Here is a 53,516-nt window from a genome sequence, read left to right on the forward strand (position 1 = left end):
ACGATGGCGATACGCACCGGAGCGGCCAGCGCTCGCAGCAGATCGCCGGCGGCGGTCAGGGTGCCGGCGGTGCGTCGCGGGGCGGAGGTGGGGCCCAGCTCACGCGGCGCATGCACATGGGCCTCGGCCAGCGCGGTCACGCCCCCGGCATGGGCGGCCGGACGCTCCGGGACGGGGGTCGCGGCGTCCGGGCTCACTGGGGGCATCGTCCTCTCCGGCACGGCAGGCAACAGGGCGGAAGACCAGTCGGTCGTAACCACCATGGTAGGCGAACGAGGTGGTCCGCTGCCGGCGGTGCTGATAATGGTTATCGAAGCAGATGCTATCGGAGCGGCTAGCGGAGCACCGAGACGAGCACCCCGACCAGGATCACGAACACCACGATCCGCAGCACCCGGTCGGCGGTCGACAGCACCCGCCAGGTGGCTCCGAGCAGGCCGAGGACGACCAGCGCCAGCACGGCGAGCAGCCCGGCGCCCACCGGCCCGCGCACCACGACACCGACCACGAACAGCACCAGCACGAGCCCGAACACGGCCGCCGCCGGCACCCGGGCCAGCGGCCCGCTACCCGGCAGCAGCGGCGCCTTCAGGTCGCGCCGACCACGTCCCGGTTGCTGTCCTCCGGCCATGTCCCCACTCGATCCGCCGACGTCGCAGCGCCGGCCGCACCCCGGCGGCGGGCGAGCCCCCGCTGATGCGAGGATGCGCCACCATAACCGACCGCCGACCCGACCCGAGGAGGGCGACCGTGCTGCTGGTCTGCCGGTTCGAGGTGCCCGAGGCCGAGGCGGCCGAGTTCACCGCCACTGCCCGTCACGCCCTCGAGCTGCTCACCGCACAGCGCGGCTGCCGCACCGGCCGGCTCGGCCGGGCGACCGACGCAGCGGACCGCTGGGTCCTGGTCGTCGAGTTCGACTCGGTGGTCGCCTACCGGCGGGCCATGTCGCCGTTCCCGGTCCGCGAGGTCGTGGTCCCGCTGCTGTCCCGTGCCTTGGCCGACGAGCCGGCCGCCTTCGAGCTGACGGTCTCGGCCGCCGACGGCCACGCCGACGAGCATGTGAGCCTGTTGGCCGGCGACGCCGGCACGGTCCGGCTCGGCGAAGCGGCTGGGCCGGCCGAACCCCGCTGAGAGACAATCAGCGGTAGTCGGCACGAAGGGGAGCGGGCCATGCCGAGACGACGGATCGTTCTGTTGTCCTCGGCTGCCATCGCCGTTGTCGCACTCGTTGTCGGTCTCCTGTTCCTCGTCCCATCGGACGACTCGTCGCACACCGCGGCCACACCGGCGACCACGGGAGCCGCGCCGCTGGGCGGCGACGCCGCTGCCGGCACCACAACTCCGGCCAAGCCCACCGGCGTGCCGACCACCGGCACCGTGCACCTGCCCGGCGGCGGCACCGCCGAGCTGATCGCCGCTCAGGTGAGCAAGGACGGCACCATGTCCGTCCCGGAGCGGCTCGACCAGGCCACCTGGTGGGGCGCCACCCTCGGTGCACCGGTCGGCGCCACCCTCCTGGCCGGCCACGTGAACTGGCAGGGCCGCACCGGCCCGTTCGCCGAGCTGTGGCAGGACCAGGTCGGTCAGCCGATCACCGTCATGGACAGCAAGGGCCGCAACTGGGTGTACCGGATAACCCAGTTGGTCACCGTGGCCAAGGCCGATCTGCCCAACCGGGCCAAGCAGCTCTACGGCCTGGACGGCGACCACCGACTGGTGCTCGCCACCTGCGGCGGAGAGTTCGTCGGCGGCAACGAGGGCTACGACGACAACCGCTTCGCGGTGGCCACCCTGGTCACCCGTCCGTAGCGGCCCTGCCTCGCCGTCACGGTGGACGCAGCGACTATTCTTGCTCCCTTCCCAGGAATTGCCTGTCAGTTCCCGTCTCGGCCGGATGGAGTTTGGCGTGCCCGCGGACCGCATCGACGCCGTCGTCAGCCTCTGCAAGCGCAGGGGTTTCGTGTACCCGTGCGGAGAGATCTACGGGGGCACCAGGTCGGCGTGGGACTACGGGCCGCTCGGCGTCGAGCTCAAGGACAACATCAAGCGCGCCTGGTGGCGCACCATGGTGCAGGGCCGCGACGACGTGGTCGGCCTTGACTCGTCGGTGATCCTGCCACGTGAGGTGTGGGCCGCGTCCGGCCACATCGACGCGTTCGTGGACCCGTTGGTGGAGTGCAACTCCTGCCACCGCCGGTTCCGCGCGGACCACCTCGCCGAGGAGTACGCCGAGCGCACCGGCAAGCCGGTCGCGGACAACGACCTGTCGGACGTGCCCTGCCCCAACTGCGGCAACCGCGGCCAGTACACCGAACCGAAGATGTTCAACGGCCTGCTCAAGACCCACCTCGGCCCGGTCGAGTCCGCGGAGGGCCTGTACTACCTGCGCCCGGAGACCGCGCAGGGCATCTTCGTCAACTTCCTCAACGTCATCACCACCTCCCGCAAGAAGCCGCCGTTCGGCATCGGCCAGATCGGCAAGTCGTTCCGCAACGAGATCACCCCCGGCAACTTCATCTTCCGCACCCGCGAGTTCGAGCAGATGGAGATGGAGTTCTTCGTCGAGCCGGGCAGCGACGAGGAATGGCACCAATACTGGATCGACGAGCGCCTGCGCTGGTACACCGACCTCGGCGTGAACCGCGACAACCTCCGGCTCTACGAGCACCCCAAGGAGAAGCTGTCGCACTACTCGAAGCGGACCGTGGACATCGAGTACCGGTTCGTCTTCGCCGGCCAGGAATGGGGCGAGTTGGAGGGCATCGCCAACCGCACCGACTTCGACCTGACCACGCACGCCAACCACTCGGGCGTCGACCTGTCCTACTTCGACCAGGCCACCAACTCCCGCTACCGGCCGTTCGTGATCGAGCCGGCCGCCGGCGTCGGCCGCCCGATGATGGCGTTCCTGCTGGACGCCTACACGGAGGACGAGGCGCCCAACGCCAAGGGCGGCGTGGACAAGCGGCTGGTGCTGCGGCTGGACCGCAGGCTGGCGCCGGTGAAGGTGGCGGTGCTGCCGCTGTCCCGCAACGCCGACCTGTCGCCGAAGGCCAAGGACCTCGCGGCGGCGCTGCGCCGCAACTGGAACGTCGACTTCGACGACGCGGGCGCCATCGGCCGCCGTTACCGCCGGCAGGACGAGATCGGCACGCCGTTCTGCGTCACGGTGGACTTCGACACGCTGACCGACCACGCGGTGACGGTGCGGGAGCGCGACTCGATGACCCAGGAGCGGGTGTCGATGGACCGGCTGGAGGCCTACTTGGCACCGCAGCTCCTCGGGTGCTGAGCGCTGGCGGTTACCGGCGGGCGGTCGCGGCTGGCCGCCCACTCGTAGGCCTGCTTGAGCTGCTGGACGAACTTCTCCTGTGAGCTCCTGATGCGTTCCGGCCTGGTGGGTAACACCACCACGCCGGCGGCGGTGAGCGCGCCGTGCCGGTCGACGGTGTGCTCGAACGGGTGCTCGGCCAGGTCGATGTCCAGCGCCATGGCCACGTCGTCCCACCAGGCGCTGACCGGGCCGAGGTAGGCGTCGTCGGCCCCGTCCACCTGCATGTTCCACTGTGGTCGGGGCAACCGGGCGACGGCGACCAGCGTCGCGACCAGCGCTTCGGTCTCGGTCCGGATGCCGCCGACCACCTCGGCCAGCACGCGCCGGGGCAGTGCGCTGCCCCGGCTGTTGCCGGCGTCGAGCTCGGCCCTGATCACCTGGGGCGACAGGCCGTGTTCCCAGATCGCCTCGGTGATCAGTGGGCGGATCTGCTCGGGGTTGCCGAAGCCGCGGATCGTGTCGACCAGCGCCCGTTCCGGCGGCACCACCAGGAAACCCTTGCGCATCATGGCTGTCGGCATCCTGCAGGTGCGCTCCACCCGCACCTCGGACGTTCCCTTCAGCGACCGCCGGTCCGAGATGAGGACCTGCACCGGGCTGCGCGGGGGCGGTGCGGCGACTCGCATGCCGTGCAGCATCAGGGCGTGCCGTCCGGTCAGCAACCCGCCGGGCTCGGCGTAGCGCAGGGCCGCCTGCACCATCTGCGCCAGTGTCGGCGGCGAGTTCCCGAGCAGGAACACCCCGGGCAGGATGCGCTGCCACGGGCCGGCGTCCCGGCACCTCCGGTACGCGGAACTGAGCGGGACACCGAGCTGAGCCAGCTGCTCCGCACGGGCGATGCGGTGCGGGAACAGCCCGTAGAGCTTGTCGAGCGGAATGTGCGTCCCGCTCGCGGCGCATGTGTGCATGGGCCCACCCTCCCCCTCCGCCCCATCGGCCGAAGCCGCGAAGAGGCGATCTGTGGACAACTCGGCCCCTGTGGACAACTTCGCCCTCGAAGATCCACATCGGACGGTCCGGCGGACGGCCTGCGCTAGGCTGGTGGGTTTGCCAGTGGAGTTGACGAGGACTCGCATCCGGCGAGAAGGTGGGCTGTCACCGCGTGTTTCGTGGCCGGACGCGCAACCAAGGGGGACTTCGTGTCGGTGCAGCGCAGCCGCGGCGGTGTCGTGCTGCTGTCAGCTCTTGTCCTCGACTCGGTCGGCAACGGCATGTTCATGCCGCTCTCGCTCATCTACTTTCCCCAGCTGACCCCGGTGCCGCTGGCCCTGATCGGCCTCCTGCTCAGCGCCGCGACCGCGCTGACGCTGCCGGTGCCGATGCTGGCCGGGTGGCTGGCCGACCGGATCGGCCCATTGCCGCTGGTCGTCGCATCCCAGCTGGCCCAGGGCGCCGGCTTCATCGCCTACGGCCGGGTGCACGAGCCGGTCGGCATCTTCCTGGCGTCGGCCCTGGTCTCGATCGGGGTCCGGTTCTTCTGGTCCTGCGTGTTCACCGCCGTCGCGGACTATGCCGACGGCAGCACGTCGACCATGAGCAAGGACAGCTGGTACGCGTGGGCCAACATGACCCGAACGGGTGGTCTCGGCATCGGCGGCCTGATCACCGGCATCGCCGTCGCCGGCGGCAGTGACGCCTTCTACCGCCTGCTGTCCGACGGCTCCGCCGTCTGCTATCTGCTGGCCGGGATCGCGATCGGGGCAGTCGTGCGGGCTCCGCGCCGTGCGCACGAGAAGGACGCGGCCGTCGGCTACGCGACCATGATGCGAGATCGGCCTTTTGTTGCGTTCTCGGCCATCAACACCGTGTTTGCTGTCAGCACCGGCATGCTCGCACTGGGGCTGCCGGTGCTGGTGAAGAACGGCATCGACGGACCGCCGTGGTTGAGTCCGCTCGTCCTCGCCGGAAACACGTTCCTGCTGGCCGCGCTGAGTGCGCCGGTGATCAAAAGGCTCGCCCCGTACCGGCGGACCCGGGTGCTGATCGCGGCCGCGGGCCTGTGGGCGGCCTGGTGCGTGGCGTTCGCGGGGCTGGTGCCGAACCAACCCGGTTGGGTGATTCCGGCGCTGGTCGTGGCCAGCCTGCTCTACACGGCCGCCGACGTGCTGCATGCCCCGGTGTCGATGGCCCTGGCCACGGCGTTGTCGCCGCCCGCGGCGCGTGGCCGCTATCTGGCCGTGTTCCAGTACTCCTTCGTCATCGCCGGCATGATCGCGCCGGCCTTCTTCACCACGCTGTTCGAGCTGCACCGGGCCTTGCCGTGGCTGGGGTTGGCCCTGCTCAACCTGGCCGCGCTGGCCGGGATGCGGCTGCTGGAGCGGATCGTGCCGGCCTCGGCGCAGCAGGTCACCGAGCCGGCACGGGCGTGAGTCAGAGGCGACGGACGTCGAAGGCCGTCTCGACGACCTCGCCGCTCGCCTCATTTCGGCGCACCAGGTAGGCGCCGCCGCGCTTGCGCTCCGAGACGGCCTCGACCAGCTCGGTGCCGTGGTAGACGAGGCCGGCGCCGTCGTCGGTGCAGTGCGTGTCGGTCAGCTTTCCCGACGCCACGGCCTCGTGAATCGTCGGTCGGCGCTGCTCCTCGGAGTCCAGGTGCACGCCGCTGGAGTAGGGCAGCAGCCCGAGGCCGTTCGTCACGACCCGCAGGTTCGGGCCGAACGAGTCGGTCACGCCGCCGGTGTACCAGCAGATCGAGCCGGCTGAGACCCCGCCGAGCACGACGCCGGCCTCCCAGGCCGCGTGCATCACCTCGCCGAGGCCGTGCACCTGCCAGACCGCGAGCAGGTTGGCCACCGAGCCGCCGTTGACCCACACCACGTCGTGGTCGAGCACGAAACCGGCCAGGTCCTCGGTCGGCGGCATCGGGAACAGGTTCAGGTTGGACACCTCGACGCCGGCGACCCGGCCGGCCTCGTTCACCATCGCGTTGGTGCCGCGGCTGTCCCCGTTGGCCGTGCCGACGTGGCACAGCCGCGGTCGGCCGGTCGCCCCGGACAGGTCCAGGGCGAGCCGGATCAGCGGCCCGAACTCCAGCTCGGTCCGCTCGCCGCGGACCCATCCGCCCGAGGTCGCCACGATGGTCGGTTGATCGGCTGCCATGGCCGGATCCTGTCAGCTACGCCGGGGACCATGCCAGTTGTCATGGGGGACTGTCCGCCTCCTGCCCTAACGTGATGCGCATGGGCGACCGGTGCACCTCGGATCCGGCGGACGGCGACAAGGCCGACCGCCGGCGGCGCGTGGGCGCGACCGCCTTCTCGTTCGTGTTCCTGTCCTGGTCGGTGCCGGGTGTGGTGGACATCGCCCGCTCGGACGTGCCGATCGGGCTGAAGGCGGCGCAGCTGGCGGTGACGATCGCCTACCTGCTCAGCTACCCGCTCGGCACCTGGCTCTCCAGCTCCGAGCGGACCGGGCCGAAAGTGTGGTATGTCGCCCTGGCCACGGCCCTCGGCCTGGCCACGCTGTGGCTCGACTGGCCAGGCCCGTCGATCTTGCTCATCTACGCGCTCGCCCTCAGTGCCATTCTGTTGCCACGGCCCGCGTCGGTCGTGGTCGCGAGCGGCATCACCGCCGTCGCGTTCATCGCATCGGCGCTGGCGCCGGACGGACCGGACTGGGGGAACCTCGCGTTGATGGTCGCGCTGACCATCGGCATCACGAGTTTCCACAAGGTCGGCGGCGATCTGCGGGAGGCCAACCGGGAGGTGGCCCGGCTCGCGGTCGCCGAGGAGCGGGCCAGGGTGGCCCGTGACGTGCATGACGTGCTTGGGCACAGCCTGACCACGGTGACGCTGAAGCTGGGGCTGATCCGCAGGCTGCTGGAGACGAGACCGGGGGAGGTGGAGCGGTTGATCATCGAGGTCGGAGAGGCCGAGCAGTTGTCCCGGCAGGCCTTGTCGGAAGTGCGGGCCACGCTGTCGGGCTACCGGAGCGCGTCGCTGAGCGCCGAGGTCGCGGGAGCGCGTGCGGCGCTGGCGTCGGCCGGCATCGCCGCCGACCTGCCTCGTGCCGTGGACAACGTGTTGCCCGAGTACCAGGAGTCGTTCGCCTATGTGCTGCGGGAGGGGGTCACCAACGTGTTGCGGCACAGCGGTGCGACGAATTGCGAGGTCCGGCTGGGGGAGTCCTGGCTTGAGGTTCGGGACAACGGCGCGGCCACTGTGGACGCGGGGGCGTCGCGTGTGGACGGCGGTGGGGCCGGCCTGACCGGGTTGGCCGACCGGCTGGCCGCGATCGGCGGCCGCATCGACGCCGGTCCGGTGCCGGGCGGCGGTTTCCTGTTGCGGGCCAGCGTGTCGAGGCCGGTGCCGGTATGACCGATCAGACCGTCCGGGACAATCACCGGGGCTGGGTTCTTACGGCCTGCTTCTTCGACCTGTTCATGGTGCCGAGCCTGATCGGGCAGTTCGGCCTCGACCGCCCGGTGTGGCTGACCGCGCTCGTCGTCGCCGGCATCGTGGTCTACGGCTTCGGCTACGTGGTGCTGCCGCTCGTGGTGTGGGGGAGGTCGCAGGCCTGGCAGCTCCCCGTCGGTGTCGCGTACATGGGGTTGGCGGCCGCGCTGTCGCCGGTGGCGACGCCGTACATCTTCATCTGGGCTTTCGCGCTGTGCTCCGTGATCGTGCGGGGCTGGTGGCTGATCGCCTTGTCCGGCACCGTGTTCGTGGCGCTGGCGGTCGTGCTGCCGAGCAGCTACCTGGGATTGTTGGTGATCCTGGTCTCGGTGGCCATCCTGTGCCGGTCCGTGGTGCACATGGTGGACATCAACGGCGCGTTGCGGCTGGCCCGGGACCAGGTCACCGCGCTGGCCGTCGCGGACGAACGCAGCCGTATCGCCCGCGATCTGCACGACGTGTTGGGGCACAGCCTGACCACGGTCACCGTCAAGGCCGGACTGGCCCGGCGCATGCTCGAAGCCGGCGTCGCGACCGACCGTGCGCTGGTCGAGATGCGCGACGTGGAACGGTTGTCCCGTCAGGCTTTGGCTGACATCACGGCGACGGTGTCCGGGGTACGGGCGGCGTCGCTGGCGGCCGAGTTGGTCGGTGCCAAGGAAGCACTGCGGGCAGCCGGCATCGACGCCGACTTCCCACTCGCGGTCGACGACGTCGAACCCGCCTATCAGGAGGCGTTCGCGTTCGCCTTGCGTGAAGGCGTGACGAATGTGTTGCGGCACAGCGCGGGCGCCACTCGGTGCGAGGTGCGCCTCGGCGACAGCTGGCTCGAGGTCCGTGACGACGGCGACCCCGGGCCGGCGGCGACGCAGCCGTCCCGCGTGGCCGGCGGCGGCAACGGCCTGTCCGGGCTTTCCGAGCGGCTGACCGGGATCGGCGGCCGACTCGAGGCGGGACCGATGCCCAGCCAGGGCTTCCGGTTGCGGGTGGAGGTCGCCGTATGAGCGAGCCGCGATTCGATGCGGAGCCGGGCTGGCTCCTGAGCTGCTTCTTCCTGTTGTTCGCGGTGCCGAGCCTGTGGCAGCTGGTCACCAGCGGCCGACCAACGGAGCTCATCGCCGCCGGACTGGCCGGGTTCGCCGTCTACGCGGTGCTGTACGTGGTGGCGGCCAGCCGGATGTGGCGCCTGCGCCTGCGGTGGAAGCTGGTGTTCACGGCGTTCCTGCTCGCGCTGCCGACGGCACTGGTGGTGTTGCTCGGGCTGACGTCCTCGTGGACGTTCGTCTACGGGCTCTCGCTGGTCGCCATCATGCTGCCGACCGGACTGGCGTTCGCGGTCGGCCTGCCGACGCTGACCGCGCTGGCTGTCCTCATCACCGTGAACCTGGGCGTCGACTTCCTGTTCAGCGACTGGGTGATGCTCGCCGCCGTGTTCGCGGCGACCTGGTTCATGGGCCGGTTGATCCGGGCCAACTACGCGCTGGCGACGGCGCAGGAGGAGATCGCCCGGCTGGCCGCTGCGCAGGAGCGCGCGCGGCTGGCCGAGGAGTTGCGCGAGGATCTCGGCCGCAGCCTGGCCGCGATCACCGCGAAAGCCGGCTCGGTGTGCGTCGAGCTGGAACGGGGTGACACGCCGGTGGCGAACGTCCGTGAGGTCGAGGACCTGGCCCGCGAGGCGGTGACGCAGGTACGGGCGACCGTGTCTGGTTACCGCACTGCCTCGCTGGCTGCCGAGGTCGTCGGTGCGCGGGCGGCGTTGGAGGCGGCCGGCATCACGGCCGACCTGCCGACGGCGGTGGACCGGGTGGCGCCTGCTTACCGGGAGGCCTTCGCGTACGCGCTGCGCGACGGTGTCACGGCGGTGCTGCGGCGCGCGTCCGGCGCGACGCGGTGCGAGGTCCGGCTGGGCGAGTCCTGGCTGGAGGTGCGCGACAACGGCACAGCCTGCGTGCCGGTCGCGGACAGTGGTGGAGTGGACAGCGGTCTGGTCGAGCGCGTGGCGGGCATCGGTGGTCGGATCGACACCGGGCCGTGCGCGGAAGGAGGTTTTCGGTTGAGAGTGGCAGTGCCGTCGTGATCAGGGTTCTGCTGGCCGACGATCAGGCGCTCGTGCGCGGCGCGCTGGCGGCGATGCTCAGCATCGAGTCGGACATCGAGGTCGTGGCCGAGGTCGGTTCAGGCGACGAGGTGGTGCCGGCGGCGCGGCGCACCAGTCCGGATGTCGCGCTGCTGGACGTGCAGATGCCCGGCAAGGACGGGCTGACCGCGGCCGCGGAGTTGCGCAAGGCGATGCCCGGCTGCCGGGTGGTGGTGTGCACCACCTTCGGCCGGCCCGGCTATCTGTCGCGGGCGATGGCCGCTGGTGCGGCCGGATTCGTGGTCAAGGACGCGCCGCCGGAGCAGTTGGTGGAAGCGGTCCGGCGGGTGCACGCCGGGCTGCGGGTGGTCGATCCCGCGCTTGCCGCGGAATCGCTGGCCAGCGGGGCGAGCCCGCTGACCGAACGGGAGAGGGAGGTGTTGCTCGCCGCCAGTGACGGCGGCACGGTGTCGGATGTGGCCAGGACCTTGCACCTGTCGGAGGGCACGGTGCGCAACCATCTGTCGTCGGCCATCGGCAAGACCGGGGCCAGGACCCGGGCCGAGGCAGCCCGCCTCGCGGAGGAGCGCGGCTGGCTGTGACACGATGGGCCCCGTGAGTGGGTCGACCGTGCGCCGGGTGTTTCTGCGGGTCGTGCTGGGCGCGCTCCTCGTGGCCGGACTGGTGATCGGCGGCACAGCCGTGCGGGTCTGGCAGGTGGCGCGGCTGGACGACCGGTCGCCGGTGGACGTCGCGATCGTGCTCGGTGCGGCGCAGTACGACGGCACGCCGTCGGACGCGCTCGAGGCCAGGCTCCAGCACGCCAAGACGCTGTACGACGACGGTGTGGTGAAGTACGTGCTCACCGTCGGCGGCCGGCAGCCGGGCGACCACTACACGGAGGCCGAGTCGGGCCAGATGTGGTTGGCCGACAACGGGGTTCCGCAGGACCGGATCATCTCCGTCGGCACCGGCAGCGACACGCTGGAGAGCCTGCGGGCGGTGGCCCCGGTCTACCGCAACCACGGCTGGAGCTCGGCGGTGCTGGTGAGCGATCCCTGGCACTCGTTCCGGGCCCAGATCATGGCGCGGGACAGCGGCATCGACGCCAACGTGTCACCGACCCACACCGGTCCGATGGTGCGGACGCGGGAGACGCAGTTCAGCCAGATCGTCCGGGAGACCGGGGCGCTGCTGTTCTACCGGCTGTCCCGGGCGCCGGCCGACGAGTTCGGGGCGAGCGCCAGTTGACCGGCGGCTACACCGAGCACGACACCGCCCGCCTGCTGCCGGACGCGCCGAAGCTGGCGGCCCTGCCGGGCTCGCTGGCCGAGCAGCGCAGCGCGTTCTCCCGGGACCGGGCGCGCGTGCTGCACTCGGCGGCGCTGCGCCGGCTGGCCGGCAAGACGCAGGTGGTCGGGCCGGGTGAGGGCGACGTGCCGCGGACGCGGCTGACGCACTCGCTCGAGGTCGCGCAGATCGGCCGGGGTATCGGGGCCGAGCTGGGGTGCGACCCGGACGTGGTGGACACGGCCGGGCTGGCGCACGACATCGGGCACCCGCCGTTCGGGCACAACGGGGAGCGGGCGCTGCACGTGATCGCGGAGCCGTGTGGCGGCTTCGAGGGCAACGCGCAGACGCTGCGCATCCTGACCCGGCTGGAGCCGAAGGTGCTGGCCGACGGCCGCGGCTACGGGCTGAACCTGACCCGGGCGTCGCTGGACGCTGCCACGAAGTACCCGTGGCCGCGGACGGCCGGCGTGGTCAAGTTCGGCGTGTACGAGGACGACGTGTCGGTCTTCGAGTGGGTGCGGGAGGGTGCGCCGGAGCGTCGGCGGTGCCTGGAGGCCCAGGTCATGGACTGGGCCGACGACGTCGCCTACTCGGTGCACGACGTCGAGGACGGCGTGCTGTCCGGGCGCATCTCGCTGAGCGAGCTGGCCAGTCCGGTGGAGCGGGCCGCGGTGGCTCAGTTGGCCGCCAAGCACTTCTCCGACGAGCCGGTGGGCGCGTTGGAGGATGCGGCGACCGAGCTGTTGCGGCTGCCGGCTGTCGCCGAGCTGGCCGAGGACGACTACGACGGGTCGCTGGGTGCGCAGGTGGCATTGAAGGTGCTGACCAGCGAGCTGGTCGGCCGGTTCGCCGCGGCGGCGATTACCGAGACGCGGCGCCTGCACGGTGACGGGCCGCTCAGCCGGTATGACGCCGACCTGGCCGTGCCGGCGCTGGTCGCGGCCGAGGTGGCGCTGCTCAAGGCCGTGGCTCTGCACTACGTGATGAGCGATCCGCATCGGTTGGCCTTGCAGCGGGTGCAGCGGCAGCAGCTGGTGGAGCTGGCCGAGGTGCTGTCCGAGCAGGCGCCGGATGCGCTCGATCCGGCGTTTCGGCCGGCGTGGCTGGCGGCCGGTGACGATGCCGCGCGGCTGCGGGTGGTCGTCGATCAGTTGGCCTCGCTGACCGATGGGCAAGCAGTTGCTTGGTACGACCGGTTCTGCCTGCGGTGAACCGCTGGTTCCACCGGCCGGTCCGGTGGGACTCTCGGTGTCATGGGTATAGCTCGAGCAGTGCGGCGAGGGCTGCGGCGGCTGTTCGGCCGCCGGGTGTCGGCCGGTGTCACCCGAAGGGGTGGCGAAGGGTCGGGCGGCGGCGCGGCGGGTGTCCGTGAGCCGCGGGTTCCGCGGCCGAACGGGCCGCGTGGGGCCGGTGCGCGACCACTTCCGGAGGAATCTGCGAACGTCAAATTGCGCGACCCACGGCGTTAGCGGCAGGCGGATGGCAGACTCGGGACACCCCCCACTCCAGGAGGTGTCGTGGACCTGGCGTTCACCCTCGCCCTGCACCGTGCGGTCGACCCCGATCCGGACAACGACCTGTGCTGGTCGCCGTTCTCGGTGCTGAGCGCCCTCGGGCTGACCGCGGAGGCTGCCGAGGGCGCCAGCCGGGACGAGCTCGTCGGCTCGCTGCTCGGCGATCCGGTACTGGCCGGCGGCGGCACGACGGGTGGCGTGCGCGGCTCGGCCGGTGACCGTGCGGGTGAGCTGCGGGCGCAGGCCGCCCAGCTGGCGGCGGCGGCCGAGTTGGACGACACCGGGCACGGCGATCCGCCGGTGCTGGCCGTGTCCAACACCCTGTGGGCGGTCGAGGACCTGCCGATCCGGCGGGAGTTCGCCGACGAGCTGGCGCGCTGGCCCAACGGCTCGGTCAAGGGCGCGCCGTTCGCCGACGCGCCGGAGGACGCCAGGAAGCTGATCAACACCGACGTCGCGGAGACCACGCGCGGCCTGATCCCGGAGCTGATCCCGCCGGGCAGCATCAAGCCGATGACGGTCGCCGCCCTGGTCAACGCCCTGTACCTGAAGGTCGCCTGGCAGCACCCGTTCACCGACGGCGCCACCGCGCCGCGGCCGTTCCACGCGCCGACCGGCACGTACGAACCGCCGAGCATGCGGCAGACGCAGCGGCTGGGCTATGGCCACCGCGACGGCTGGCAGGTGGTCGTGCTGCCGGCGGCTGGTGGAGTGGACGCGGTCCTGCTGCTGCCGGACGGGCCGCTGACCGAGGCCGAGCCGGCGCTCGACGCCGCGAAGCTGGCCGATCTGCTCGACACGACGTCGTCGCAGCGGGTGCAGCTGACCATGCCGAGGATCAACGTCAGCACCCGGGCCAGCATCAAGCACCCGCTGCTGGACCTGGGCGTGCACCTGCTGTTCAAGCCCGGACAGGCCGGGCTGACCCGGCTGTGCCCCGATCCGCGCCTGTACGTGGACGACGTGCTGCACGAGTCGGTACTCAAGTTCGACGAGCAGGGACTTGAGGGCGCCGCCGCGACCGCCGTGGTCATGCGGACGATGTCCATGGCCATGCCGGCGGAACCGGTTGTGGTGGACGTGGACCGGCCGTTCCTCGTCGTCGTCCGGCACCGGCAGACCGGTGTGCCGTACTTCGTCGCCCGGGTCGTGCATCCGTAGCTGTCACACTCGCGCCGGGCTCCTCGTCCCATGGTTATGACGAGGATTCCTGTGGTGAGCAATGATCAGGCCGGCCTGCTGGTGCGCGGCGTGTACTGGTTCGCCAAGCGCCGCTACGGCGCGGTGCCCGAGCCGTACGGGGTTTTCGCCCAGCACCGAGGGCTGCTCAAGGCCGGTGCCGTGCACGAGCTCGCGGTGGAGCGGACGGCGACGACGCTGCCGGTGAGCTTGCGGCACCTGGTGCAGTACCGGGTCGCCGTGGTGCTGGGCTGCTCGTGGTGCGTCGACTTCGGGACCATGTTGCAGCGCATGCAGGGCCTGGACATCGAGCGGTTGCGGGACATCGACGACTACGAGACGTCGTCGCGCTACAGCGAGATCGAACGCAAGGCGCTGGCGTACGCCGATGCCATGACCGCCACGCCCACCACTGTCACCGATGAGCAGGTGGCGGAGTTGGACGCCGAGCTGGGGCATGTCGGGGTGATCGAGCTGACGTACCTGATCGCGCTGGAGAACCAGCGCAGCCGGATCAACCACGCGCTGGGCATCGTCGACCAGGGCTTCACCTCGGGCGAGGCGTGCCGGGTGCCGAGGGTTTGACCTAGGTGTTCTGACCCGTGAGGTTGGGAACGCGGCTGGCTGGGGGTAGGCCCTTGAGCGCGGTGTGGCCGCGGTGGTGATTGTAGGTGTGTAGCCACTGCGGCAGGGCCTGGCGGCGTTCGGTCTCGGACCGGTAGGGGCGGGCGTAGGCCCATTCGTCGAGCAGGGTGCGGTTGAACCGTTCCACTTTGCCGTTGGTCTGGGGCCGGTAGGGGCGGGTGCGTTTGTGGGTGATGTCTGCGGCGGCCAGGGTGTCGCGCCAGAGTCGTGAGCGGTAGCAGGACCCGTTGTCAGTGAGTACCCGTTTGACGGTGATTCCGTTGGTGTGGAAGAAGGTCTGCGCCCTCTGCCAGAACGCGGCGGCGGTTTCCTTGGTCTCGTCGGGCAGGATCTCGGTGTAGGCCAGACGGGAGTGATCATCGATCGCGTTGTGCAGGAATCCGTAGCCCAGCAAGGGGTTGCGGTAGGCGCTGCGGGTCGCGGTGGCGGTGCGTTGGCTGTTGCGGCCGCCGATCTGACGGCCGTGCACCCGGTGACCGCCGCCGTCGGGGATGTTGCCCAGCTTTTTGATGTCGACGTGGATCAGGTCGCCGGGAGCGTCGCGTTCGTAGCGGCGGATGGGTTGCGCGGTGGCGCGGTCCAGATGCGTCAGGCGAGCCAGGCCGTAGCGACGCAGCACCCGGTGCACCGTAGCCGGGTTCAGGCCGAGCAGGTAGGCGATGCGGGCCGGTCCCCAGCGGCGTAGTACGCGGACCTTGATGATGCGGCGTTCGGTGCGGGTAGGGGTACGGCCAGGGCTGGTGCGAGGACGGGAGGACCGGTCGACCATGCCAGCGGCACCGAGTTGGCGGTAGCGCCGCGCCCAGCGTTGAGCGGTGCTGACCGAGACCTGGAACCGGTCGGCCGCTGGTCGCAGTGGCCAACCGTCGTCCACGACGCAGCGGGCCAGCCGCAGCCTGCCCAGCTCGGTCAAGGGTGCGTTACGGTGGGGCATGAGGGCCTCCGGGAGCTCGGTGTAGACGTCGCAATCCACACCGAACCTGGAGGCCTTCCCTCATTTCAAGATCATCGGTTCACGTGTCTGCCCGTTCGCAACCTCCCAAGGCAGTACACCTAGGCCAACTCCAGGTGGGTGAGCTTGTCGGGATTGGCGATGTCGTAGACCGCCGCGATCTGGCCGTCGCGGAAAGCGAACGTGCTGACGCGGGCGGCGGGGCCGTGGCCGGCCGACAGCACCAGGCCCAGATCGCCGTTGACCAGTTCGAGGCGGAAGGCGGCAAGCGCTTGCGGGCCGTACATGGTGCGCAGGCCCAGCAGGAAGCGGGCGACTTTGTCGCGGCCGGTGATGACGTTGATCGTCGTGCGGACCTGGCCGCCGCCGTCGCCGATGACGGCGGCGGCGGGGTGGAGGACGCGCAGCAGCTGGTCGAGATTGCCGGTGGCGACGGCGGCGAGGAATTCGGTCAGCACGGCCTGCTGGGTGTCGAGGTCCACGCGCGGCGGGACGTCGGCGTCCTCGACTATGCGTCGGGCGCGGGAGGCGTGCTGCCGGGCCGTGGCGGGCGTGCAGCCGAGGGTGTCGGCGATCTCGGGGAACGGCACGCCGAAGGCGTCGTGCAGCACGAAGGCGACCCGCTGCTCCGGGGTGAGGGAGTGCAGCACGACGAGGGCGGCCATGCGCATGCCGTCGTCGCGGACGACGAGATCGAGCGGGTCGCCGCCGTCCAGCGGCGTGACGAGCGGCTCGGGCAGCCAGGAGCCGACGTAGCGTTCACGTTGTGACGCGGCCGACTTGAGCTGGTCGAGGCAGATCCGGCCGACCACGGTGGTGAGCCAGGCCCGCAGGTCGCGGATGCCTTCTGGGTGCGCGGACAGCCGCAGCCAGGCCTCCTGGACGGCGTCCTCGGCATCGCCGAACCGGCCGGTGATGCGGTAGGCGACACCGAGCAGGTGCGTGCGGTGCGCGGTGAACGCGGCGGCCAGGTCGTCCGGGACTGACATGCCCTGGATCCTGCCGCACGGGTGGCCGCCTACACTCGGGTGTTGTGGCAGGACGGATCCGGGACAGTGACATCGCCGAGGTGCGTGACCGCAACCGGATCGACGATGTGGTCGGCGAGTACGTCGCCCTGAGCCGGGCCGGCGGCGGCGCGCTGAAGGGGCTGTGCCCGTTCCACGACGAGAAGACGCCGTCGTTCAACGTCCGGTCGACGCACGGCACCTTCCACTGCTTCGGCTGTGGCGAGGGCGGCGACGTGATCGCCTTCGTGATGAAGATCGATCACCTCAGCTTCGTCGAGTCGGTGGAGCGGCTCGCCGAGCGCGTGGGCATCCAGCTGACCTACGAGGGCGGCGGCGCCAGCGTGCAGCGGGACCGCGGCACGCGCAGCCGGCTGCTGGAGGCGCACCGCGCGGCGTCCGAGTTCTACATGGAGCAGCTGCGCACGCCGGACGCCCTCAAGGCGCGGGAGTACCTCGCCGAGCGCGACTTCGACGAGGCGACGGCGACGCTGTTCGGCTGCGGCTTCGCGCCGGCCGGCTGGGACTCGCTGACCAAGCACCTGCTCGGCCGGGGTTTCGGGCTGGAGGAGCTGATCAAGGCGGGCCTGTCGCGGGAGGGCCAGCGCGGCCCGATGGACCGGTTCCACCGGCGCCTGCTGTGGCCGCTGAAGGACCTCGGCGGCGACGTGGTCGGCTTCGGCGCCCGCCGGCTGTTCGACGACGACCGGATCGAGGCCAAGTACGTCAACACGGCGGAGACGCCGATCTTCAAGAAGTCGCAGGTGCTGTTCGGCATCGACATGGCCAAGCGGGAGATCGCGCGGCGGCACCAGGTGGTGGTGGTCGAGGGCTACACCGACGTGATGGCCATGCACGCCTCGGGCGTGCCGACGGCCGTCGCCTCCTGCGGCACGGCCTTCGGCACCGACCACATCTCGGTGCTGCGCCGGCTGCTGATGGACGACTTCGAGTTCCGGGCCGAGGTCATCTTCACCTTCGACGGTGACGCGGCCGGTCAGAAGGCGGCGCTCAAGGCGTTCGACGACGACCAGCAGTTCTCCGCGAACACCTACGTCTGTGTCGCGCCGGACGGCATGGACCCGTGCGAGCTGCGGCAGCAGAAGGGCGAGACCGCGGTGCGGGACCTGGTGGCCCGCCGGCAGCCGCTGTTCACCTTCGCCATCAAGGCTTTGCTCACCGAGCACGACCTGGACACCGCCGAGGGACGGGTCGAGGGGCTGCGCCGCGCGGTGCCGCTGGTGGCCCGGATCAAGAATGTCGCGCTGCGGGACGAGTACGCGCGCCAGCTCGCCGGCTGGGTGGGCTGGGAGGACACCAACACCGTCGTGCGACGGGTGCGGGAGTCGGCCGGCGGCACCGAGCCGGCGCGGCGTGGTCGTCGGGTGCAGCAGCCTGACCCGGACCAGAGTGCCCTCGGCCTGGACGTGTCCGGGCCGACGCGGCCGCGTCGGGACGACCCGGCGCTGTGGTCGCAGCGGGAGGCGTTGAAGATCGCTTTGCAGGCGCCGGCGCTGGCCGGGCCGTACTACGACTCGCTGCCCGAGGACGCGTTCAGCGATCCGGCCTACCTTGAGGTGCACCGGGCGATCATCGCCGCCGGCGGGGCGTCGTGCGGCATCTCCGGGCCGGCGTTCGTGGACGCCGTCGGGCAGCAGCTGCGGCACCAGAGCCTGCGGTCGATGGTGACCGAGCTGGCGGTCGACCCGGTGCAGGTGAAGTCCGAAGTGGACATCCGCTACGTCGAGGTGATCGTGGCGCGGCTGCAGGAGACGTTGGTGGCCAAGCAGGTCGCCGAGCTCAAGTCGCGGCTGCAGCGGCTGTCGCCGGTGGAGCACGAGGCCGAGTACCGGGAGCTGTTCGGCGACCTGGTGGCGTTGGAGCAGTACCGGAAGGCGTTGCGCGAGCAGGGGATCGGTGCGTATTGAGCTGGCTGCGCCGCAAGCTGACCGGCCTGCCCGAGGGGTTCACCGGCAACCTCGACGCGAACGAGAGTGTCGCGGCGAGTGGCACTTCCGGCGGCGAGCTGGTGGTGGCGACCTCGCTCGGGCTGTGGCTGCCGGGTGAGGAGCGCCTTGGCTGGCATCTGATCAGCAAGGCGACGTGGGACGGCAGCGCGCTGACGATCATCGCCGCGGTGGAGACCGGCACCGCTGGGGCGGCCGTGCTGCTGACCGACCAGCCGCCGCGGCGGTACCCGCTGGAGCAGCCGGGCAAGCTGCCGCAGGCCGTGCAGCGGCGCGTGACGCAGTCCGTCGTCGACCGGCACCGGCATGAGCTGCCGGGCGGCGGCGCCTGGTTCGTACGCCGTCGGGTGCCCGGGCAGGACGGGACGATCCTGCAGGTCAGGGCCGATGCCGGCGTGGACCCGGCGGCGCTGGACGCGCTGGCGTCGAAGGTCGCGAACCGGCTGCACTAACCGGCGTGAGGTCTGGTGGCGGACCCGTGTGTGCGCTATAAAAGACGTACGTACGGTTTGCAAGGAGGCAGACGATGTGGGATCCCGCCAAGTACCTCGCGTTCGGCGACCACCGGGCGCGGCCGTTCCATGACCTGGTCGGACGGATCGCCGCCGAGGCGCCGCGCCGCGTGGTCGACCTGGGCTGCGGGCCCGGCAACCTGACCGTCACCCTCGGGCAGCGCTGGCCCGGTGCCGCGCTCGAGGCCTCCGACTCGTCGCCGGAGATGGTGGCCGCCGCGCGGGAGCGGGGGATCGACGCCGAGGTGGTGGACGTCAACGACTGGAAGCCGCAGGGCGACACCGATGTCATCGTCACCAATGCCGTTCTGCAGTGGGTGCCCGGCCATGCCTCGCTGCTCAGCCGATGGGCTCGCGAGCTGCCGGACGGGGCGTGGCTGGCCATGCAGGTGCCGGGCAACTTCTCGTCGCCGTCGCACACCACCATCCGCGAGGTCGCCGGCCGGCCGCGGTGGCAGCGCGAACTCGAGGAGGTGGCGCTGCGTGAGCCGCTGGCCGTGCTCGACCCGGCCGGCTACGCCGATGTCCTCGTCGAGGCCGGCTGCGAGGTCGACGCCTGGGAGACGACGTACCTACAGCGGCTGTCCGGCCCCGATCCCGTCCTCGAATGGGTGACCGGAACGGCCTTGCGTCCCATCAAGGCCGCCCTCGACGAGGACCACTGGTCGGAATTCCGCGCCGAACTCGCCGTCGAGCTGCGCAAGGCCTATCCGGCACGGTCCGACGGCACCACCTGGTTCCCGTTCCGCCGCGTGTTCGCCGTCGCCCAGGTGCGACGTTGATCACTCCGCCGCGTCGCTCAGTTTGGCTCTGACCACACCGGCAACCCCCTGCACCGCCGGGTGGTCCTTGAGTCGGCGGTAGGCTCGCACCAGCTGGTCGTAGCGCTCTCGACCTGCGCGAGCGCCCAGCACGTAGCCCACCGCCAGTCCCAGCAAGAAAGTCTTCATCGTCGGGTCCTCCGCATCGCCGCCGCGCCGAGCCGTCCCCCTCTGCGTACCCGGTGGAGGGGGTGTGTGAAACCCCCTCGCGGGCATGCGCTACAGTTATCACCAGTCGAGCGGGACACCGTGAGACGGCGAACAAAAGAACATTCCTCCATAGCTCAATTGGCAGAGCATGCGACTGTTAATCGCAGGGTTGCTGGTTCGAGTCCAGCTGGAGGAGCTCTTTTAGCAGGTGAGGCCCCGTCCACTTTGGACGGGGCCTTCCTCGTTCAAGATCAGCCCATGCCTAACCCTCACCATTGCTCTCGGGCTCCTCAGCCGGGACGACCCGCTCCATCACCTCCGCCGCTCCCGTGCGGCGCACCCGCCGCTTGAAGTAGTTGTCCTGGGTCATGGACACCTTCGCGTGGCCGAGCTGGTCAGCGGCGGCCCGGGCGGACAGCCCCGCGTCGTCCATCATCGAGGCCACCGTCTTGCGCCACCCGTGGCTGGTCATCCAGTCGTAGCCGGCCGCCCCGAGCGCCTCCTTGATGTCCGCGTTGGTGTTAGACGGATCACGTAGCCCGCCCATCGGCGCGGTGAACACGATGCCGTCGGGCGAGGCGTTCGCCGGCTTGCGGCGGCGCAGCTGGTCACGCAGCCAGTTCGGCAGCTCCAGCGTCCGGTACCCGTCCTCGCTCTTGGGCGCGGGCTTGATCCGCAGCCCCTTGCCCTTCTCGCGGATCACCGTTCCGCGCACCTCCACTTCGGCCGGCGTCGATTCCAGGTCGAGCGCGTCCCAGACCACCGCTGCCGCCTCGCCGATGCGCATTCCAGTGCCGAGCATCATGTCCACGAAGTCCGCCAGGTCACGACTCCGGGCTTTCTCATCGGTCGCAATCCGGGCCCGGAGGTCTTGCGCCTGTTCGAGCTCCAGTGCCCGTGTTGCCGTCATCTTCTTGGGCGCGCGAATCCGCTCGATCTCGCGGGCCGGATTGTGGTCGTAGACGTCGTGGCGGGTGGCGAGCCCCAGGACCCCGCTAATCACGGTCCGGGCCAGTTTCGCGGTGCCGATGCCGTGCTTGTCCTTGACCGTCTTCACGACCTTGTCCACGCGGGACACGGTGATCTCACCGAGGGTCAGCTGGCCCAGCGCGGGGAGGACTTGGTTGTCCAACCGATCCCGGTACAGCCGCGCCGTGCCGGGCGACTTGTGCCCCTCGTCCACCTCAGCCTGAATCGCCGCGAACCACATTTCGGCGACCGGCGCGAACCGGGTCTCTGGCGTGATGTCGTTCTCGACATCGGCCCGCTTGCGGTCCCGCAGCGCCTCTTTCAGGTTGTTGATCGCGGCGGGTCTCGACTTCCCGACCCGCTCAACCGGCCGCGTGATGCCATCGAAGTCGCGGTAGTTCGCGATCGCACGCCACTTGCCCGAGTCGAGCTCGTAGGCCCGGATCTCGCCGTAGGTGCCGATCGGCAGCCGAGGCCGGGCCATCACGCCACGTCCGTCGACAGGCCCCGGAACCACTCCCGTACCTCATCAGGGAGGTAGCGAACGTGCTTCCCGACTCGGCGGCCGGGCGGTCCGTAGTTCTTCGTCCTCCACTGGTAGATCGTCTGCACGGGAACGCCGAGGTACGCGGCAACTTCCTTGGGACCCCATGTGTTCTCCATGTTGCTACCTCCCTTCGTGTGTTGGTGAATTGGCGCTGCGCAATCCTTCGGCGATTGCCGCCGCGAGTTGTCGTTCCTCGTCGGAGTCGTAGCCGACCGAGACGAAGTTCCACGCGTTGACGACCAGCGCGGTCGGGGTGACGTAGACCTTGCTGCCGTCCAGGCCGGTGTACTCGTAGCCCTCGTCGTCCTCGATTCCCAGCGCGGCCAGCGTTTCCGTGCGGCGGAACGCGGCTTGGGCGTGGCGGATCTCGCGGAAGGTCGTGGAGTAGCGGCGGGACTTGGTGAGGAAGTGGCCCCGGAATCCGAGCATGTGCGCCCAGCGACGCAGTTTTAGCCCGTCCTTGGGATCGTTGTACATCTCCAGCCCACCCAAGTCCCACGCGGTTTGGATCATGCGCCGGTGGTGCTCGGTGATGCCGGTCAGCATGTCGATCGCGGCTTGGGACAACAGGCGGCGGTCGATGCCGTCCACGGTGCTGCCGGTCGACTTGGTGGCGTACTTGGCGATGTAGCCGGCCAGCTTGGTCTCGCTGACCTGACCCGCCTCGTCCTCGAACTGGCCGGCCCGGTCGGGGCGGATCTCCCGGACGTCGACCTGCGAGCCCCACACCAGCGGCAGCACGGTGCCGCAGGGCCGCCAGGACTCGACCAGCACGGCGGCAGCGGCGGAGCGGACGCTCTCAGCAACCAGGTCGTGCGCGACCCACTTGGGGGCCGGGTCGTGCGCGCCGTCGGGGCCGTCGATCCGGATCACCGCGTGGAAGTGGACCAGGCCCCGCCGTTGGTACTCGGCCACCTTGGCGTAGGAGATCCGCACCTGTGCGCCGAACGCGGCCTCGGACAGGTGGCCGGCGCGGGCCAAGTGGCGGCGCAGGGTGATCACGAACCGGTGCCACAGCGCCCCTGCGTGAGCCTGCCACAGGACCGCGCCCTCGTAGTCGTAGGTGTCGGGGTCGATGGCGGTCCCGAGCCGGGGGTCGTCGGGGTGGTGGAACTCGCCGCAGGGGCACGGGATCTGGCGGCCACGGCGGGAGGTCCGGCGGCCGTGGACGGTGCCGAAGCTCGGGGCGGTGAGGGTGACGAACTGACGGGGCTTTTCGGTCACCGTGGCGGGGACGCCCTTGCCCTCGTCGCCGGCCAGGCCGGAATGCATCAGGTGGAAGGCGTCGGCGGCGTAGCGGTCGGCGCAGGCCGGGCAGACCGAGGCGCGGCGGGTGCCGCACGGGACGAAGATGTGCCCGGAGCGGTGGGCCAGGGCCTGGGCCTTGGTGGTGGGTGAGAGCGGGAACGGGTTGGCCTGCGGCGTGGCCAGGATCGTGGTCGATCCGGTCAGGTGGATCGGGCGGGCGCAACCGCGTACGGCGGTCACCTTGTCGCGCCAGGTTCCGAAGTCGGCGCGGCGGATCCGAGCCGCCAGCCGATCATCCGAAGTGGACATGGTCGTGTTCATGGTGACCCCCATTGGTTGCGGGACAACGGTTGTGCGGGTGGATGGTTCAGTGGCGGTCGGTCATGGTGACGGTGGCCGGCCACAGGGTGTCGGTGTTCACGCCGAGGTAGCGCAGCGCGCCGGACAAGCTCCGGTACAGCTCGATCGCGGACGCGACGTCGGCGGAGATGGTGAGCCGGAACACTGGCCCGTCGGGGACGGCTTGGTGGCCGATGTCGACCAGCACGCGTTCGCGGACGGTGGAGCAGGAGGCCGCGAGGAAGGCGGGGATGACGTCCCCGACCATCAGCGGCGGGCCGACCGGCGCGGGCGGGTTTGTGGCGCCCATGGCGTTGCGGGCGTCGTCGGGTGTGGCCCAGCGGCAGCCCTCCAGCGGTCGGCCGGAGTCGCGGTGGATCGGGACGTCGGCGGTCTCGATCACGGTGTCGGGCAGGCTGCCGATGACGCCCTCGTCGGTCCAGAACACCGCGCGTGCCTGTTGCCAGCCGCCGTCGTCCCTGTCGTACCAGCGTTCCCAGACGGTGCCGTCCGGGTTGACAATGAGTTCGGGGGCGTCCTGTGTGGTCGTCATCCCGAACCTCCCTTCTTGACGCTTAAGTGTCAGAACAGGTGTGGGAGTGGTTGGTGCGCAACAGGTTCTGGTGTCCCCGGTCCAACTCGAATGGACGGCCCGACCGCGTTCATCACGGGGCGGGGACGGTGTAGCAGCGTGATCAGGCGGCCTCGGCCAGGGAGGCGGCCAGCTGTGCGGCGTAGCTCTCCGGCACCCGGAGTGCGGTCCGGATGTCCTCCGGGGTCAGGGGCCGGTCGAGATCAGCCCGCAGGGTAATGAGCTTGGTCCGCATCGCGTCGGGGATCGCAGACCGCGACGGCGCAGCCGCAGCGGCCACGGCCGGTTGAGCGGGGGCGGGCGGTGCGACCGGGACCGGTGCGAGGGCGGGCGCGGGGGTGTCGGGGCGGGGCGCGGATTGCTCTCCCGAACCACTGCGGCCGTGGCCGGCTTGGGGGTGTGGCGCTCCTTGGCCTTGGTGAACCCCGTCTGGATCAACGGCATGACCTCGGCCACGAGGAACACCACGATCGGGATCACGACGTGCACAAACACCGAGCCGGGCGTCACCTGCTCACCCGAGCCGGCCCGGGGCCACAGCGTGGGCACGACGTTCATGACCAGCGTGGACCCGAGCAACACGCGTTTGAGCCACTGCACGGGCCCTGTGGTCTTGCCCGGCCGTCCGGTGGGAATGGCGACTCCCCGGCTGAGCATCTCCGATTCCCAGCGCAGCAACGTGATCAGCAGCGCGGCGAGCGCGGGCTCGACCAGCCAGCAGCCCCACCACATGGGGTCGCCGATCGGCTTGTCGCCGGCCAAGAAGTCGTGGACACCGACCGTGGTGAACCCCAGCCCGGCCGCCAGGCCCCACCACATGGAGCGCGTCACGGACACGCGGATCCTTTCCAGGGCGACGATGTGTCGGAGCGGGTCCTCCGACAGCGCGTGCAAGTCGTGCGCCTCGTGCAGTTCGGCCCGGAGCTTGCGGACCCGGTTGGTCTCGTCCGGTGTGGACGGTTGGCGTTTGGTGCTGCGGAACATGACGCTTCACCTCCCTGGTGTTCTGCGTGGATGGCGGACGGGTGTTGTTCGACCCGGTCAGTCGTGGGGCGGAGTGATGTCGCGCATGAAGTCGCTGCCCTGCTTGGTGACGGTCAGCATGTGCAAGCTCACCGGCTCACTCGGGTTGTCGTTGAGGTAGCCGGTGAACCTGCGATCCTCTTCGGTGACGTACCCGCCGGTGATCAGCAGCGACACCTGGTCGCAGTCCAAGGGACTTCGGGGTTCGACGTACTTTCCCCGGCGCAGGCAGTAGACGGCCTTGCCCGCGTTGCTGGTTCGAAACAGCCTGTGCCAGGTGATCTCGGTGATCAGCTTTCGCCGGTGTCGCCAGAACTCGACCTTGGACAGGTCGTAGAGGGTTATCGCGGTCGGCATGCTGGTCTCGTCCTCCTTGTCGTTGTTGGCATCACGGCACCCGTCCTGTCGACGACGCCGCCTTGTCGCGCAGCACGTGCACCAGTCGGTCCAGGTAGTCACCGCCGCGCGACGTCAAGGTCAGCGGCACCAAGGTGGTGCGGCCACGTTCCGGCGCGGACATCCTGCACTCGGTCCCGGGGCCGCCCTCGGTGACATATCCGTCATCGACGAGACCGAGCAGGCACGCCTCGTGGGTGTGGTGCGCGTAGTCCGTTGCGATTCCTATACGTACGTAGAGCCGACCACTCCGGGCGGCGAGCTTGAAATAGCGAAGCCCGAGAGTCCATTTGAGACGATCGATGACGAACCTGATGTCGGATGGCGTGGAGGGGATCAGTGGTGGCTCACTCATCGTTCCTCACGAACTTGAGCGGGGCGCGTAGACGTCGCGCATGAAGTCGTAGCCCTGGCTGGTCACGGTGAGCCGGTGCACCGTGACGGGCTCCTTGTGCTTGAAGTCCAGGTAGCGGGTGATCGTGCCGGTCTCCTCGGCGACGTACCCGATGTTGATCAGGATGGACACCTGCTCAGCGTCCAGAGCCGCGCAGGGCTTGGCCAGGCGGTGCTGGCCGTCGATCCGGTACAGGGCGTCCCGACCGTTCTTGCCCCGGCCCAGCTGGTTCCGGGCGATTTGCGCGATCAGGTTCCGCTGGTGCTGCCAGAACTCCTTTTTGGACAAGTCATAGACCGTGGATACGTTCGGCATGGCGTTCTCGTTCTCCTCATCGTCGTTCATTTCGTGGACCCCTTCCGGGGCTGTGCGTCCAGCAGCCGTCGCAGGTAGCGGCGGCCACATGGGGTCAGGTTCAGCGGCACCATGGCGACCCGGCCGCGTTCGGGGACGGGCAGCCTGCACTCGGTGTCGGGTGTGTCGGTGGTGATGCATCCGCTTGCCATGAGTTCCAGCAGGCACTGCTCGTGCGTGCGGGGAGCGCGGGCGGCGGTGACGTCGGTCCGCAGGTACGGCGGGCCGGTGGTCGACGTGGGCAGGAAGTAGCGGACCGCGTCCGTCCATACGAGACGATCGATCACGAACGTAATCTCGGCCGGGTCCGTCGGCAGCCGTGGCGTGTCACTCATCGCTCTTCATGGCCTTGAGGACGGCCGTCACCAGGACGATCAATCCGATTCCGGCGGCGATGGCGGTCCCGGGGCTGGCGACCACGGCGACCACGCCGAGGGCAGCCAAGACGAGGATGCCGACCCCGATCAGTCGGCCGACCGCGCGCCAGCTCAACTCGAACATCAGGAGCAGCTTCATGACAGGTTCTCCGATCAACTAGGCGGATTCATGGCTTGATTCGTTGTGGTGCAACAGGTTCTTGCCATCGGCGGTGAGGGCGACGCGGGTGGCGATGAACCGGGCCGTTCCCTCCCGGCAGCGGCGCATGCCGTCGACCATCAGGAGGTAGCCGTCGAACAAGTCGCAGACCGTCCTGCGGTCCAAGGGGGACAGCATTTCCGCGTTCCCGCCGTCGGGGTCAGCGCGGAAGAACATGAAGCCGGCCGTGAGGGCGTTGATCCGCCCCTGCTCGACCAGGCGGAGGATCCGGTGTTCCCGGGTGGATAGCGGGCGCTGTTCGGGCCCGGCGGTCATTACGCGGCCTCGGCCATGGGCGGGCAATGGATGGCGTGGCGGGCGGTGGCGGTCAAGCCGCCGACGTAGCCGGAGGGGAAGCGGCGGCGCGGGCTGGTGAGCTTCTCCCAGTCCAGTTGATCGGTGGCGCACAGGTCCCGCACGGGGCAGCCGTGGCACACCTGCGCCGCTTCGCCGATGCGGTGCTGGTCCTCGAACATCTCCGGATCGGTGTCGACGCAGGCTGCCTCGGTGCGCCAGCCCGCCGGCCGTCCGGTGGGGCCGAACAAGGCCATCATCAGCGTCTTGTGGCCCGCGTAAAGGGCGTGACGGTTGTTCATGCGGCCACCACCACGGCGGGCGCGTTGCCGGCCGTCAGGACCGCGTTCAGGACCGTTTCCGTGACCGGGCTGACGACCTCGGTCGGCACGGCGTGGCCGGCGAGGCGGCCCGACACGGTGTGGCGCTGGTAGTCCATGGTCCCGCCCAACTCGCGGATGTCCGCGCCGGCCGAGATCTCGAAGGTTGCGGCGCCCATCCGGGCCGACAGGATCACCGCGAGGTAGCCGGACGGCCACAGCACCCAGCGCAGCGACACGTCCGCCAGGCTTGGGATCCAGGCCATCAGGTTGCGCACCCGCTGCCGGCCCTGCCCGACGCCGTAGTCGATCGCGACCGTCGGGCCGATGTCCGACAGGGTGATGGTGTTGGGGCGCGGCAGGTTGTGCGAGCGGATGTGCGACCGCAGCCGCCACAGCAGGCGGTCCATGTGGCGGGTGCCCGACTGGTGGGCAAGAAGTGCGCGCATGACGATCAGCCCCCTTTCCGAGGGTGGGAAGTGGTTGGTGTGCAATAGGTTCTGGTGTCCCCGGTCCAACTCGAATGGACGGCCCGACCGCGTTCATCACGGGGCGGGGACAGCAAGCCGCGGGAAGGTCAGGCCACCGACCGCAGGTGGCCTCGGCCGCCGGTGATGAACTCGATTAGCTCGTGCATGTCCCGGTCGCTGGTGTAGGCGGCCCGGACACGGCGCGGGTGCTTGGTCTTCTCGCCCTGGGCGTAGCCGATCCCGATGTACTCCTTGCCCAGCGGGATCTCATCGGCCACCGCGCCCCGCTCCCGGGCGTCCTCACCCAGCACCATGTCCGGTTGGGTCGGGGAGGAGACCCGCAGGCAGATCCGCGACGGGAACAGGTCCCGGAACTCGATCACATCCTTGCCCGGGTCCACGGTGGTCACCACCATGGAATGGTGCGTGGTGCGGCCCATGGACGCGATCCGCGCCAACTTGGCGTTGATCCCCCGGGCGCTGGAATCCTCCGTGTAGGCGACGAGCGAGGCGACCTCGTCCACGATCAGCACGTTGAGCGGGAACTCCGCGCTGATCGGGACCGACCGCACGCCCTGCTCCATGATCCGCCGCTGCGTGCGCTCCATGTCGGAGATGTAGTCGTCCAACAGGTCCAGGCAGGACGCGCCGTCCCCGCCCTGTTCGACGGTGGCGTAGGCGTTGCCGTTGAACGTGATCACCTTCAGCGCGGCGAACTCCAGCTGCTTGGGGTCGATGATCCAGACCTTGCACAAGCCGTCGCGGATCATCGGGGCCAGGCCCCGCAACAGCGCCAGCGGGATGGAGTTCTTCCCGGAACCGACCGCGCCAGCCACCAGCAGGAACGACGAGGTCCCTACCAGAGACTCAGTCCAGTCATTGCCGTACTCATCCTCGCCCACGTACAGCCGGGCGGGGTCGACCTCCTTGGAGTACTGCGGCATCTCCGGCGCGGGGATGACCTCCGTGAACGGCTCGGTGCGCTGCACGATCATCACGAACCGACCCCGGGTCAGCGGTTCCAGCGCGACCCGCTCCGCTTTCAAGCCGGCTGTGATGTCCTTGAGCCGGGACTCGAACGCGTGGATGGACTGACCCTTGGCCGGGTGGATGTGCACGAGGTCCACGTGCGGGCTGAACGCCTGCACCTTGAGCACGCGCGGGTACATCGTGATGCCCTTGCGGCGGTGCTCCTTGGCCAAGTCGGTGGCGTCGCACAGGTCCCGCCACTTCACGCCCATGTACGGGCCGGCCCAGCGTCGCCAGGCAGCGCGGATACGCGGAGCGGCGATGCTGTCGAACGAGTCGGGGTGCGCCCGGTACCAGGCGGTCACTCCCAGGGCCAGTGCGCCGGTGACCGAACCGGCCGTGGTCGGTCCGAAGTGGCTCAGCAACTCCAGCTCGCCGGTACCGAACACGGCGGGCATGGCGACCATGCCGGGGTGACGCAGCGCCCAGCGGGCCGCGCGGATCTCCGGACCGATGCCGCGCCGGGAGCCGTTGTTGGTATTGCTCATTGTCGTTCCCTCCCAAGGCAAACGGGGTGGTTGCGGATCTCGGTGATCCCGCCGTGCCTGGACCGGGCCCGATGGTTCGGCGGGATGTCCAGGGACAGCGCCAGCACCGGAACCTGATGTGGTCTAGCTGTTAGTCGAAGTGGTTGTAGTCAGCCGCGAGGGCCAACTTGGTGAGGTAGCCGATCAGTCGGGTCACGTCGTCGGTGGCGTCGCGACCGATGACGCTGGTGCGGTCGTCCACCGTCGGGAACGCCTTCTCGTAGGCGGTCCGGATGTCGCTGATCAGGATCCAGAGCCGGGTGTCGTTCGCGTTCATGACTGGTGTTCCTTCCTCTGTGGACGGTGATCCCGCCGTCCCTGGACAACCGCGCGGGTGTGTGGTGTCCAGGGGCAGCGGCAGCACCGGAACCACTCTCTGACACTTAAGCGTCAAGCGGTTCGGGGGTTCTGCGTTCTACGCGTCGGCGGCCGCGAGGCGCGCCCACCGCATCTCGGTGTGCAGGTTGGCCACCGCGCGGGCAAGGGCCTTGTGGCTACCGGCGAAGGCGGACGAGGGGATCCCCCTAAGCGCCCGCTTGAGCTGGCTCATCGCCTCGTCCATCTCCGTCGTGACCCGGTCAACACCGTTCATCGCTCACACCGTCCATTCCTTGGTGGTCAGGGTGGTCTCGTGCTTCTTGCAGTCCTCGGAGAAGGTGACGAGCTTGTCCCGGATGCCCTTGACGAGCTTGAGCAAGTCGTCCTGGGTCGCCACGCGGTAGGTGCGGCCCTTGACGCGCGGGTTCAACTTCCTGATCTCCTTCTCCGCCGCCGGCAGGGTGGACACCAGGACCTCAAGGCAGGTCAGCAAGTTGTCGTACTTGCGCTTGGCCCGCCGCAACAGCATGCTGCTCACGGCCTTCTTCGGCATCGTTCACGCGCTCCTTCGGTTGGCGTTTCCGTTGCTGTGCAAGGGCTTGAGCGCCTGCCAGCGGTTGAGCATGTCCCGCGTCTTCCTTGGCACCAACACGGCCTGGCCGTTCTTCGGGCCGTAGCGGGTGTCGTAGGTGTGGTTGCCGCCGACGGTGAGAAGCTTCTGGCTGATCAGCTGATGCAGCGCCTCGGCCTCCCAGAAGATCAGCGGCTTGACGACCTTGTTGTCGCCCATGCGGTGCGGCTGGCCCGTCGGGCCGATCAGCATGTACGGGCGCTCGCTGCACGCCCGCTCGATCACGGTCTGGACGGTGTCCATGTTGTTGGTCGTCTTGGGCTTCGTGGCCGCCGGCTTGTCCTCGACCTCAGTGCCGAACAGGTCCTCGCTCATGCCGCGTCCTTCCCGGTCGGGCTGGCGTACGGCGGGCGGTTCGGGTCGCGGCGGGTCGAGAGGGCCACGACCTTGTTGCCGGTGCGGGTGATGAGCAGACCGGCGGGGCGGTACTGGTTGGGCTCGCCGTCGTTCCCCGCAGCCGGGGTGATGCGGACGAGCGTCAACGTGGTGCGTGCCATCCTCTTTCTCCATTCCAGTTGCGGGAAACACGGCCGTCCCCGGACGGTCTTGCGTCGTTCGTGAGCGTCCGGGGGCGACCGAATCTCCCGGCGCGTAGGGTTTCTGCGCCGGAGATCAGCCGGATTTAGGCATGGCTCTATCCACTGTGGAGTTCTCAAAGAACAAGAAGCGCAACGGATTACGGCGCGCGTCATCGCGAGAGGACGCCTTCCGACGCTGTGCTAGTGCCTGTGGCCCGGCTTGAACGGGGCGGCCCCACCGCGATCTCTTGGGGGCACAGGCGAAGCTGTCAGGCGGCGGTACGGGCCGCCATGTGGGGGGACTCGGGTGCCAAGCCCTCGGCGGTGAAGGACCAACCGACGTAGCCGATCGCGTCCTCGGTGCCGGTGTCGCGCCGGGCGTTGCGGTGGGGCATGGCGGTGATGCTCAGCGACAGGTTTCGCAGACTGACGTACTGGCCTTCCTCGAACTCCGAGCCGGGATCGCTGGTCAGGGTGACCTTGATCTCCTCGCCCTTCTGTCGGTAACCGTCCGCCGACGCCTTCTTCTTGCAGAACAGCGTCACGGTGTACTTGGGGTCGTCGGTGCCGAAGATCGTGTCGGGGACCAGGATCTCGCGGCCGTTCTCCTTGGTCTTGCGCATCTTCATCTCAGGCGCTTCCACGATCATCAGGCGGTAGCCGTCCAGGATGGCGGGGATGTTCTTCAGCATCGGGTGTCATCTCCTCAGTTGTACTTCCTGGCTAGCCAGGTGGTGTGATGACCAATCTGCCTCACCTGGCTAGTCATGTCAACACCAAGTCTGAAAGTCACCCATCTTGGCTAGTCAGGTGTACGCTGACCTGCATGACCGCTGACGTGGATGACCTGGACGACCTTGACCCTGACGACGCGCGGCCCGTGTCGGAGCAGATCACGAGCCTTCTGCGGGCGGCGATTCTCACGCGCAAGTTCGAGCCAGGGGACAAGTTGCCGTCGCAGCCTGCCCTTGCTCAGCGCTACGGCGTCGCGCGCGAGACCGTAAAGCGCTCGCTTGAGCCACTTCAGGCCGAGCGGTTGATCATCAGCCGGCAGGGGAGCGGGGCCTACGTCCGTGCGCAGACTCAGAAGCCCGTAGGACTGCGGCCGCACGTCGAAGCGGCGTTCGAACGTGACAATGTCACCATTGACTTTGCCGGCTTCTCGGGAGAAACCCTAAACAACACCCTTGCTGAAATTCTCGACAAAGTTCGGGCTGGCCGTCTGACTCCTCAGACTCTCAACGTCCGCATTCTGCTTTCCGATACGAACGTACCGCTCGCACTGCCTCGGCGAAGTGACACCGACTCTGACGACCCCGCTGTTCGAAAGCGCTCGGGACGCATCACGCGTCGCGCGGTAGAAGGGATCGTCGAAGCTGTGGCGGAGCTGGAAGATCTAGGGTTGCTGACGTCTGCTACAACCGAAGTGCGTGTCCACAGCGCCTCGCCGCTGTTCAAGCTCTACATTATTAATGGCGAGGAAGCATTCTTCGGCTTCTATCCAGTTCTTGAACACACTGTCACGATCGACAAGAAAGCCGTTCCCATCTTTGACCCTATAGGCAAGGATGCCGCGCTCTTTCATTTCTCAATTACCGATGATGGCGGCGCGCCGGGGCAGAGTTATGTGGAACAAGCTCAGACGTGGTTCGACTCGGTATGGAGCACGATCAGTCGCGAGTACGCCGAATGACCCCAGCTATCGACCTTGTACGGGCCGCTCGGGGCGTCCTGCTCGATTTTGATGGGCCCATCTGCTCTGTCTTTGCTGGTTGGCCAGCGTCCGCCGTGGCTGCACGCCTTCGTGGCGATATCGCTGCACAGGGCATCGACGTGCATCCTGTTGGATCTGAGACGGATCCGCTTGCTATTCTGCTGTGGATTGGCGAGAATTATCCAGAACTGGTTGAATTTGTTGATACGCGCCTGTGCGTCGCAGAGGAATCTGCGGTTCGTACGGCAAAGCCAACGGATTACTCCGACGAAATAATTCGACACAGTGCTCGAACTGGCCGATCAGTTGCCATTGTTAGCAATAATTCCGCGGTTGCAATCCGCTCCTATTTGGAATTGCGAGACCTTTTGCGGCATGTTGAGATTATTTCGGGTCGCGAGTTCGCGCGTCCGGAGCTTATGAAGCCCAATCCACACTCATTGATTGTTGCGGCGGATGCTTTGCGTGTAACGCTCCAAGACTGCCTGCTGATTGGCGATAGCGTGACAGACGTGCTTGCAGCGAAGTCCGTCTCCGTGCGGTCCATTGGGTACGCCAACCGTACGGACAAGTTTGCGAAGCTCGCCGAAGCCGGAGCCGATGCGGTCGTCTCAACCCTCGAACCCTTGGCCCGTGCTGTGGCCGTCGACTAGGGGTGGTTCGCCTGAGTCGGCCGTTCCTAGGCGCTCGTTCATAGTTTCTTTTCTCCATCAAGGCGGCCCCCTCACGGGGGCCGCTGGTCGTCCATGCCCAAGCCGGCCGCTCAGCCCTTATCCGGCCTCGTCTCTTTGCGGACGCGCCAAGGGGACCTCCGGCCCCCGGCGCGCCGCGTAGGCCGGGGCACGCGGCCGGCATAGACAACCAGCGGCCCCCGCGAGGAGACCGCAGCGGCAAGCCGCAGGCGCCCAACAGTCCAAAGAGGACGCTCGCCGCTAGGCAGGTCTCCAGGATGGCCAGGGGAGTAGACCAAGCTGCGGTTCGGGCGCGGCCTTGACCGCGCCATCCCATCGACCTCCCCGAGGGCAATCACGTGCGTCAAGGGGGCCGTTCCAGCCCTCGCTGCCGGCCGCATCCCAGGTGCCCCCTTGACCCACGTGATCGGGCTGCGCCAGGTCGACGGGATGGCACGGAGGCCCCTCCCTAGTGAATGAGGAGTCCTCATAAGCGGCGGTTTAACTGTGGATATATCTTGACGCTTAAGTGTCAAAAGACTAGAATGGAGATACAGCAAGCGAGGTAGGGGAGGCACCAGCGATGTCTGCACCAGCCGCTACGCTCACCACCATCACCACGCAACTCGTCACCGCATTCGAAGCAGCCTGGCGCGCTATCCAGCAGCGCCACCCCGACGTGCCCGAAGTGGTCGTGACCTTCGGCTCGGGAACGCTGGGCATGAAGGCCGGCCAGACTCGGCTCGGGCACTTCGCCGCCGCGCGGTGGCAGCACGGGGAGAAGCAGCTCCCGGAGTTGTTCATCTCGGGCGAAGGCTTGCAGCGAGGTGCGCTGGAGGTGCTCGGAACGCTGCTTCACGAGGCCGCTCACGGCCTGGCGCACGTCCGCGAGATCAAGGACACCTCCCGCCAGGGCCGCTACCACAACGCCAAGTTCAAGGCGCTGGGCGAGGAACTGGGGCTCACGCTCGCCGAAGACAAGACCATCGGGTGGAGCCTCACGACCGTCCCGGAGACAACCGCCAAGGCCTACGCGGCCGAACTGGACGAGTTGAGCGCAGCGCTCGTCGCCTGGCGCTACGCCGAGGTGCACGCGACCAGCAAGAAGAAGAGCACCAACCTGGCCGTGGCCGAGTGCGCGTGCCCCCGCAAGATCCGCGTTGCCCGCACCACGCTAGCCGAGGCCCCGATCACGTGCGGCAAGTGCGGCGTCGACTTCGTGGCCGAGGACGACAACGAAGACTGACGGATCGGAATGTGTGCCGTCCTGCCGCTAGAGAATGGATCTCATCGGCAAGGACGGCCGTTCATCTGCCGTCCGTTAGAAGGTTGTCGATGGAATTACCCTTAACGAAATATTGCAATAGCGCTCAATGTTGCCGCAGGTCCTTCAAGAGAGTGGTCGGCAACTCCTGGCGCTGCGGCTTTATTTGTGCTTTCGGCTTCCATCTTTCGGCGTGCTTCACGGTTTAGGAGATTTAGGCCTGGCAGTGTGAGCAATGGGTAACTCTTGCCTTGAGGCCATTTCTTTTCGACCTTGCCGACGACCACCGCCTCCCCCTCTAGTGCGTCTAGCTGTGCTCTGAGGTTCCCCCTGTCGAGCTTGAAAGCGAATTTCAAGTGCCCTTCGCCGACTTCGCCGGTGGCGACTAGCGAACCGCCAGTCATTGCGTTCAGTCGCTTCATTGTCTCCAATGCCTGCGCGGCCTTTGGGTCGTACTGTTCTGGGCTGAAGTCCTGTATCAATTCGAAAAGGGGGTTAGCTCGTCAGCACCCTGGATCGCGCGGTTGAAAACTGGCACGTCCACGTAGCATTCCACTGCTACGATGCTGCGAACCTGTATGTCGGCGAACTGGGAGTGATCGTCGATAGCTATGATATCTTCGGTTTCGTCTAGGTATTGATGTAGGCGGTTGTATCGACTTTCTGGCGTCTGCTTCAAAACCCTTTCCGTCTCGTCGCTTCCTGTTCGATTTCTTTTGAAGTCTGCGCGGACAGGGCCCGCACTTGCTCCGGCGGTGAAACCGCCGTCCCTGCCGTATAGTGACTTTTCGCGTTCTTCGTCGTAGATTCCCCTTCCGCCTGTGCTAAGAACTGGTCAACCAGTCTTGCGTCGAGATACAAGAATTCCCGCATTGCCATCTTGGAGTCCTTTCATGTGAGCTGTGCTTCCTGTATGGACTTGGCGGATATTGTAGTTGTCTGCGCGCAAGTTCGATCGCTTTGTGTTCTGGGCGTGTCTCATGATCGACAATTCTCACGTCGCGCCACGGATCGCTTGCTTGCGGCAGTGTCACATGCCTTCCTATCGGCAGGAACGCTGGCTCAAGCGACCGGTGCGGGAGGGGCCTTGCTCCGCGCCATCCCGCCGACCTCCCCAAGGGCGGTGGGGTGCAGCCGCCCCCATGACGAGTGTGATCGGGCGTTGCCAGGTTGACGGCCCCTCCCTTGATGACTGAGTTCAGGGCTGTGGGCTTGTATTAGCTGCTGTCTGTCGTGCCAATCTTGCGTCCCTGGCCCTCTGTACTCTCGCAGGCGATTGGAAGACGTCATCGAGGACTTCGCTCATGAGTATTAGCGTCAAATTTGCTTCCTCGAACGAGATGGGTGTTACGAAGTCGCCATGTGCCATTTCATTCCCTAGCTCGCGTACCTCGTGAGCGCCGTCTTTGACGTGTGCGCGAATTCTCCCTTGCTCGTGAAGTTTCTCAATCTTTACCTGTATCCCCTCTCGGTTATTCCTACATGCTTTGCTGTAGCTTCTATTACCGACCTTGCCAGCTGGGCGGCTGCGCGAAGCGCCCCAACGCCTAGGCATCGAAAAGCTTCGCTAGCGGCTTCGGCGATAGAGTCGGGCACATCTGGAAATGTCGTCTCTATGCCCCCGAATGGGAGCCAGGTTGTTTCGTCCTTTTTAAATCCATCGTCACCGCCTGTAGTGTTGGCGCTGCTTGTGTATCTAGTGCCCAATGAGAGTGTTCTGCAATTATCGCACCTGAATGTAGCTTGAACTCTTATTGGGCGACTGTCGTAGTTTGTCTCGTTTTGGTCAACTAATGCGCTGCCGATCATTGTCATATGACTTTTGGTCTTGCAGTGCCAGCATTCACGCTCAGCCATGTGCTCAAGGTTAACCCGTTGGCATTCTCCAGTGCGGCCGCGTGATGCGGTGTGTCGCAGGTTGCGTCAACGTAGGTGCGTCTCGCGGCATCGCACCAGACTCTCGGTTCCAAGCGGTACCGTTGACCCGTGCCTGATGACGACGAACTTGAGCAGCGGGTGCGGCAGCTGGAGCACGACCACCGGCTGACGCGCTGGTACACGGGCCGGGTTGACCGGGACCTGGCGGAGATTGCGGCGACGCAGACCGAGCACACCGAGGCGCTGACGGCGCACACGGGGCGGTTCGACTCGGTGGACGCTCAGTTGCGCAGCCTGACGCAGATGGTGGGGGAGGTGCTGCGGAGGCTGCCGGAACCAGAGGGCCCGGAGGAGCCGTCGGCGGGGCTGTCGGAGTAGGCGGGGATCAAGATCAACGCCATGCTTTACCCACGTGATTGGGTGGCAGGCACCCGTAGATGACGGTAAGCGTCGGCAACGACAGCCAGGAGACTTCCGAAGTGCCGCAAGGGGGTGACGAAGGATGAGAGACGTCAGCAAGATCAGATGGCTAATCGCAGGGTTGCTGGTTCGAGTCCAGCTGGAGGAGCCAAACGCCCAGGCCAACGGCCTGGGCGTTTTGTTTTGGGCATCCAACATCAGGGGGTGGTTGGCCGATGTCCGATGAAGTGATCCAGGTGCCGATCCACAAGGAACTCGACGCGCTGTTCGGCCAGCACACGGTGGCCGGGCACTCGCGGGGGCTGGTCTACGGCGTCACCGACGGGGACGGGCTGGCGCACGCGGCCGGGTTCGGCGCGGTCGACGAGCAGGACCGCGTGCCCGACGCGGACGTGGTCTTCCCGATCGCGTCGATGACCAAGAGCTTCATCGCCTGTGCGGTGCTGATCGCCCGCGACCAGGGCAGGCTGTCCCTGCACGACCCGATCACCAAGCACATCCCCGAGTTCGTGCTCGCCAACGGCGAGGGGGACGTGCCGACGATCGAGATGCTGCTGGGCATGTGCGGCGGTCTGACCGAGGACAACGCCTGGGTGGACCCGTTCATCAACACGCCCACGGAGGACCTGCTCGCCCAGGTGGCCAAGGGTGTTCGCCTCAGTCACCGGCCGGGCGCGGTGTTCGAGTACTCCAACCTCGGGTTCACGCTGGCCGGCCTGGCGCTGAGCCGGGCGGTCGGCCGGCCGCTGGCGGAGTTCGTCGCCGAAGAACTGCTGCGGCCGCTGGGCCTGACGTCGACGTTCGCCGACACGGCGGTGCCCGAGGACCTGCCGCGTGCCGTCGGCTATTCGCTGGACACGGACGGGAACTGGGTCGCCTACCCGCCGGAGACCTCGGACGCGTTTCTCGCCGCCGGGGGACTGGTGAGCACGGTGCGCGACCTCGCGCGGTGGATCACCTGGCTGGGCTCGGCGTTCCGGCCGGTGCGAACCGACGACCTGCCGGTGCTGAGCCGGCTGTCCCGACGAGACCTCCAGCGGGTGCGCGTGTTCCGGCCACTGGCATTGAGCCTGACCGGGATCGGGCAGGCCAAGCTGAGCTCCAGCGGATACGCCCTCGGCCTGGGGGTCACGACCGACCTGCATCGCGGAACGGTCATCTCGCACACCGGCGGTCTCCCCGGATTCTGGCTCGCCATGGCCTGGCACCCCGAATCCGGCCATGGCGCGGTCGTGCTGACCAACGGCAACCGTGGCAACCCGGCCACGCTCTGCGTCGAGGCGCTCGGCCGGCTGCTGGACCACAACCAGGCCCCGGCGGCCACTGCCGCACTGTGGCCGGAGACGGTCGCGCTTCGCGAGCAGGCCGACTCGCTCGTCCGGCACTGGGACGATGAGCTGGCCGCCCGGATCTTCGCCGAGAACATCGACTTCGACCGGCCGCTGGCGCAGCGCCGGGCGGAAATCGATCAACTCGTGGCTGAGGTCGGTCCGTTGCTCGACGGCCCGTCGACCGTCGTCTCGGCCGCCACCGCCGCCGACATCACCTGGTCGATTCCCGCCGAGCGCGGGGAACTGCTGTGCATGATCCACCTGACTCCGGTGGAACCGGCACGCATTCAGGAGTTCGTCGTGAAGGCCGTCCCCGCTGGTCGACCGCGACCGAACATCGAGCTGGAACGCAGCTTCGGGAACGCCTACCTCACGCCGGCGGCCAACGTCCGGGTCACGTTCCCGGGGGCTGAATAACGGCGTCAGTAGGCCATGCCCATAGCGGTGCGGACTTCGGCGAGGGTGTCCTCGGCGATGGCGTTGGCACGCTCGTTGCCGACGCGGAGGATCTTGCGGACGTAGGTCAGGTCGGCGGCGTAGGCGGCGCGGCGGGCGCGCATGGGGGCGAGGAACTCGTTGACGGCCTCGGTGACGGTGCGCTTCAGCGCAGCGGCACCGGGGGCTAGGGAAGCGGCGAACTCCTCGGGCGGGATGCCGAGGCAGAGCGAGCCGAGCAGGACGAGGCTGGAAACGGCGGGCCGTGCGACGGGGTCGTAGGTGACCACGGGATCGGCGTCGGTGCGGGCGGATTTGAGCAGGCGGGCGGTCTCGTCGGCGGTCGAAGAGATCGCGATGGCGTTGTGGCGGCTCTTGCTCATCTTGGTGCCATCGGTGCCGAGCAGCACGGGGGCCGACGACAGCAAGGCGTTGGGAGTGGGGAAAACGGGACCGTAGCGCTCGTTGAACCGCCGGGCGACAAGTCGGGTGACCTCGACGTGGGGCAGCTGGTCCCGGCCGACGGGCACGAGATTTCCCTTGCAGAACAAGATGTCGGCGGCCTGGTGCACGGGATAGGTGAACATCAGGCCGCTGACGGCGTGCTGCCGCGAATGGGCGATCTCGTCCTTGACGGTGGGGTTGCGCTGGAGCTCGGGCACGGTAACCAGGCTGAGGAACGGCAACAGGAGCTGGTTCAAGGCGGGCACGGCGCTGTGCGTGAACACGGTGGCGCGCTCGGGGTCGATGCCGACGGCCAGGTAGTCCAGCAGCAGCTCGTCGACGGTCTCGCCGAGCCGGTCGGCGACGTCCCGGTCGGTCAGCACCTGGTAGTCGGCGACGATCACGAACAGCTCGACGCCGAGCTCCTGCAGCCGGACCCGGTTCTGCAGGGTGCCGAACAGGTGCCCGAGGTGCAGCGGCCCGGTCGGCCGATCGCCGGTCAGCACCCGGTACTGCGACGGATTGGCCTTGATCTGATCCAACATGTCTGTCTCCCAACGGAATGAGGGTCCGCGGGACAGCAGGGCTGAAGAAGGCGCCGTCCTCGCGGACGGCACGCGCGTGCGTGGAATGGCCGTCCCTAGGCGGGACGCCACCAGCTGAGGCACGCGGTCAAGGTCACCAACCCATCATACCTTCAACCGGGGGAACAACGCCTCCGAGTTGCCACGGTCGATCGCGGCCCGCAACGAAGGCGTCAGCTGGTAGTTCTCGTACTGCTTGTTGATGAAGCCGACGGCCACGGCCGGCGCGAACGGGAAGTCGCTGCCGTAGGTGATGTGGTCGGGGGCGGCCACCTCGAGCAGGCTGGGCAGCGCGGCCGGGCTCGCCGACAGGGCGATGTCGTAGTAGAACTGCCGCAGCACGGCCAGATACTTGGGCACCTGGTGCTTCTGGTCGACCAGGGTCCACAGCTGCTGCGCCTTGTTCTTGGCGTTCAGCATGGTCAGCAGGATGCGGTACGAGATGTAGGGCACGAACCCGCCGGCGTGGGCGAGGATGAACTTGATGTCCGGGTACCGGTCCATCGAGCCGGACAGGATCAGGCTGATCGCGGTACGCGTGGTGTCGAGCAGGAAGTCCGCGGTGAACGTGGGGATGCCGGGCACCTCGGGCGCCGGCAGCTCGCCGGGGTGCACGAAGACGGCGACGGAACGCCGGTGCAGGAACTCGAGAAACGGGGCGAAGGCCGGATCCCCCAGGTAGCGGCCGTCGTTGTTGGCCAGCAACACGATGCCGTCGGCGTGCAGCTCGTCCAGGGCATACGTCGCCTCGGCCAACGCGCCTTCGACGTCGGGCAACGTAACCGTGGCGAAGAAGCCGAAGCGCGACGGCCGCCGGGCCACCACGGCAGCGCAGAACTCGTTGATCTCGCGCGCCCAGGACCGCGCCTCACCGGAGTCGCCGAACCACACGCCGGGCGTGGACAGCGACAGGATCCCGGTCTGGATGTCGTGCCCGTCCATGAACTTCAGCGCGGACGACTCCGACCACGACGGCAGGTCGACGCCGCCGGGCCGGATTCCCTTGTCCCGCATCCATTCCGCGTAGCGGGGCGGGATCACGTGTTGGTGTGTGTCGATACGCAGCATCAGATGTCCTTGTCTGACGGCACGATCAGGGCGGCGAACAGCCGGGGCAGCACGTCGGTGACGTAGCTGCCGTCCTCGTCCGAGCCGTCGATGATCGTGCGCTCGAGCATGGTGGTGTAGAGCCCGGTGATGGTCACGACGGCACTGCGCGGGTCCACGGTCAGCCGGAACGCCAGCCGGTCCAGCGCCGACAGCAGGATCTCGGCCAGGCTGTCGTGGAACCGTTGCTGGGCCGCGGAAGTCGGCCCGCGCAGCTCCTCCTGGCGCAGCGCCTGGGCGTGGAACTCGGCGGTCAGCAGGTACCAGGTCCGGTCCGCGGTCAGCGATTCCATGAACAGCGCGCCGGCCTGCCGGAGCACGTCGGTCGCGACGTCGGGGTCGGTGGTGTCGGCGGCGTCGATCGCGGCGCGCACGGCGGCCCGCAGCCGGTCGACGCGCTCCTGCATCTGCACCTCGTACACGGCCAGGAACAGCTCTTCCTTGCTGGCGAAGTTGGAATAGAACGCGCCGCGTGTGAAGCCGGCGCGCTCGCAGATCAGCTCCACCGGCGCGTCCCGGATGCCCAGCTCGCTGAACACCTCGTAGGCGGCATCGATCAGCCGCTCGCGGGTCTGCGCGCGCCGCCGTGTCGTTCCCGTCATCTCACCCGTCCGCGTGACTCGATACACAGTGCATCAGATACATCGTGCATTAAGATACACGATGTATCGTCGCTGACCAGGGAGCCGATCGTGTCCTCCTTCCTCTACCGCCTGGGTCGGGCCGCGGCCCGGGGCCGGGTGCTGGTGCTGGCCGTGTGGCTGGTCGTGCTGGCCGCCGCGGGCGGTGGCGCGCTGCTGCTCAACCAGGGCACCGACGACACGTTCGCCATCCCCGGCTCCGAGTCGCAGGATGCGCTCGACCACCTCAAGCGGGTCTTCCCGGAGACCGCCGGCACCTCGGCCCAGCTGGTGGTCGTGGCCCCGGGGCGGGTCGACACCCCGGCGGTCAAGGCCGCCGTGGCCGACGCCGTGAACCAGATCAAGAAGGTCGACCAGGTCGCGACGGCCGTAGACCCCTTCGACAACGGTGTTTCCAGGGATGGCCGTGCGGCGCTGATCGCCGTGCCGCTGACCGTGCAGCAGCCGCAGCTGCACGCGTCGACCAAGACCGCGCTCACGAGCATTGCCGACGATCTGGCCGCCAAGACCGGCACGCACGTCTACACCGGCGGCGACGCGTTCTCCAACCGCGTGCCCAAGCTCAGCCCGACCGAGGGCATCGGCCTGGTCATCGCGTTGCTGGTGCTGCTGCTGATGTTCCGCTCGATCATCGCCGCGTTCATGCCGCTGATCACGGCCGTGCTGGGCGTCGGCGTCTCGATCAGCCTGGTCTACGCCACGACGCTGGTGGTGCCGATCTCGTCCACGGCCCCGATGCTCGCGGTGATGCTGGGGCTGGCCGTCGGCATCGACTACGCCCTGTTCCTGCTGTCACGCCATCGAGACCAGCTGGCCGACGGGCTCGACGTCGAGGAGTCCATCGCCCGCGCGACGGCGACCGCCGGCTCGGCGGTGATCTTCGCCGGGCTGACGGTGGTGATCGCCCTGCTGGGCCTGGCCGTCGCCGGCATTCCTTTCCTCACCACCATGGGCATCGCGGCGGCGGTCGCGGTCGCGCTGGCCGTCGGCATCGCGGTCACGCTCGTGCCGGCGCTGATGGCTTTGGCCGGACAACGGCTGCGGCCGAAAACCAAGCGGGCCAAGCGGAAGCGGGCCAAGCCGCAGATCGCCCGGTGGTGGGTGCGGACGGTGACCAAGGTGCCGCTGCTGACCGTGGTGCTGGTGGTCGCCGGCTTGGCGGTATGCGCGATCCCGGCCGTCGATCTCCGGCTTGCCTTGCCGGACAACGGGACCGAGGAGCAGGGCAGCCCCGCCCGCGACACGTACGACGTGGTCAGCCAGCACTTCGGCGCGGGCTACAACGGGCCGCTGATCGTCACCGCGGACATCATCACCAGCACCGACCCGGTCGGCCTGGTGAACAAGATCGCCGGCGAGATCCGGACCATGCCCGGCGTGGCCGCGGTGCCGCTGGCCACGCCCAACCCCAAGGGCGACACCGGCATCATCCAGGTAATCCCGACCACCGCACCGGACTCGCCGCAGACCGACGATCTGGTGCGCCGGCTGCGCGACCAGGAACCGCACTTCCAGGACACGTACGGCACGAAGACGGCCGTCACCGGTATCACCGCGGTCGGCATCGACGTGTCGGCGCAGCTCGGCAGCGCCTTGCTGCCGTTCGGGATCCTGGTCGTCGGGCTGTCGCTGATCCTGCTGGCCATGGTGTTCCGCTCGATCTGGGTGCCGGTCAAGGCCACCGCCGGCTACCTGTTGTCGGTCGGCGTGGCCTTCGGCGCCACGGCTTTCGTGTTCGACCAGGGACATCTGGCCGCCGCGCTCGGCGTGACGCACACCGGCAGCGTGATCAGCTTCCTGCCGATCATCCTGATGGGTGTCCTCTTCGGACTGGCCATGGACTACGAGGTGTTCCTGGTGTCGCGGATCCGTGAGGAGTACGTGCACAACAGGGATCCGCACCGGGCCATCGAGAACGGCTTCATCTCGGCGTCCCGGGTTGTCGTGGCTGCGGCGGTGATCATGTTCGCGGTGTTCGCCGCGTTCGTGCCGGAGGGCAGTGCGACGATCAAGCCGATCGCGTTCAGCCTGGCCGTCGGCGTGTTCGTGGACGCCTTCGTGGTGCGGATGACGTTGGTGCCGGCGGTGTTGGCGCTGCTCGGCCACCGGGCCTGGGGCCTGCCGCCGAAGCTGGACCGGGCGCTGCCGGTGTTCGACGCCGAGGGCGACTCCCTGGTGCACGAGCTGCGGCTGGCCGACTGGCCCGGCGTTGACGAAGCGATCAGCGCCCGCGGCATCGGTGTGGACGACGACCGCGGCCGTCCGGTCTACCGGGGCGTCGACCTCCACGCAGCTCGAGGTTCCGTGGTGGTGCTGCACGGCGCCGGCAAGACCGCTTTGCTGTACACGATTGCCGGTCGTGTCACCAAGTTGAACGGGGACCTCAAGGTACTCGGGCGGGTGTTGCCTCAGCACGTGCATGCCCTGCGGCGCGAGGTCACGGTGATCGGCTGCCGGGACAGCGCCGCCCCGGCCAGTGAGGTGGCGATGGCATTGGCCGACGACATCGAGCTGGTGCTGATCGACGACGCCGACCTGGTGTTGCGCACCGATGAGCGGGATGCGTTGCGGGACTTGATCGCCCGCCGCCGCACCGCCGCCGGACGGCCGGTGACGGTGGTGTTGAGCTGCCAGCATCCGGCCCGCCTTGCCGATCTGCTGCCGGCCGACGCCGCCCTGTTCTCCCTCGCCCAGCCCGTTGAGGTGCACTGATGTTCAAGCCGTTCGCCAATTCCGCCCAGGCGCTGGCCGCCGGCCCGCTGACGTGGAAGACCTGGACCGGTCTCATCGCCGTGCCGGTGCTGATCATGGGCCTGCTGACGTGGGCGCTGTGGTCGCCGGACAGCGATCACAGCACCGCGACCGCGGCGGTGGTCAACAACGACCAGCCGGTGAAGGTCAACGGGCAGCTCATCCCGCTCGGCCGGCAGCTGGCCGGCGACCTCACGCACAGCTCGGACTCGGCCTACAAGTGGGTGCTGACCGACGCGTCCGACGCGGATTCGGGGCTGGACAACGGAACCTACACCGCCGTCGTGACAATCCCGCAGGACTTCTCGGCCCGTGCGACCTCGGCCGCCGCCGGCAAGCCGCTCGACGCCACCCGGGCCGTGGTCGACGTGAAGACGTCCGCCAGTGCTGGCGTGATGGATCCCTCGCTGTCGCAACGGATCGCCGACAGCACCCAGCAGACCCTGAACAACCAGGTCGTCGAGACCTACCTGGACAACATCTACGTCGGCTTCACCACCATCCACGGCCAGCTCAACCAGGCCGCCGACGGCGCGGACCAGCTGGCCGACGGCACGCGTCAACTTGTGCCCGGGGCGCAACAACTTGCCGACGGGGCGGCCAAGCTCGCCGCCGGCACGGCGCAGCTGGCGACCGGTTCGAGTCAGCTCGCCAACGGGTTGACCCAAGCCGAACGGGACACCGCGCAGCTGCCGGCGTTGACGCGGCAGCTCGCGAACGGGGCGGAGCAAGTCGCGCAGGGCAACGAGAAGCTGGCCGCGACGATCGTTCCGTTGGCCAACCGCATCATCGCCGCCATCGACGCCCTGCCGTCGGCCACCGCGGCGGCGGCCGACATTCAGCGGCTGGCCGACCAGTGCAGCGGTGACGCCCAGTTCTGCGCCAACCTTCGCCAAGCGGCGGCCCGGCTGGCGGCCGACGCCGACAAGATCGACGCCGCCAAGACGTCGATTCGGGCCCAGGCCGTGCAGGTCCGTGACGGCATTCAGGCGCTGGCCAACGGTTCCCGTCAGGTGGCCAGCGGAAACGCCCAGCTGGCCAAGCAGTCCGGGGCGCTCGCGCAGGGCATCGCCTCCGCCGCCGATGGTGCCCGGCAGCTCGATGCCGGTGTGCAGCAGGCGAATTCCGGTGCGCAGCAGCTGGCCGACGGCTCGCAGCAGCTGAACACCGGTGTGGGCAAGGTGAACGACGGCACCCAGCAGTTGGCGTCCTCCTTGGACAAGGGACGCAACCAGGTTCCCAGCTACACCGACGCGGAACGCAATCACCTCAAGACGATTGCCGCCAGCCCGACCGCGACCGCCACGGACAGCACGCCCTCGAACATACTGGCCATCACACTGTTCGCGGTGTTGGCCTTGTGGGCCTTGGCTTTGGCGACCTATCTGGTCACGCGGGCCGTGCCGGACGCGGTGCTCACCGCCCGCGAGGCGACGTGGAGCATCATCATCCGGGCCGCCCTGCCCGGCGCGACGGCCGCAGCACTGGCCGCCGTCGCCATCACCGCGATCGCGATTCCCGCGCTGCATCTGGGCGTTGGCGGCTCGTTCGAGTTCCTCGGCGTCGCGCTGCTGGCGGCGTTCGCCTTCGTGTCGCTCAACCAGGCCGTGACGGCCATCTTCGGCCGCGCCGGGCGGCTCGCTTCTCTTGCCGTGCTCGTGCTGGCGTCGGCCACCGGCATCGTGTCCACGCTGCCAGGCCCGCTCTATGCCCTGGCCGCGTACCTACCCACGCATGGCGCCGTACTCGGGCTGCGAGCCGCCGCGACCGGCGACGCCGGCCTTTACACCGGCATCGCCGAGCTCGCCGCGTGGCTGGTGGTCGGCGTGCTGACGGCGATCCTCGTCACCGACCGCCGTCGCTACCTGTCCACGCGACGACTCCGGCTCGCGGTGGCCTAGTTTCGAACCGGTTTCAGGAGTGCAGCCTGGACAGCTCTTCGCCGCCGTTCCTGATCAGCGTCTCCAGCTGCCGGCGCCGCTTCGCGAACTCCTTGACCGGGACCGACAGGGCCACCGCCGCCTTCGTGCGGCCTTCCGCGTCCCGTACCGGCGTGGCCAGGCAGGCCAGGCCCGGCTGGAACTCCTCGATCTCCGCCGCGATGCCCGTCTTGCGGACCAGCGCCAGCTCGCGGTCCAGATCCTCGAGCCGGGTGATCGTCCGGTTCGTCAGCCTCGCCAGGCCCGCCCCGGCCAGGTAGTGCCGCCGCGCCGCCGGCGACATCGCCGCCAGCAGCACCTTGCCGAACGACGTCGCGTGGGCCGAGCGGTCGAACCCCAGATCCAGCGGCTCCGCCTTGCGGTGCTCCGGCGAGTCCGCCACCTCCGCCACCACCAGCTCGTCGTCGCGGACCACCGCGTAGTACATCGCCGCCTGCGCCCTGATGTGCAGGTCCCTCAGCGTGTAGGCGATTTCCGGCGTGACCGACAGCTGCGCCTTCAGGCTGTCGTGCAGCTCCGGCAGCTTGTAGCCCAGTCCGAAGCCCCTCGCGTTGGCCAGCCTGACCAGGTAGCCCTCGTGGACCAGCGTGTTCAGCAGGTGGTACGTCGTCGACAGCTTGAAGCCGGTACGCCGGGCCACCGCCTTCGCCGTGATCCCGTCGCCCCCGTCCGCCACCGTCTCCAGCACCCTCAGCGCTCGCTGCACCGAACCGATCAGCCCACTCGGCGGTTTCGGCTGGGCGTCGGGCATTGGTCCTCCGGGTGCAAGGGTGTCCCGCCCACCGGCAACGGCCAGCGGCGGCTAGGTGTCGAGCTACCGCTGACGCCGATGATCATTGAAGCCGCAACCAGGTGGGTCAAGCCGGAACTTTTCACATGCCGGCAATCGCTGCCGGACCAGGGGTCCCCCGCCCGTGCCGAGCCACCCGCCGGTAGTCTCCCCACCACGCGCCGGCCCACCGGCGCCCTGGGGCGGTAGCTCAGCTGGTTAGAGCAGCAGACTCATAATCTGTCAGGTCGTGGGTTCGAGCCCCACCCGCCCTACCGATTTAGTCATTGTGCGAACCACTCCGTTCGGGGTCTTATTCGCTGGTAGGGCGGGTGTGGCCCCATCGTTGTTGCAGGGTTGGGGGATGTAGAAGACTGGGCGGAGCCGGTCTGGGCCGGTGATGGTGACCTTGGCGACCAGGCCTTCGACGACTGCCTTGACCTGGTTGGGGGTGCCGCTGGTGATGATCTCGGCGATGTAGTCGGCCACCGCCACCAGGACAGCGGGCTCTGGGGCGGTGGGCTCGTCGTCCAGCGCGAGGAGCAGTGCGTCGCGGCGGGCGCGGAGTTGCTTGGTCTTGACGCGGAGCTCGGTAAGCCGGTCGGCGACGAGTTCTTCGTCCATGGTGCCGCGCTCGAACGCGGTCAGGTAGCGGTCGATGGCCTGCCCGGTCTTGGTGATCTCGGTGTCGACGGTGACAAGTTCGGCGTGCCGGTCGGCGTGCGCCGCCCGATATTGCTTCTGTTCGCGCGTGATGGCGTCGGCGATGAGGTCGTGGTGGGTGCGATAGAAAGTGGCCAGCGCGTCAAGGACCGCCGTCTCAACGGCATCGGCGTTGAGCCGTGACATGTCGCACTTGCTGCCGTCGTAGCGGGCCAGGTTCCAGCAGGTGTAGTAGCGGTAGGTCTTGTTCCGCCCGGTGGCGCGGGTGCCGATCATGGGCTTGCCGCACCTGGGGCACCGCAGCTTGCTGGTGAAGATGTAGTCGGAGCCGGACGCGGCCCGGTGGGCGTGGGACTCGCCGCGTGCCTCGAGAATGGCTTGGGCCTGCTCCCACACCGTGAGGTCGATGATGGGGGCGTGGGTGTCGGTCATGGTGGCCTCCCGGAAGGTCAGCTCCCCCAGATAGACGCGGTTGTTCAGAGCGCGGATGACTTGGTGGCCGGACCACGGGCCGCCGGAACTGGTGCGATGGCCCCGGTCGTTGAGGACCTTGGCGATGGCGCGGGAGCCGAGCCGGTCCCTTGCGTAAAGGTCGAAGATCAGTCGCACGATCACCGCCTCATGCTGGTCAACGACGAGCGTGTGGCTGGTCTTGTCGACCTGGTAGCCGAAGGGGCGCTTGCCACCCTTCCACTTCCCCTTGGCGTGCTTGCGTTCCATCCCGGCGATGACACGGTCGATGATGGTGTCGCGTTCGAACTGGGCGAACATCCCCAGCATCTGTACCAGCATCCGACCCATCGGGGTCGAGGTGTCGAACGGCTCGGTCGCCGACCGGAAGACGACCCCGGCTTGGTCGAGTTCGTCGAGCAGCACCACCATGTCCCGCAGGTTGCGGGAGAACCGGTCCACCCGGTAGACGAGCAGCACGTCGATCAGCCCGGCGCGGGCGGCGGCGAGCGCGCGTTGCAACCCGTCGCGTTCGGTGGTGGCGCCGGAGGCGTCGTCGGGGAACCGTGCCACGAGCCGCCAGCCGGGCTGGGAGCCGATGTAGGCGTCCAGACGCGTGTCCTGGGCCTCGATCGAATAGGGCTGGTGCTCGTCGTCGGTGGAGCGCCGTACGTAGATCCCTACCCGCACGTCATCGCCGAGCGTGGTCATCGCGGCCTTCTTGACACGCTGCGCGGTCGATCGCGTCATTATCCGACCCCCTCAGTTCAGCATTTCCGCGCGCCCTGTAGCAGCCGTTTATCCGGCTGCTACAGGGCGACTACGCGGCCACTAGATCACTACCAAATTTGACTTAAAACCGCAGCTCACGAGCGGTAAGCTACGTTTCCAATTATCGCCCATTAAGCGCGGCAAGGGAAGCGGATAGCGCCCTTCTACGCTGCTTTTTTGCGGGCCTTCTTCGCGTTTTCCTGGTTGGTGCGCCACTGGCCGATGAGGGTGGCCAGGGCGGTGACGGCGAGGTCGTACTGCTGGGCGGTCATCGGTTCGGTGTCGATCCGCTCCACGTGCCAGGTGTCCTGTGTGGCCGATCGTGTGGTGCGGAACGGGAGCACGGTGGCGTTACCGCCATCGTCCTGGTCGGCATCGTGGTCGGGTGTGTGCTGGGGCATGGTGCACCTCGGGTGCCCGCGAGCCCGCTTCGGGCGGGAGGTCGCGAGCGGCTGTCAGCGGTCACGGGGCAACCGTCGATCAGCAGGACCCGTCAGCCCTCTGGTCACCAGCATCCCACATTCCTCCACAGTGGAGGGCTCGCGATGGGGTGATGGCCGCGCCGCTACGCGCGATTCAAGAACCGGCCGGGTCAACGCTGCTCCAACCGTGCGCCGCTTCGACTCCCCGACTGCCGAAGCACCCATCGGGGCCAGCGATCACCGGTTGACTGAACCCTTCCCACTGTCCATCCCAGACACGCTCCGAGACTTCTACCGAGACCGCGAGACAGGGTGTGAGACTGGCTGTCTCGCTGGTCTCGCCTGCGGTCTCGGTGTCTCGTCTCGACCTGTCTCCGTGTCTCGGTGTGGTCTCGCCAGGTGCTCCGACCACGGTGGGCAGCTCGACGTACAACGGGTCCAGATTCTCTGTGCTGCACAAGGACAACGGGCCGAGGTTAACGGACCGGCGCGGCCGTCGTCGGTGTCGTTCTCACTGAGGTCACGTCATCGTCTTTCACCTCCTCCGGGCAGACGGAAGCGTGCGGGAACCTTTGCGGGGAGGGGGATTCAGGCGGCCCAGCGTGCCCGCCGAGGCCGCTGGGTGTCCGGCCGTGCCGGGGGTGCCGGCGCGCGGTACACGTCGTCCTCGTCCTCGTCCTCGTCCTCGTCGTCGGTGTCGTCGTAGAGCGTCCCGTCGTCCAGGTCGTCCTCGTCGTCCGCATAGCCAGCCGGGTCGGCTGGTTCGGGCTGTGGTGTGTCGATGCGGCGCAGCATCTCCCGGTCATTCGGGTCGAACGCCGCCTCGTTCCACGGCTGATCGGTGTTCGAGGCGCTGTGTTCGACGCAGGGGCCGCGCTGGGGCAGTTCGGCCAAGCGGTACCGGCGCGGCGCGGCATCACCGCTGCGGGGCGTCCACAGGCCCCAGACCGACCCTGCCGGGCCGTCTGGATGCCCGTGGTCGCGGGCCGCGGTGGCGATCGCGAAACCGAGGTCGGAGCCGGAGAGGTCGCGGCGCAGCGCCGCGACCAGGGCGATCTCCCGCCGACTGGAGTGCACCGAGAACAGCAGGACGCCGAAGGCGTCGGTCGGAAAGTCGCGGTAGTCATCGAACTTGCGGCTGACCGTGGTCAGCGACTCGGTGCCGGTGTCGTGTTCGAGGAAGAACCGCACCACACGGCCCGCCTCCTCCCAGCAACCGTAGCCATCCGGGCGCAACACGGTGTCGCGCCCGCTACCGTGGTACTTCACGAAGAACCTGGTGCAGCGGCGTTCAGGCCACCACTGGGTCAACCCGCTCACCTCACCCTCGCGGCCCTCCTCCCGCAGCCGGGCGGGATTGCGGTGCGCGGCCAGGGCACAGAAGAAGTCGTTCACACCGATCTGGTGATCCAGCTTGGGCCACAGCGCGAGCCGTTCCAGGCTCTCGGTGTACGCCTTCGGCGCGGGCGGGCGCTCCGCACGCTGCGCGGCGATCATCCGGGCGCCGAGGTAGCCCAGCGCGTAGCGGGTCTGGCTGGTCCCGCCGCGCAGATACGACTCGCGGAAGGCGAACACCACGCCCAGCTCGCGCAGGTGCCGCAGCCGGTCCTGCGCCCGCCGCACGGACAGGAACTCGATGGCGGCGATCTGGTTGGTGGTCAGCACCTTGTGCTCGCTCAACAGGGCCAGCAGGCGTCGGTCCCGGTCAACCAGGCGGAACCACAGCGCCGCGTCGGGCTCTCCGGCCCGCCGGCCGCCGCGCCCCGCGCGCCCCCGATGTGCGGATGGGTGAGGATCACTCCTTAGTCGGCCTTCCGGCCGTTCCCGCCGATACCACCGCTGACCAGCAGGTTGAGTAGCAGCGGCTTCGGCGTGTGGGGTAGCGGATTCAGAACGCCGAGGCTGCGCCCAACCACACGCTGAGCCAGACGCCAGCCCATCCGCAGCTGCTACGTCACGATCATCGGCGTGGCTGTCGCGGTCCATCATGGTCACCACCGCCTCCTGTCCGGAGTAGCCGAGAGATGCTCGGCATCCAAGAACTCCGAATTTCGGCCCCAAAATCGCCACAGGTAACCAAATCGTGACCATATTCCCAGGTTGCCAGGGCTCGCAGACCCACATGCTGGGCCAACCCCTCGTCGACGAGCGACAGCCATGAGCGGTGCCTCCCTCCATAGGGCAGGAGATCCATACGCTCCTTAACTCCGATTTTCGGGCCGATCGGGGACATCGCCCCTGCCCGCCGTGACCAGACTGTGACCATGGGGTGCGGTGGGCACACTCAACTACGGCTGCCGCGCTCTTCAACGGTGGCAGGTGAACGGACACGCTTGCGTCGTTGGCTCTGATGACATATGAGCAAGGGGTGATCCGTGCTGTGGTGTTCGACGTCGGCGAGACCCTGCTGGGGGACCGCTCCCAAGATTCCCGACAGAGTCAAGCTGAGTCATTCCGAGGCACAGCTGGCCGGCGCGCAGCGCCATCACCTGGATCTCGTCCCACCTGGTGGCGGCGAGCATGTGCTCGTGCGCCTGCTGCAGATGTGCCGTGTCGACCGTCGGGGCGTCATCGTGCACGTCGAGGTGAAGCCGTCCCACCGTCGCATGTGGATGCGGCGATGCTGATCGCCTGCGCGGTGCGCGCGATCGGGGTGCCACTGGTCGACGGTCACGGTGACGAACACTGTGGAGGCGCGGGCGTTCTGTGCATCGCTGACGGCTGACTACCAACTTCAGCTTGGCGAGCCGCACTACTGCTCACACATGGTGCAGGCCAACGGCGAGTGCGGCTAGGGGTCACGTCGGGGCGCGTCGGGGATCGCCTGCTCGTAGCTGAGTTCGTAGAGGTGCGCGCCCTTGACCAGCACGCTTGCCTCGACCGGCCGTTCGCCGGAGAAGATCGTCCGCAGCTGGCGGATCACCGGCACGTCGGCGGGCAAGTTGAGCGCCTCCAACTCGGCGGTCGTCGGCTGCCGAGCGGAGATTCGGTCGGTGAACCGGTCCTGTGGCCAGCCGAGTTCGGCGAGCACGCGGGGCGCGCCGCCGCGGATCCGTAGGCGACGGGCAAGCGGTGTCCCGGCGGCAAGGTCGGTCGGGTAGTAGGACCAGCTGAGTTCGACCGGCTCACCGTCGTGCAGCAGCAACCGGTGGCGCATGACGGCGGCCTCGCCCTCGCCGAGTCCGAGCACTTGGGCCGCATCGGCGGTTGGGATCGCCTCGGCGACGTCGAGTATCTGGTACGAGTAGCCGCGCGGCATCGGCCCGAGGTAGTTCGCGGCGCCGACGACGAAGGGCTCGCGGTCCCGCACGTACACGCCGGCACCCGGCCGACTGCGCAGGAAGCCTTCGTCCTTCAGGGCGGACGCGGCCTTCTGGATGGTCGGGTTCGCGACGCCGTGTTGGGCGACCAGTTGGCTCGTGGACGGCAGTTGGTCGCCAGGTGCGAGATCGCCGGACATGATCAGTGCGCGCAACGCTGCTGCGACCTGCTGGTGTAGAGGCCGTGTATCACGGTGTCGTGGCATCGTCATGCCCAATCGTGAGCTGGTAGCGGAGGTGGCGTCCGGGGAGCATCGTCATGACGCTGACCTCGACCGGTCGTCCGTCACGGCTGCTGCTGGTGCGGGCGAGCACAAGGACGGGCGTCGGCTCCTGTAGTGCAAGGATTTCGCTCTCCTCGGCACTCGCGAGCCTCACGGAGACGTCCTCGTCAACGTGGTGGAGTCCGTGACCGAGCGTCGTGAGCAATGTGGGCGCGCCGCCAGGGATCTTTCGCGGATCTGCCAGGCGCGTGCCGCGAGCGATGGCGGTGGGGTAGTAGGAGTCGACGAGTTCGACCGGTTGGCCGTCGAGGAGGACCAGCCGGCGTCGCAGGGCGACCGGGTCGGCTGGCGCGCCGCAGAGCGCGGCGGCGACCTGTGGCGGCGGCTGTACTTCTCCGACGTGGAGGAGCTGCTGGGTGCCGACGTGGCCGTGGTCGGCTGCTTCCTGGGCCCATGCTTCAGGTTCGCCCGGCTTGCGCGGCTTCACGTAGGGCGTGGAGACGCTGATCCACGCTTCTGAGCTGTGCACGGTGTGGGCTCCTCTGGTGTCAGGCCGGTGCGGGTCCCTCCGTCTGGGGCCAACTTTATCGGAACAGTGATACGGCTGGCCGGGTCGAGTGTAGCAACCTTGCAGCTATTCGCGAATGGTTATACGGTAGCTAGGTGCTGGTGACAGCGGCCAGCGCGATCGAGTGACGGGTGGACGAATCACCGGGAGATGGTCATGCCGCATCGGCTGAGCCTCGTCCGTCGCATGGCGGGCCTGCGACGGCAGTACACCGCCGAGACCGATTCGACGGTCAATCCCGACATGGTCTACGCCGCCAGCTTGCTCGGCGACGAGGATCGGCGGCTGCTGTCTGCGGAGTGTGATCGTGCCTTCGCTGCGCGACTGCTCAATGTCCAGACGATTCCGGCGTCACCTCGACGGATCCGGGACGCCGTGCTGCCGGATGCGACCGAGAAGGCCCAGCGCGCCCTCGAAGCCAGCATCCTCTGTGCCGTCGCGCGAACGACAGCTCATCTGGATCACCCGGCTGCCACTGTGGGGGCGTGGTTGGCGGGACGGGGCGGGCGTGTGTTGCGGAAGGTGCGCCCGCAACTCGAAAGTCTGACGCTCCACGTCAACGCTGCGGCGATTGCGCCGCTGCCGTTCGAGTTGTTGCCTCGGGTCACGCGCGACGGCGGCCTTGTTGGCGTGCCAGGACTGCGCGCGGTGCTCCATCGTCGGTGCGCAGAGCTGTACGTCCTCGACTCGCCGGCCCGGGTGACACTCGCCAACCTCACCTACCGGCAGTGGACGGCTGCCATGGCGTTTGTCGATGCC

At 68.3% G+C, this 53,516-nt stretch carries 62 protein-coding genes and 2 tRNA genes (2 of these 64 only partly in view); 25 read left to right on the top strand and 39 right to left on the bottom strand.

The features are described from left to right. Both M3Q35_RS44325 and M3Q35_RS44330 read right to left on the bottom strand, forming a co-directional pair. Positions 1 to 206, bottom strand: partial view of an ArsR/SmtB family transcription factor gene (locus M3Q35_RS44325; RefSeq protein ID WP_273938587.1) — the beginning only. The gene continues 247 nt to the left of window position 1, outside the view; only the first 206 of its 453 coding nucleotides appear in the window; its start codon is at positions 204 to 206; its stop codon lies off the left edge, out of view. A gap of 128 nt (positions 207 to 334) precedes the next feature. Continuing rightward, complete coding sequence (locus M3Q35_RS44330) at positions 335 to 631, bottom strand: hypothetical protein (RefSeq protein WP_273938588.1); 297 nt, start codon at positions 629 to 631, stop codon at positions 335 to 337. Positions 632 to 750: 119 nt separating this feature from the next. On the opposite strand from M3Q35_RS44330, the gene M3Q35_RS44335 reads away from it, so the two are divergent. From M3Q35_RS44335 to M3Q35_RS44345, 3 genes are all read left to right on the top strand, one after another. Next, the gene (locus M3Q35_RS44335; protein WP_273938589.1) at positions 751 to 1,131 is read left to right on the top strand and encodes an antibiotic biosynthesis monooxygenase; all 381 of its coding nucleotides are present in this window, start codon (positions 751 to 753) and stop codon (positions 1,129 to 1,131) included. A gap of 39 nt (positions 1,132 to 1,170) precedes the next feature. Further along, positions 1,171 to 1,809, top strand: coding sequence for a class F sortase (locus M3Q35_RS44340; RefSeq protein ID WP_273938590.1), 639 nt, complete (start codon positions 1,171 to 1,173; stop codon positions 1,807 to 1,809). 97 nt (positions 1,810 to 1,906) lie between these two features. Beyond that, positions 1,907 to 3,292 (top strand): glycine--tRNA ligase, encoded by a 1,386-nt coding sequence (locus M3Q35_RS44345; protein WP_273938591.1) that lies wholly within the window; start codon positions 1,907 to 1,909, stop codon positions 3,290 to 3,292. Here the strand turns inward: M3Q35_RS44345 and M3Q35_RS44350 are convergent. Continuing rightward, complete coding sequence (locus tag M3Q35_RS44350) at positions 3,262 to 4,242, bottom strand: hypothetical protein (RefSeq protein ID WP_273938592.1); 981 nt, start codon at positions 4,240 to 4,242, stop codon at positions 3,262 to 3,264. The genes M3Q35_RS44345 and M3Q35_RS44350 overlap by 31 nt on opposite strands. A gap of 201 nt (positions 4,243 to 4,443) precedes the next feature. Between M3Q35_RS44350 and M3Q35_RS44355 the strand changes: the two genes are divergently transcribed. Next, the gene (locus M3Q35_RS44355) at positions 4,444 to 5,703 is read left to right on the top strand and encodes an MFS transporter (RefSeq protein ID WP_273938593.1); all 1,260 of its coding nucleotides are present in this window, start codon (positions 4,444 to 4,446) and stop codon (positions 5,701 to 5,703) included. Between the two features lies 1 nt (position 5,704). Here the strand turns inward: M3Q35_RS44355 and M3Q35_RS44360 are convergent, their stop codons facing one another. After that, positions 5,705 to 6,433 (bottom strand): Type 1 glutamine amidotransferase-like domain-containing protein, encoded by a 729-nt coding sequence (locus M3Q35_RS44360; protein WP_273938594.1) that lies wholly within the window; start codon positions 6,431 to 6,433, stop codon positions 5,705 to 5,707. Positions 6,434 to 6,513: 80 nt separating this feature from the next. Here M3Q35_RS44360 and M3Q35_RS44365 point away from each other — a divergent pair, with 80 nt between their 5' ends. The 8 genes from M3Q35_RS44365 (at position 6,514) to M3Q35_RS44400 (ending at position 14,376) form a co-directional block, all read left to right on the top strand. After that, complete coding sequence (locus M3Q35_RS44365) at positions 6,514 to 7,650, top strand: sensor histidine kinase (RefSeq protein ID WP_273938595.1); 1,137 nt, start codon at positions 6,514 to 6,516, stop codon at positions 7,648 to 7,650. Continuing rightward, entirely contained in the window at positions 7,647 to 8,732 is a 1,086-nt protein-coding gene (locus M3Q35_RS44370; protein ID WP_273938596.1) for a sensor histidine kinase, read from the top strand. The genes M3Q35_RS44365 and M3Q35_RS44370 overlap by 4 nt, the downstream gene beginning before the upstream one ends. Next, a complete protein-coding gene (locus tag M3Q35_RS44375; protein WP_273938598.1) occupies positions 8,729 to 9,805 on the top strand; it encodes a sensor histidine kinase in 1,077 nt (358 codons plus the stop codon). Before M3Q35_RS44370 ends, M3Q35_RS44375 begins: the two co-directional genes overlap by 4 nt. Then, a complete protein-coding gene (locus M3Q35_RS44380; protein ID WP_273938600.1) occupies positions 9,802 to 10,407 on the top strand; it encodes a response regulator transcription factor in 606 nt (201 codons plus the stop codon). Before M3Q35_RS44375 ends, M3Q35_RS44380 begins: the two co-directional genes overlap by 4 nt. 4 nt (positions 10,408 to 10,411) lie before the next feature. After that, entirely contained in the window at positions 10,412 to 11,056 is a 645-nt protein-coding gene (locus M3Q35_RS44385) for a YdcF family protein (RefSeq protein WP_273938601.1), read from the top strand. Then, entirely contained in the window at positions 11,053 to 12,309 is a 1,257-nt protein-coding gene (locus M3Q35_RS44390; RefSeq protein WP_273938602.1) for a deoxyguanosinetriphosphate triphosphohydrolase, read from the top strand. The genes M3Q35_RS44385 and M3Q35_RS44390 overlap by 4 nt, the downstream gene beginning before the upstream one ends. 306 nt (positions 12,310 to 12,615) lie before the next feature. Further along, positions 12,616 to 13,773: a serpin family protein gene (locus M3Q35_RS44395; RefSeq protein ID WP_273938603.1), complete on the top strand. Its 1,158-nt coding sequence runs from the start codon at positions 12,616 to 12,618 to the stop codon at positions 13,771 to 13,773. 36 nt (positions 13,774 to 13,809) lie between these two features. Next, a complete protein-coding gene (locus tag M3Q35_RS44400; protein ID WP_273938604.1) occupies positions 13,810 to 14,376 on the top strand; it encodes a carboxymuconolactone decarboxylase family protein in 567 nt (188 codons plus the stop codon). Position 14,377: 1 nt separating this feature from the next. Here M3Q35_RS44400 and M3Q35_RS44405 read toward each other — a convergent pair whose 3' ends face one another. Together M3Q35_RS44405 and M3Q35_RS44410 are read right to left on the bottom strand one after the other, a co-directional pair. After that, on the bottom strand, positions 14,378 to 15,370 hold the full coding sequence (locus M3Q35_RS44405) for an IS481 family transposase (protein ID WP_273935176.1): 993 nt from the start codon (positions 15,368 to 15,370) through the stop codon (positions 14,378 to 14,380). A gap of 119 nt (positions 15,371 to 15,489) precedes the next feature. Beyond that, positions 15,490 to 16,377, bottom strand: coding sequence for a sigma-70 family RNA polymerase sigma factor (locus tag M3Q35_RS44410; protein ID WP_273938605.1), 888 nt, complete (start codon positions 16,375 to 16,377; stop codon positions 15,490 to 15,492). A gap of 44 nt (positions 16,378 to 16,421) precedes the next feature. Here M3Q35_RS44410 and dnaG point away from each other — a divergent pair, with 44 nt between their 5' ends. The 3 genes from dnaG (at position 16,422) to M3Q35_RS44425 (ending at position 19,656) form a co-directional block, all read left to right on the top strand. After that, a complete protein-coding gene (gene dnaG, locus M3Q35_RS44415; RefSeq protein WP_273938606.1) occupies positions 16,422 to 18,323 on the top strand; it encodes a DNA primase in 1,902 nt (633 codons plus the stop codon). Beyond that, a complete protein-coding gene (locus M3Q35_RS44420; RefSeq protein ID WP_273938607.1) occupies positions 18,320 to 18,814 on the top strand; it encodes a hypothetical protein in 495 nt (164 codons plus the stop codon). Before dnaG ends, M3Q35_RS44420 begins: the two co-directional genes overlap by 4 nt. Positions 18,815 to 18,888: 74 nt before the next feature. Then, a complete protein-coding gene (locus M3Q35_RS44425; RefSeq protein ID WP_273938608.1) occupies positions 18,889 to 19,656 on the top strand; it encodes a trans-aconitate 2-methyltransferase in 768 nt (255 codons plus the stop codon). Here M3Q35_RS44425 and M3Q35_RS44430 read toward each other — a convergent pair whose 3' ends face one another. Next, entirely contained in the window at positions 19,657 to 19,824 is a 168-nt protein-coding gene (locus tag M3Q35_RS44430; protein WP_273938609.1) for a hypothetical protein, read from the bottom strand. 144 nt (positions 19,825 to 19,968) lie between these two features. Here M3Q35_RS44430 and M3Q35_RS44435 point away from each other — a divergent pair. After that, positions 19,969 to 20,041 (top strand) — tRNA-Asn (locus M3Q35_RS44435). 66 nt (positions 20,042 to 20,107) lie between these two features. On the opposite strand, the gene M3Q35_RS44440 is transcribed toward M3Q35_RS44435, so the two are convergent. From M3Q35_RS44440 to M3Q35_RS44535, 20 genes are all read right to left on the bottom strand, one after another. Further along, on the bottom strand, positions 20,108 to 21,298 hold the full coding sequence (locus M3Q35_RS44440; RefSeq protein WP_273944706.1) for a site-specific integrase: 1,191 nt from the start codon (positions 21,296 to 21,298) through the stop codon (positions 20,108 to 20,110). Then, positions 21,298 to 21,477 (bottom strand): helix-turn-helix domain-containing protein, encoded by a 180-nt coding sequence (locus M3Q35_RS44445; protein WP_273938611.1) that lies wholly within the window; start codon positions 21,475 to 21,477, stop codon positions 21,298 to 21,300. The genes M3Q35_RS44440 and M3Q35_RS44445 overlap by 1 nt, the downstream gene beginning before the upstream one ends. 4 nt (positions 21,478 to 21,481) lie before the next feature. Further along, positions 21,482 to 22,930, bottom strand: a complete 1,449-nt coding sequence (locus M3Q35_RS44450; RefSeq protein ID WP_273938612.1) for a replication initiator — start codon at positions 22,928 to 22,930, stop codon at positions 21,482 to 21,484. 46 nt (positions 22,931 to 22,976) lie between these two features. Further along, positions 22,977 to 23,501, bottom strand: coding sequence for a hypothetical protein (locus M3Q35_RS44455; RefSeq protein WP_273938613.1), 525 nt, complete (start codon positions 23,499 to 23,501; stop codon positions 22,977 to 22,979). 225 nt (positions 23,502 to 23,726) lie between these two features. Continuing rightward, positions 23,727 to 24,524 carry a hypothetical protein gene (locus tag M3Q35_RS44460; protein WP_273938614.1) on the bottom strand — a complete coding sequence of 266 codons (798 nt, stop codon included), beginning with the start codon at positions 24,522 to 24,524 and terminating at the stop codon, positions 23,727 to 23,729. Between the two features lie 57 nt (positions 24,525 to 24,581). Further along, positions 24,582 to 24,920, bottom strand: a complete 339-nt coding sequence (locus M3Q35_RS44465; RefSeq protein WP_273938615.1) for a hypothetical protein — start codon at positions 24,918 to 24,920, stop codon at positions 24,582 to 24,584. A gap of 31 nt (positions 24,921 to 24,951) precedes the next feature. Next, complete coding sequence (locus M3Q35_RS44470) at positions 24,952 to 25,314, bottom strand: hypothetical protein (RefSeq protein ID WP_273938616.1); 363 nt, start codon at positions 25,312 to 25,314, stop codon at positions 24,952 to 24,954. A gap of 6 nt (positions 25,315 to 25,320) precedes the next feature. Then, positions 25,321 to 25,698 (bottom strand): hypothetical protein, encoded by a 378-nt coding sequence (locus tag M3Q35_RS44475; RefSeq protein WP_273938617.1) that lies wholly within the window; start codon positions 25,696 to 25,698, stop codon positions 25,321 to 25,323. After that, positions 25,695 to 26,042: a hypothetical protein gene (locus M3Q35_RS44480; protein ID WP_273938618.1), complete on the bottom strand. Its 348-nt coding sequence runs from the start codon at positions 26,040 to 26,042 to the stop codon at positions 25,695 to 25,697. The genes M3Q35_RS44475 and M3Q35_RS44480 overlap by 4 nt, the downstream gene beginning before the upstream one ends. Next, a complete protein-coding gene (locus M3Q35_RS44485) occupies positions 26,035 to 26,223 on the bottom strand; it encodes a hypothetical protein (protein ID WP_273938619.1) in 189 nt (62 codons plus the stop codon). Before M3Q35_RS44485 ends, M3Q35_RS44480 begins: the two co-directional genes overlap by 8 nt. A gap of 18 nt (positions 26,224 to 26,241) precedes the next feature. Then, positions 26,242 to 26,559: a hypothetical protein gene (locus M3Q35_RS44490; RefSeq protein WP_273938620.1), complete on the bottom strand. Its 318-nt coding sequence runs from the start codon at positions 26,557 to 26,559 to the stop codon at positions 26,242 to 26,244. Next, positions 26,559 to 26,879 (bottom strand): WhiB family transcriptional regulator, encoded by a 321-nt coding sequence (locus M3Q35_RS44495; RefSeq protein WP_273938621.1) that lies wholly within the window; start codon positions 26,877 to 26,879, stop codon positions 26,559 to 26,561. The genes M3Q35_RS44490 and M3Q35_RS44495 overlap by 1 nt, the downstream gene beginning before the upstream one ends. After that, the gene (locus tag M3Q35_RS44500; protein WP_273938622.1) at positions 26,876 to 27,346 is read right to left on the bottom strand and encodes a hypothetical protein; all 471 of its coding nucleotides are present in this window, start codon (positions 27,344 to 27,346) and stop codon (positions 26,876 to 26,878) included. The genes M3Q35_RS44495 and M3Q35_RS44500 overlap by 4 nt, the downstream gene beginning before the upstream one ends. A 128-nt stretch (positions 27,347 to 27,474) precedes the next feature. Beyond that, positions 27,475 to 28,884, bottom strand: coding sequence for an FtsK/SpoIIIE domain-containing protein (locus M3Q35_RS44505; RefSeq protein ID WP_273938623.1), 1,410 nt, complete (start codon positions 28,882 to 28,884; stop codon positions 27,475 to 27,477). A gap of 130 nt (positions 28,885 to 29,014) precedes the next feature. Further along, positions 29,015 to 29,200: a hypothetical protein gene (locus M3Q35_RS44510; protein WP_273938624.1), complete on the bottom strand. Its 186-nt coding sequence runs from the start codon at positions 29,198 to 29,200 to the stop codon at positions 29,015 to 29,017. A gap of 138 nt (positions 29,201 to 29,338) precedes the next feature. Beyond that, positions 29,339 to 29,515, bottom strand: coding sequence for a hypothetical protein (locus M3Q35_RS44515; RefSeq protein WP_273938625.1), 177 nt, complete (start codon positions 29,513 to 29,515; stop codon positions 29,339 to 29,341). A 3-nt stretch (positions 29,516 to 29,518) separates the two neighbouring features. Continuing rightward, the gene (locus tag M3Q35_RS44520) at positions 29,519 to 29,794 is read right to left on the bottom strand and encodes a hypothetical protein (protein ID WP_273938626.1); all 276 of its coding nucleotides are present in this window, start codon (positions 29,792 to 29,794) and stop codon (positions 29,519 to 29,521) included. Positions 29,795 to 29,797: 3 nt separating this feature from the next. Then, positions 29,798 to 30,187, bottom strand: a complete 390-nt coding sequence (locus M3Q35_RS44525; protein WP_273938627.1) for a hypothetical protein — start codon at positions 30,185 to 30,187, stop codon at positions 29,798 to 29,800. Further along, positions 30,184 to 30,369, bottom strand: coding sequence for a hypothetical protein (locus M3Q35_RS44530; protein ID WP_273938628.1), 186 nt, complete (start codon positions 30,367 to 30,369; stop codon positions 30,184 to 30,186). Before M3Q35_RS44530 ends, M3Q35_RS44525 begins: the two co-directional genes overlap by 4 nt. Positions 30,370 to 30,659: 290 nt before the next feature. Next, positions 30,660 to 31,082: a hypothetical protein gene (locus M3Q35_RS44535; RefSeq protein ID WP_273938629.1), complete on the bottom strand. Its 423-nt coding sequence runs from the start codon at positions 31,080 to 31,082 to the stop codon at positions 30,660 to 30,662. 134 nt (positions 31,083 to 31,216) lie between these two features. Between M3Q35_RS44535 and M3Q35_RS44540 the strand changes: the two genes are divergently transcribed. The 3 genes from M3Q35_RS44540 to M3Q35_RS44550 all read left to right on the top strand — a co-directional run bounded on the left by M3Q35_RS44540 (position 31,217) and on the right by M3Q35_RS44550 (position 34,021). Next, positions 31,217 to 32,083 (top strand): winged helix-turn-helix domain-containing protein, encoded by an 867-nt coding sequence (locus M3Q35_RS44540; RefSeq protein WP_273938630.1) that lies wholly within the window; start codon positions 31,217 to 31,219, stop codon positions 32,081 to 32,083. Continuing rightward, the gene (locus M3Q35_RS44545) at positions 32,080 to 32,757 is read left to right on the top strand and encodes an HAD family hydrolase (RefSeq protein WP_273938631.1); all 678 of its coding nucleotides are present in this window, start codon (positions 32,080 to 32,082) and stop codon (positions 32,755 to 32,757) included. Before M3Q35_RS44540 ends, M3Q35_RS44545 begins: the two co-directional genes overlap by 4 nt. 601 nt (positions 32,758 to 33,358) lie before the next feature. Beyond that, a complete protein-coding gene (locus M3Q35_RS44550) occupies positions 33,359 to 34,021 on the top strand; it encodes a hypothetical protein (RefSeq protein WP_273938632.1) in 663 nt (220 codons plus the stop codon). 101 nt (positions 34,022 to 34,122) lie between these two features. Here the strand turns inward: M3Q35_RS44550 and M3Q35_RS49075 are convergent, their stop codons facing one another. From M3Q35_RS49075 to M3Q35_RS49085, 3 genes are all read right to left on the bottom strand, one after another. Further along, positions 34,123 to 34,521 (bottom strand): DUF6414 family protein, encoded by a 399-nt coding sequence (locus M3Q35_RS49075; RefSeq protein WP_420704735.1) that lies wholly within the window; start codon positions 34,519 to 34,521, stop codon positions 34,123 to 34,125. Further along, on the bottom strand, positions 34,518 to 34,847 hold the full coding sequence (locus tag M3Q35_RS49080; RefSeq protein WP_420704786.1) for a DUF6414 family protein: 330 nt from the start codon (positions 34,845 to 34,847) through the stop codon (positions 34,518 to 34,520). The genes M3Q35_RS49075 and M3Q35_RS49080 overlap by 4 nt, the downstream gene beginning before the upstream one ends. A 390-nt stretch (positions 34,848 to 35,237) precedes the next feature. After that, positions 35,238 to 35,594, bottom strand: a complete 357-nt coding sequence (locus M3Q35_RS49085) for a DUF4145 domain-containing protein (protein WP_379793701.1) — start codon at positions 35,592 to 35,594, stop codon at positions 35,238 to 35,240. A 431-nt stretch (positions 35,595 to 36,025) separates the two neighbouring features. Here M3Q35_RS49085 and M3Q35_RS44560 point away from each other — a divergent pair, with 431 nt between their 5' ends. Then, positions 36,026 to 36,295 (top strand): hypothetical protein, encoded by a 270-nt coding sequence (locus M3Q35_RS44560; RefSeq protein WP_273938635.1) that lies wholly within the window; start codon positions 36,026 to 36,028, stop codon positions 36,293 to 36,295. 257 nt (positions 36,296 to 36,552) lie between these two features. Next, complete coding sequence (locus M3Q35_RS44565) at positions 36,553 to 38,085, top strand: serine hydrolase domain-containing protein (protein ID WP_273938637.1); 1,533 nt, start codon at positions 36,553 to 36,555, stop codon at positions 38,083 to 38,085. A 5-nt stretch (positions 38,086 to 38,090) separates the two neighbouring features. Here M3Q35_RS44565 and trpS read toward each other — a convergent pair whose 3' ends face one another. The 3 genes from trpS to M3Q35_RS44580 form a co-directional block, all read right to left on the bottom strand. After that, positions 38,091 to 39,092, bottom strand: coding sequence for a tryptophan--tRNA ligase (gene trpS / locus M3Q35_RS44570; protein ID WP_273938638.1), 1,002 nt, complete (start codon positions 39,090 to 39,092; stop codon positions 38,091 to 38,093). 144 nt (positions 39,093 to 39,236) lie between these two features. After that, positions 39,237 to 40,199, bottom strand: a complete 963-nt coding sequence (locus M3Q35_RS44575; protein WP_273938639.1) for an amidohydrolase family protein — start codon at positions 40,197 to 40,199, stop codon at positions 39,237 to 39,239. Further along, the gene (locus tag M3Q35_RS44580) at positions 40,199 to 40,840 is read right to left on the bottom strand and encodes a TetR/AcrR family transcriptional regulator (protein ID WP_273938640.1); all 642 of its coding nucleotides are present in this window, start codon (positions 40,838 to 40,840) and stop codon (positions 40,199 to 40,201) included. Before M3Q35_RS44580 ends, M3Q35_RS44575 begins: the two co-directional genes overlap by 1 nt. Before the next feature lie 90 nt (positions 40,841 to 40,930). On the opposite strand from M3Q35_RS44580, the gene M3Q35_RS44585 reads away from it, so the two are divergent. Both M3Q35_RS44585 and M3Q35_RS44590 read left to right on the top strand, forming a co-directional pair. Beyond that, entirely contained in the window at positions 40,931 to 43,591 is a 2,661-nt protein-coding gene (locus M3Q35_RS44585) for an MMPL family transporter (RefSeq protein WP_273938641.1), read from the top strand. Next, positions 43,591 to 45,531 carry a YhgE/Pip family protein gene (locus M3Q35_RS44590; RefSeq protein WP_273938642.1) on the top strand — a complete coding sequence of 647 codons (1,941 nt, stop codon included), beginning with the start codon at positions 43,591 to 43,593 and terminating at the stop codon, positions 45,529 to 45,531. The genes M3Q35_RS44585 and M3Q35_RS44590 overlap by 1 nt, the downstream gene beginning before the upstream one ends. Positions 45,532 to 45,544: 13 nt before the next feature. Here the strand turns inward: M3Q35_RS44590 and M3Q35_RS44595 are convergent, their stop codons facing one another. Next, positions 45,545 to 46,321, bottom strand: coding sequence for an IclR family transcriptional regulator (locus tag M3Q35_RS44595; protein ID WP_273938644.1), 777 nt, complete (start codon positions 46,319 to 46,321; stop codon positions 45,545 to 45,547). A gap of 218 nt (positions 46,322 to 46,539) precedes the next feature. Between M3Q35_RS44595 and M3Q35_RS44600 the strand changes: the two genes are divergently transcribed. Beyond that, positions 46,540 to 46,614 (top strand) — tRNA-Ile (locus M3Q35_RS44600). Here M3Q35_RS44600 and M3Q35_RS44605 read toward each other — a convergent pair. The 5 genes from M3Q35_RS44605 to M3Q35_RS44625 all read right to left on the bottom strand — a co-directional run bounded on the left by M3Q35_RS44605 (position 46,583) and on the right by M3Q35_RS44625 (position 52,718). Beyond that, complete coding sequence (locus M3Q35_RS44605) at positions 46,583 to 48,202, bottom strand: recombinase family protein (protein WP_273938645.1); 1,620 nt, start codon at positions 48,200 to 48,202, stop codon at positions 46,583 to 46,585. The two genes, M3Q35_RS44600 and M3Q35_RS44605, sit on opposite strands and share 32 nt — an antisense overlap. 185 nt (positions 48,203 to 48,387) lie before the next feature. Next, positions 48,388 to 48,624 (bottom strand): hypothetical protein, encoded by a 237-nt coding sequence (locus M3Q35_RS44610; RefSeq protein ID WP_273938646.1) that lies wholly within the window; start codon positions 48,622 to 48,624, stop codon positions 48,388 to 48,390. Positions 48,625 to 49,233: 609 nt separating this feature from the next. Beyond that, complete coding sequence (locus M3Q35_RS44615) at positions 49,234 to 50,325, bottom strand: replication-relaxation family protein (protein WP_273938647.1); 1,092 nt, start codon at positions 50,323 to 50,325, stop codon at positions 49,234 to 49,236. 1,111 nt (positions 50,326 to 51,436) lie between these two features. Continuing rightward, positions 51,437 to 52,177: a GntR family transcriptional regulator gene (locus M3Q35_RS44620; RefSeq protein WP_337960532.1), complete on the bottom strand. Its 741-nt coding sequence runs from the start codon at positions 52,175 to 52,177 to the stop codon at positions 51,437 to 51,439. Beyond that, complete coding sequence (locus M3Q35_RS44625) at positions 52,155 to 52,718, bottom strand: GntR family transcriptional regulator (RefSeq protein ID WP_273938648.1); 564 nt, start codon at positions 52,716 to 52,718, stop codon at positions 52,155 to 52,157. Before M3Q35_RS44625 ends, M3Q35_RS44620 begins: the two co-directional genes overlap by 23 nt. Positions 52,719 to 52,913: 195 nt before the next feature. Between M3Q35_RS44625 and M3Q35_RS44630 the strand changes: the two genes are divergently transcribed. Beyond that, a protein-coding gene (locus tag M3Q35_RS44630; RefSeq protein ID WP_273938649.1) for a hypothetical protein crosses the window boundary here: on the top strand, positions 52,914 to 53,516 show its 5' portion. It continues 501 nt past the right edge of the window; the window shows 603 of its 1,104 coding nt (coding positions 1–603); the start codon lies at positions 52,914 to 52,916; its stop codon lies off the right edge, out of view.

It is taken from the genome of Kutzneria chonburiensis (assembly GCF_028622115.1).
Classification (GTDB): Bacteria; Actinomycetota; Actinomycetes; order Mycobacteriales; family Pseudonocardiaceae; genus Kutzneria; species Kutzneria chonburiensis.

Coding starts and splice junctions, on each gene's coding strand:
- M3Q35_RS44545 (WP_273938631.1), top strand. CDS start 32,080: ATGACCCCAGCTATCGACCTTGTACGGGCCGCTCGGGGCGTCCTGCTC.
- M3Q35_RS44490 (WP_273938620.1), bottom strand. CDS start 26,559: ATGACCGCCGGGCCCGAACAGCGCCCGCTATCCACCCGGGAACACCGG.
- M3Q35_RS44375 (WP_273938598.1), top strand. CDS start 8,729: ATGAGCGAGCCGCGATTCGATGCGGAGCCGGGCTGGCTCCTGAGCTGC.
- M3Q35_RS44360 (WP_273938594.1), bottom strand. CDS start 6,433: ATGGCAGCCGATCAACCGACCATCGTGGCGACCTCGGGCGGATGGGTC.
- M3Q35_RS44405 (WP_273935176.1), bottom strand. CDS start 15,370: ATGCCCCACCGTAACGCACCCTTGACCGAGCTGGGCAGGCTGCGGCTG.
- M3Q35_RS44450 (WP_273938612.1), bottom strand. CDS start 22,930: ATGAACACGACCATGTCCACTTCGGATGATCGGCTGGCGGCTCGGATC.
- M3Q35_RS44480 (WP_273938618.1), bottom strand. CDS start 26,042: ATGAGTGACACGCCACGGCTGCCGACGGACCCGGCCGAGATTACGTTC.
- M3Q35_RS44595 (WP_273938644.1), bottom strand. CDS start 46,321: ATGCCCGACGCCCAGCCGAAACCGCCGAGTGGGCTGATCGGTTCGGTG.
- M3Q35_RS44410 (WP_273938605.1), bottom strand. CDS start 16,377: ATGTCAGTCCCGGACGACCTGGCCGCCGCGTTCACCGCGCACCGCACG.
- M3Q35_RS44520 (WP_273938626.1), bottom strand. CDS start 29,794: ATGCCGAAGAAGGCCGTGAGCAGCATGCTGTTGCGGCGGGCCAAGCGC.
- M3Q35_RS44535 (WP_273938629.1), bottom strand. CDS start 31,082: ATGCTGAAGAACATCCCCGCCATCCTGGACGGCTACCGCCTGATGATC.
- M3Q35_RS44445 (WP_273938611.1), bottom strand. CDS start 21,477: ATGGAGAACACATGGGGTCCCAAGGAAGTTGCCGCGTACCTCGGCGTT.
- M3Q35_RS44550 (WP_273938632.1), top strand. CDS start 33,359: ATGTCTGCACCAGCCGCTACGCTCACCACCATCACCACGCAACTCGTC.
- M3Q35_RS44565 (WP_273938637.1), top strand. CDS start 36,553: ATGTCCGATGAAGTGATCCAGGTGCCGATCCACAAGGAACTCGACGCG.
- M3Q35_RS49085 (WP_379793701.1), bottom strand. CDS start 35,594: ATGCCTAGGCGTTGGGGCGCTTCGCGCAGCCGCCCAGCTGGCAAGGTC.
- M3Q35_RS44440 (WP_273944706.1), bottom strand. CDS start 21,298: ATGGCCCGGCCTCGGCTGCCGATCGGCACCTACGGCGAGATCCGGGCC.
- M3Q35_RS44400 (WP_273938604.1), top strand. CDS start 13,810: ATGACGAGGATTCCTGTGGTGAGCAATGATCAGGCCGGCCTGCTGGTG.
- M3Q35_RS44620 (WP_337960532.1), bottom strand. CDS start 52,177: ATGACGATGCCACGACACCGTGATACACGGCCTCTACACCAGCAGGTC.
- M3Q35_RS44470 (WP_273938616.1), bottom strand. CDS start 25,314: ATGAGTGAGCCACCACTGATCCCCTCCACGCCATCCGACATCAGGTTC.
- M3Q35_RS44515 (WP_273938625.1), bottom strand. CDS start 29,515: ATGAACGGTGTTGACCGGGTCACGACGGAGATGGACGAGGCGATGAGC.
- M3Q35_RS44540 (WP_273938630.1), top strand. CDS start 31,217: ATGACCGCTGACGTGGATGACCTGGACGACCTTGACCCTGACGACGCG.
- M3Q35_RS44610 (WP_273938646.1), bottom strand. CDS start 48,624: ATGCCCCAGCACACACCCGACCACGATGCCGACCAGGACGATGGCGGT.
- trpS (WP_273938638.1), bottom strand. CDS start 39,092: ATGTTGGATCAGATCAAGGCCAATCCGTCGCAGTACCGGGTGCTGACC.
- M3Q35_RS44350 (WP_273938592.1), bottom strand. CDS start 4,242: ATGCACACATGCGCCGCGAGCGGGACGCACATTCCGCTCGACAAGCTC.
- M3Q35_RS44580 (WP_273938640.1), bottom strand. CDS start 40,840: ATGACGGGAACGACACGGCGGCGCGCGCAGACCCGCGAGCGGCTGATC.
- M3Q35_RS44370 (WP_273938596.1), top strand. CDS start 7,647: ATGACCGATCAGACCGTCCGGGACAATCACCGGGGCTGGGTTCTTACG.
- M3Q35_RS44425 (WP_273938608.1), top strand. CDS start 18,889: ATGTGGGATCCCGCCAAGTACCTCGCGTTCGGCGACCACCGGGCGCGG.
- M3Q35_RS44430 (WP_273938609.1), bottom strand. CDS start 19,824: ATGAAGACTTTCTTGCTGGGACTGGCGGTGGGCTACGTGCTGGGCGCT.
- M3Q35_RS44495 (WP_273938621.1), bottom strand. CDS start 26,879: ATGAACAACCGTCACGCCCTTTACGCGGGCCACAAGACGCTGATGATG.
- M3Q35_RS44525 (WP_273938627.1), bottom strand. CDS start 30,187: ATGAGCGAGGACCTGTTCGGCACTGAGGTCGAGGACAAGCCGGCGGCC.
- M3Q35_RS44530 (WP_273938628.1), bottom strand. CDS start 30,369: ATGGCACGCACCACGTTGACGCTCGTCCGCATCACCCCGGCTGCGGGG.
- M3Q35_RS44340 (WP_273938590.1), top strand. CDS start 1,171: ATGCCGAGACGACGGATCGTTCTGTTGTCCTCGGCTGCCATCGCCGTT.
- M3Q35_RS44455 (WP_273938613.1), bottom strand. CDS start 23,501: ATGACGACCACACAGGACGCCCCCGAACTCATTGTCAACCCGGACGGC.
- M3Q35_RS44505 (WP_273938623.1), bottom strand. CDS start 28,884: ATGAGCAATACCAACAACGGCTCCCGGCGCGGCATCGGTCCGGAGATC.
- M3Q35_RS44330 (WP_273938588.1), bottom strand. CDS start 631: ATGGCCGGAGGACAGCAACCGGGACGTGGTCGGCGCGACCTGAAGGCG.
- M3Q35_RS44500 (WP_273938622.1), bottom strand. CDS start 27,346: ATGCGCGCACTTCTTGCCCACCAGTCGGGCACCCGCCACATGGACCGC.
- M3Q35_RS44575 (WP_273938639.1), bottom strand. CDS start 40,199: ATGCTGCGTATCGACACACACCAACACGTGATCCCGCCCCGCTACGCG.
- M3Q35_RS44475 (WP_273938617.1), bottom strand. CDS start 25,698: ATGAACGACGATGAGGAGAACGAGAACGCCATGCCGAACGTATCCACG.
- M3Q35_RS44485 (WP_273938619.1), bottom strand. CDS start 26,223: ATGAAGCTGCTCCTGATGTTCGAGTTGAGCTGGCGCGCGGTCGGCCGA.
- M3Q35_RS44465 (WP_273938615.1), bottom strand. CDS start 24,920: ATGCCGACCGCGATAACCCTCTACGACCTGTCCAAGGTCGAGTTCTGG.
- M3Q35_RS44590 (WP_273938642.1), top strand. CDS start 43,591: ATGTTCAAGCCGTTCGCCAATTCCGCCCAGGCGCTGGCCGCCGGCCCG.
- M3Q35_RS44365 (WP_273938595.1), top strand. CDS start 6,514: ATGGGCGACCGGTGCACCTCGGATCCGGCGGACGGCGACAAGGCCGAC.
- M3Q35_RS44605 (WP_273938645.1), bottom strand. CDS start 48,202: ATGACGCGATCGACCGCGCAGCGTGTCAAGAAGGCCGCGATGACCACG.
- M3Q35_RS44385 (WP_273938601.1), top strand. CDS start 10,412: ATGGGCCCCGTGAGTGGGTCGACCGTGCGCCGGGTGTTTCTGCGGGTC.
- M3Q35_RS44510 (WP_273938624.1), bottom strand. CDS start 29,200: ATGAACGCGAACGACACCCGGCTCTGGATCCTGATCAGCGACATCCGG.
- M3Q35_RS44460 (WP_273938614.1), bottom strand. CDS start 24,524: ATGTTCCGCAGCACCAAACGCCAACCGTCCACACCGGACGAGACCAAC.